Raw genomic sequence first — 56,042 nt, 5'->3', positions numbered from 1 at the left:
CCCTTCCAGCTCCTCGAATCCGAGGAACACGAGTGGCTGGGGTACAGCGAGGGACAGAAGACGGGCCAGGTGATTTCCGACCTCAGAGCCATCAGCGACCTTCACCAGCGGTATGCCAAACTTCGCATCCAGGCCCTCAATCCTGCGGACAGCATGGGCCTGTTGATGCGAAGGCGAGGATCCCTGTGAACAGCTCCGAGTTGCGGTGGTTCAAGAGCAGCTACAGCGGCAGCGAGGGTGACAGCTGCGTCGAGGTCGCCCTCTCCTGGCACAAGTCCACGTACAGCAGCGGCGACGGCGACGACTGCGTAGAGGTCGCCACCTGCGCCGACACGGTCCACATCCGGGACTCCAAACTGACATCCGGCCCCGAGCTCGCCATCACCCCAACAGCCTGGACCACCTTCCTCACCGGCACCACCCAGGTCTGAGGCAGGGGGCGTCTTCGCGCTGCCACGAACGCCTCGCGCGCCAGAGACGCCCCCGTACGCATTGGCGGATCGACAACTGCGGAAGGCCGGGCTTCCGCATGGCCGCGTCCGTCGGACCCACTGCCGGAACAGCACTCATCCAGCGGAGCTGCGGCGGCGCGTGAAACAGAAGCTCCACCCGCCCCAGGACACCTACGGCACGGGACGAGTGGGGCAGTCGACTTCAGCGCACATGCCGCGGGGGTCCCAAGGTTGTGACGGGGCTGTTGCTGACGACCGGGGTCAACCGAGAAGAATCGGATTGCCCCACGCGCCGGCGTGACAGCTGGCCATCCAGCATACGTGCACGGCACGTACAAACGAGGGTGCTCGGTAGCCGCGGGTGGAGGCCTTGACGTACATGGAGGCCTGGTTCAAGGAGACTCGGGCTGCTTCGAATAACCGGGTCGTCACCTGGCTGTGTCGAGCAGGCCGGGGGTGCGGACACCCGGCACTGGTGATTGACAGAAGAGCCATGCGGTCGAGTTCCTGATGGAACGCCACTGATTGAGGCGCGACGTCGGCTGTAGAAAGGCCGGGGCGGCCCGCCGGATCAATCCGACAGGCCGCCAGACAATCAGCTTTGCTGGAGCAGCATGTCAGCTACCCGCCACTGCCACAGCGAAGCAGAAGAGGAATGCCCCTAGACAGGCAAGCTCGAGCGCAAAGTTGACTCGTTGATATTCAACTTCTCTTTCCGGGCCCACCGGATGCGACCCCTTCGCCAACTTTACGGAATCCAGGATACGCCGCCTCATCGCTTCACTAATGAAGACGGATCGGAAAGCCTGTGGGTAGTACATCTGACCCCCACTCCCTGATTTCGATACGCACATGCTATATCCGACTCTGAGGCGATGCCATTCCACCTTGGATACCTGCTCCCATGGAATTTCTATCGCCAGGAAGGCTTCACGGAGGATCAAGCCGTCCACACCCGCTCGAACCCCAAGGGAGAACGAGAACCTCCAGGCAAACCAGACGAATAGCGGGACGGCCATCAAAGCCGCAGCCAACCCCGAAATTGATTGATTGCCGGCCATCACCCACTGGGCTGCATAAATAGCTGGCGTGGCAAGCGCCACAGCCAGTATGACCACTGTTATTGCGAGTCTATATAGTGATCGATTCACGCCCACATCCCTCTAAATCCGAAGGCACTCAGAAGCCTACTGGTAATGGGTCGAGCCAATGTCTCTGGGAGCACGAAACCAGTCACGAGCCCTGACATGTCGCCGAGCATACCGAGGCTCTGCTCCACACACCCCTTTGTGCCCTTAGAGTAGCTACCGCACGCATTCACAACCATCGGGACACGTGAGGCGACTTTAAGGCCGATTGCCACTCTCGATATGACAACCGACGCCGTCACGCAGCCTGGCGCTGTGACAATCGCGGTGGAGCACAGGACGCCCCCCGCACCCGCCGCCAGAGCAGACGCCCCCATCCCCTCATTGAAGAGAGAGATAGTGCTCATATTCTCGTCAATATAATCCTCGAAGGCCATTGCATCTTCTTTTCCACTACCCCTGCTCGCGCACTCTTCTTTACTATCTCCGCCGGCGATACAATCTTTATAGTCGGCCCAGGCCTTAGCCTCATCCTCGGTGTAATTCATGGAGCCTACATACCCTTGCCCCTTCATCGCGCCAAATTGATCCGAAGACAGTGGGGCGCCGAGGGCGTATTTCGGCTTGACCGGAGCAGTTTTCGTTGAGGAATTACTGCTCTTGGAAGGCTTGCAGTCTGGGTCATGCCGGCATTGATTCTTATTCCGGGTATAGGCCGGGTCGATGACGCCCTTATTCTCGGCGACAACCGACTCATATCTCGGCCCATAGCCCGTGGGCTTGGTGCCATTATTTCCGCAGGCATACATACCGCTGGCACATTCTTCCAGTGCCTCGCCCGTAGGATCCCATTCGGTGAGGGGGCTGTTGTTGCCGTACTGGTAGGCGTTGTGCTGGCGGGGGTCGTCTACGGCCATCATAGGGTCGACGGAGAGGAAGCGGCCCGCAGCCGAGTCGTACTCGCGTGCTCCCAGGTGGCTCAGGCCGGTGCTCTTGTCCTGGGTGCCGCCGACGAAGCCGCGCTCGCCCGGCCAGGCAGCCGGCCGGGTACCGCGGTCCTCGCCGAACGGCTTGCTCACGCGGCGCTGAGCCTGGAGCGTGGCGGCGTCGATGGCGGTGGTTCCGGTGTTGTGGTGATCGGCCGCGATATAGGAGAGCTTGCCGTCGGAGGTACGGACGATCGTGGTGCCGCCGGGCGTGGCGTAGTAGCGGGTGCCAGTGACCTTGTTGGCGGTGGTGTCGAGGGTCAGTTCATCCGAGCCGACGTACAAGGTGGTCTTGCCCGGGTCCTTGCGGAGCAGGCGGTTGCCCGACGCGTCGTAGAGGTACGTCGAAGTACCGGTGCCCGTGGTGGCCGAGGCGAGGTTGCCCTCAGGGGTCCAGGTCAGGGTCTGGGTGGCACCGCCGGCGTCGGGGCGGGTGAGGGTGTTGCCCGTGTTGTCGTAGGTGAGGTCCTTGGAGACGGCCGGGCCGGATCCGGTCTGCTTCTTCGTGGACGTCGGCGTGTGCGGGCGCGGAGACCCCGGCGCCGGGTAGGTGTTGGTGGTGACGCTGGTCTTGGACGCGTCCCCTGTCGGGTCGTGATCGGTGAGCGTCTTGCGGTTACCGGTGACGTCGTAGGTGAACGACTGCCAGTACGGAGCCGGACCACCCACCGTGCTGGGCTGCGGCAGTGTGGCGGTGCAGCCGCCGATTCCGGGTACGGAAGGTCCGGGCTGGGTCGTGGTGGTGCCCGTGTCGGTCCAGGCCTCGATCAGGCGGTGCTGGTAGTCGTACGTGAAGCACTGCGCGTCACGTACGGCGCCCTGGGTGCTGGTGACCGAGGTGACGTCGCCTGCCGGTGTGTAGGTGTAGGCAGTGATGTCGACCGCGGTGTTCGAGTCCTGCTTCTTGACCTCGGTGCTCAGCAAGCGGCCGGTGGCAGGGTCCTGGATGTTGGTGACGCTCACCTGCTTCGGCATGTCGCCGAAGGTCGTGCGTTGCACCTGGCCGAGCTCGTCGTAGTCGGTGAAGTTGACGTAGTCGACGCTCTTCGAACCGTATGAGACAGGCAGGCTGTTGATGTTGCGTCCGGTGAAGAGCCGCTCGGCCGGCAGGCCACCGGCCGCGGGCACATCAGTGATGTCCTCGGCCCCGGTGATCGGGTCGTAGAAGGTGGACGTGGCGTAGGTCCCGGTGAGGGCCCCTTCACCTGCCGGAACCGTCAGCTTGGCGCCCGTGGAGCGGTAGCCGATGTCGTAGCCGGTGATCTCCTGGCGCCACGCCTTGCCGTCGACCCATCGGGTTGAAGCCGTCGGCAGGCCCGGGAGCAGCGTGTCGTAGTCGTAGGTGGCCAGCTTCGGGCCGTCGACCGCGTTCAGGTTGCGAGAGGTGGGCCGGCCCAGGATGTCGTAGCTGGTGAAGACCGAGGTTCCACGCGCATCGACGCTGGAGACGGGGCGGTCAGCCACGTCATACGTCGTCGTCGACGTGCCCTTGTCCGGGTCCACCGCCTTGATCTGCCGGCCGTGGAGGTCGTAGTCGTACGTCCATGTGTTGCCGGCCGGATCGGTGATCCGCTCCAGCTTTCCGGTGGCGTTGTACGCGTAGCGGGTGGAGTCGAAGTCGCCCGTGGGTGTGCCGGTCTTGTACTGGCGCTGCTCGACCTTACGGCCGCGGGCGTCCGTGATCTCGCTCGTGGCGGAGGAGCCCCGGGGCGGAGTGGTCTCGACGCGGTCAGCGCCCGGGTAGGCAGTGGTGCTGCGCCACTGCTCCTTCGCCTTGGACGAGAAGATGCCGGCAACCGGGCGGCCCATGCCGTCGTACAGCGTGGTGTTCTGGCCGGGCACCGTGGCCTGGTCGGCGATGAACCGGGTCTTCACCGGGTCGGAGTCTTTGTTGATGTACGTGTTGGTGGTTGTGGAGGCGCGGCCTCGGGTGTCATAGGTGGTGTCGGTGATCAGACGGGCGTTTACCCAGCCGTTCTGTGTATCCGACTGAACCTGGATCTGCTGCCCCATCGCGTCAAAGATGCTGATGGAGGTGGCGTACGACTCGTCGGAGCGCAGCACCTGACTGGTGACTGAGGTGGTACCGGTCTGTGTGAGGTCGTAGCTGAAGACGCTGCTGGCGTTCTGGTCGCGCGTACGGCCGGGCTGCCAGACGGCCGTGGTACGGCCGAGGGCGTCGTATGTGATCTCAGTGGTGCGGTTGTTCTGGTCGACCGTCTTGACCGGCAGCCCACGCAGCGCGTGAAGCGTCGAGGTGGTCGTCCAGTTCTTGGCGTTGGTCACCTTGAGGGTGGTCGCGCGGGCCGGTGCCGCAGGCTCGAACGCCGTTGTCGTCTTCGCCCCTGCGGCATCGGTGATGGTGGTCGTGCGGCCGTAGGCGTCATAGGCGACGTTGGCAGTGACGGTGTACTTCGGCTGACCGGACTCGAAGCGGTCCAGCCCCTCCGTGCTGGTGGCCTCGCCCGGTCCTGTAAGGGTGCCGAACGGCTGATTGTCGTAGTAGATGCGGTTGCGGGCGAGGGTGTTCGCCTCGGTCGCGGCGATTCCACACGCGGCCTGGGTCCGGACCGTCTCGGAGGCCTTGTCGAGCATCCAGGTAGCGGTATTACGCACGTACGAGGTAGTGGTGCAGGTGTCGGGCAGGCCGTCCGCATGGTCCTGGACCGATTCCGGCATCCCGTAGGCGTCGTACTTTGCGGTTTGAGAAGTTTCTCGCCAGGTCTTGTCTGCGAGCAGTGCCCTGTCCCTACTGGAGCCGCCGCGCTGCATCCGTGCCGTGAGGGCCGGGAGCTTGGTGCCTCGGCTGTGGGTGGCGGTGGCTGCGGAGAGCCAGGGTTCGGACTGTGAAATGGAGACGACCTCACCGCCGTCAGCGGTGAAGGTCTGGCTTTCACGGAGCGAGCCGGCCAATGGGTTGGAGTCCGGGATCGTGTTTCCGGCCAGTCCCGTGAAGGTCACGGACTGCTTGCTGCCGTCGGCCTTGACGTCGCCGTCCATGCCGCGCAGGTAGAAGTTGGCCGTCTTGGACACCACGTCGGGGGCCGTGCCGGCCCGCGTGATGACCTGCTCGTAGCCGCGGAACTGGTTCCAGCTCCTGAACTTGTCCTCGGTCAGCTCCTCGTCATCGCGGTGCCAGGCGGCAGCGCCGACGTATTCGTAGCGGACCTCCCGGAGGGGGGAGCCGCCGAAGGGGTCCATCTCGGTGACTCGGGTGACGACGTACTTGTGGAACCAGTCCAGCGTCGGATCGAGAGGGCTCTTGAAGTCCGGGTTCCAGTACACCGGGTAGCAGCGCTTGGTGTTGGAGTCCTGCGACGACGGCAGGCCGCCGCCGGGGGTGCATTCCGCGTCGGCATAGCCGACGTCGGTGGTCTTCCCCGTCTCGGATTTGATCTGGACGATGCGATGCCGGTTCAGGGCGGGCCTGTTGTCGCCGCTGGAGTCGACGCGGTTGTTCAGCAATTTGCCGTAGAAGACGACGGGCGGGGTGTCGAGCTTCGTCGCGCCGTCGTATCCGGTGTGGGTGAGCGACGCGAGCCACAGGGCCGGAGCCGTTCCGTCCTGTGGGTCGGGGAACTGGTGCTTGAGTGCGTAGGAGTCGACGTTCTCATAGCTGCCTGTGCCACTCAGGACCTGTGTGGTGATCGTGGTGAGGCGCTTGGTGCTCCAGAAGGTGGCGGAGGTGTTCTCGCAAGTGCCGGTGGCAGTGCAGTTCTGGTCGAAGGGGACGTCTGGCCACTTGGCGGCATTGGCCTTCGTGAGCTTGGCGGGCGCGCAGTCGAAGCCCGCGTCGGGCAGGCAGCGCTCGTCGGTGGCGAAGATGACCTGGGCGGTCGGCTTGACCGTGTCCGCGTCAGACACCTTCGAGCCGTAGGTGATCTTGGTGAGGTTGCCGCCCCGGATGTACGGGGTGATCGTGCCTGCCGGGTTGGCCGCCGAGACACCACGCTTGTAGTGGTTGGTCTCGGTGTCGTACCAGTGGGTCGTCATGCCGCCGCGAGGGTCGACCACGAAGTCGAGGTTCCAGCGCCAGGCCTGCTGGCACCAGGACGCGTCGAACGTCGACTGGTTGCACTCCTCGCCCGCGTTGTTCCCGTAGACGGGTGTGGTCCAAGCGGAGTTGGTGGCCGGGGCGGTGGAGCTGCCGGGCTTGCGGCCGACTCCAAAGTAGTACTGCGTACCGTCTGGGGTGGTGACCTTCCAGTGCTCGCCGTTGTTGTCGCCGTTGGCCGCACCCGTCAGGCGCTCGACCTTCGAGGCGTCGTCGCCCTCCAGCCGCCAGATACCGGACGTGTCGTCCTTCACCAGGGCCGAGGACTTGCCTCCGAGCGAGATCGTGGCGTTCTCACCGGCCAGGCACTGCTCGCCGGATCCAGTCTGACCGTCCTTGGCGCACGGCTTGAAGCGACGCTCGATGAAGCCGGGCGAGTAGTCCCAGCCCTCGCCGATCCACGAGGACTGGTTGTTCGTCGCGGCCGTGCGGCCATCAATCGCCTGGGAGCTGTAGGACAGCGAGATACCCGGCTTGGTGCCGCCCAAGCCCTCGGGCACGGCGATCGGGTACGACCAGGAGAACCCGCCAGTACTGCCGCCACTGCTCCACGACCCGGAAGGAGCCAGGCTGGTGGCCGCGTACGTACCAGCCGAGCCGCCCGGAGCCGCCGCAGCAGCGAACACGGTCGCCCCGCTCGCAGCTCCCGAAGCACTGCTCAGGCGCAGGCCGCTGCCCGCCGCGAGAGGAACCTCGGCGCTGAGCAGGCCTGGGCGGTCACCGTCCTTGGCGGTGGCCAGCGGGGTTTGCGTACGGCACTCCGCGCGCTCGGGAGTGGTCAGCGCGCACTCGGGGAGGGTGACCAGGCGGGCGCGGGAGAGCCAGTCGCCGCCGAACGAGCCCGCGATGTGCGAGACGTCCACGGACACCTTGACCGGACCGCCCTTGGCCACACCTTCAGCGGGGCGTACAGAGGCCAGCAGCCCCTGGACGCCGGCCTTCTCGGCGACCTTCCGGTCGACGAGTTGTACGGCGGTCTTGCCGCTTTGTGGCGCTCCCTTGTCGGAGGACGGGGCGATCCATACGGGTGCGTCACCAGCTCGCCTTGGGTCGGCGGGCGGTGCGGCCGGGCTCCCGGAGCGAGCGGGAGCAGTGAAGAGCGAGCCGTTCGAAGGGGCGGGTGCGGACGCGCCCAGATCCACTTCGGCCCTCGTGGCCTGTGGCCAGTACACGTCCTTCGGGGCCCACGCAGCAGTCCCCCCGGTGCGTTGAACGGGGGCTCCAGCCTTCGGGGCGCTCTTCCCGCGGACCGATTCCGATTCCTTGAGCGCGCCCGGTGACCAGCGGCGCGGGTCCTTGGGCTTCCAGGCGACGGCCTCCGCCGTCCCGGTCCCCACGATTAGCGAAAGTACAACAGTGGAGGTGACGAATATGCGGCGTTTTATAGCCGATCGTCTCCTCATCCAACGTAGTTCAGGTCGTGCCTGCACGGCATGCCCCCCACGGTCGCCGAGTCATCAATTGGCGTGGATCGTAACTCGTTGACAGTTCGCAACACGCGGAGCAATTCAGACAAGTTGACCATCCCTGACCTGCGAGACTTCAAAAAGTGACCGAAATTTAACTATTAGCATGCGCGACGTATCGGCGACCACAACCGGCGAGATGCCTCATTTCGGAACAATCTGCCGAAACTTTTAACTCCGCTCACAAAGGCCTTGGAGGGGCCTGTCGGGGAGAGCTGTTAGCGTTCGCGCCGAGTTGCAATCACAACCGCATTGGGGAGTTTTGCCGTGGGGGGCACACAAGGTAGGAAGCGACCGGCTGGCCGGCCGGCAGCGTTGGCGGGACTGGTCGCGTTGGCGCTGTCCGTGACAGCCGTTGGCACCGCGCCCGGCGCTCTTGCGGTGGACAAGCCGGGAGCGCCGAGCGTTCAGCCGCCGCCTGCGCGGGCGGTCAGTGATCGGGAGCGTGCTGAGGATTCCGCTTTGGCGGAGGCGAAGCGGACCGGGAAGCCGGTTCCGGTCTCGGTCTCGACCACGGAGACCGACACGGTGGTCGCCAATCCGAACGGCACGCTGGGCCTGACCCGTAGCGTCGCGCCGCTGCGCACCAAGCGTGACGGCGCCTGGGTGGATCTGGATGCCACCCTCGTGAATGCCGGGGACGGCACGCTGCGGCCGAAGGCCACGTCCAGCGGTCTGGTGCTGTCCGGTGGTGGCACTGCCCCGCTCGCGACGCTGGAGCAGGACGGCAAGCAGCTCACGCTGACCTGGCCCGAACCGCTGCCCGCACCCGCTCTGGAAGGCGACAGTGCCCTCTACCGCGAAGTGGCCCCTGGCACCGACCTGAAGGTCACTGCCAACGAGGGCGGAGGCATCTCGCAGGTCCTGGTCGTCAAGTCCGCCGAGGCTGCCCGCGATCCGAAACTCGCGAAGCTGACGATGGGGCTGAAGGGCCAGGGCGTCACCGTCTCGGCCGACCCGAAGGGCAACCTGAAGGCCGCCGACGCCTCGGGCCGTACGGTCTTCCAGGCACCCACCCCCACGATGTGGGACTCGACCACCGAGGTCCAGGCGCCCCTGGCCAAGGCCTCCGCCATCGTCATGTTCTCGCAGGCGGCCATGACCTCAGAGGACGCGCCGCCCACCACAGCCGGGGAGGCGGAAAGGCCCGTCTCCGACGCCGAGGGTCCGGGTGACTTCGCGAAGACGGCCCCCGTACAGGCCGACCTCGGCAAGGACAGCATCGCTCTGACTCCCGACCAGGCCCTGCTCACGGACCCGGCCACGGCCTATCCGGTGTTCATCGACCCGGCCTGGCAGCCCATGAGCAAGGGCACGCAGCACTGGGCCTGGGTCCAGGAGGCCCCGGCCTTCCGGGACACGAGCCACTACGACGACTACAGCAGCACCTACGATCCGGGCGTCGGCTACCAGCGCTGGAGTTCCCCCACGGGTCTGGAGCGCTATTACGTCCAGCTCGAAACCGGCGACCTGGGTGACAAGAGCATCAAGAAGGCCTCGCTCTTCGCGACCCAGTCCTATGCCGCCGACTTCGGCTGTGCCAACACCCACGGCGTGACCCTGCACGCCGCCGACAACCTCGGCTCCGGGACCACCTGGAACAGCCAGCCCTCGGACTGGGGAACGATCGGCACCGCCCAGATCAACAGCGCCGGCAATTCCAACTGCACCGGCACCACCCGCGGCGAGTGGGACGTACGGGGCCACCTGGCCGCCAACCACGGGCGCGGCAGCCTCACCTTCGGACTGTTCGCCGCCGATGAGTCGAAGAGCAGCGGCAACAACTCCTTCAAGCGGTTCACCCGTGACCGCGGTAACCTGCCGTTCCTGTACATCGAGTACAACCGGGCCCCCAAGGAGCCCTGGTCGCTGTCGATGACTCCCGCGCCGAAGAATCCGAACGGCAACGGCTGCGGCTGGGTCGGCGCCACGACCTACGCCGGCCTGAGCCTCAACGCCGCGATCGGCGACCCCGACAACCAGCCCGTATCCGCGCTGTTCTACGTCGCCGACACCGCCAACGGCGCCGTCGTCTACGACAGCGGCCGCGTCGCCGAGGCCACCGGGGACCACTGGGCGTCCGCGCGCCCGAGCAACCTCCTCGACGGACACAGCTACGCGTGGCGAGTCGCCTCCAATGACGGCGACATGGACTCCACCTGGGCCACCGGCTGCACCTTCACCATGGACACCCAGCCGCCGTCCGTCCCCGTCGTCACCTCCGCCGAATACCCGCCCTCCGGCACTCTGCCCGGCTCCACCCAGCACATCGGCCAGGCCGGCACCTTCCAGATGAAGGCCACCGACACCATCAGCGGGGTCCTGTACTACGAGTGGGCGTTCAACTCGGCCATCCCTGTCGGCGGCGCGAACCGTATCGATGCCGCGGCCGATGGCACGGCCTCCATCCCGCTGACCCCCACCACCTGGGGCACCAACGTCCTACGCGTCCAGTCCGTAGACCGTGCCGGCAACCGCTCCCAGCCCCAGACGTACACCTTCTACGTCCCCGACAACCCCAACGCCAAGACCACCCTCGGTGACATCACCGGGGACGAGCGCGTCGACTTCATCGCGCCCGCCGAGAACGGCGATCTCATCGTCTACCCCACCGCCACCGACCCCGCCGCCGGCGGCGTCCTCGCCTCTAACGCTGCCAACAGCCCCGGCGGCAAGGGCTGGGGGAACGGAACCCTGACCACCCACCGCGGCGGCAACGGCATCCGCATCGACGACCTGTGGACCTACCGCGACGGACAGCTCCGGCTGTACCGTAACTCCCTCACCCAGGGCGGCCTCGAAGCCAACGGCGGTCTCTACTACCACGCCAGCAAGGCCCTGGCAGTCAAACGACCGTCCGCAGCCACCTGTACCGTCGCAACGACCGGCCAGCCCTGCGGCACCGAATACGTCTCGAACTGGACCCTGGTCAAGCAGATCCTCGCCGTCGGTGACGCACTGCCGGAGCCGGACATCGCACCCCGCAACGATCTGCTCACCGTCGAGAGCAACGGCACGGGCCTCTCACAGCTGGTGCTCTTCCAGGGTGCGGGCTCTGTCGGATCCCTGCGTGATCCAGTCGCCCTCGTCCTCAGCTCCTCCGGCTGGGACAACCTCACCCTCATCGCCCCCGGCGACGCCACCGGTGACGGCCTGCCCGACCTGTGGGCCCGTGACAACACCACCGGCGACCTCTACCAGTACGCCAACGAGGCCGGGAACCCCGCGGCCCTCGGCGACCACGCCAAGCGCATTAAGATCAGCAGCGGCCTGAGCGCCGCCACGCAGCCCGTCGTCGGGTCCTCCGGGGACACCAACGCCGACAACGTCCCCGACCTGTGGACCCTCGACAGCCGCCACCGCCTGACGACCCGCAACGGCACCGCCACCGCCGGCAAGGTCACCGGCTTCGCCGCCCCCAACACCATGGGCGACGCCCGGATCTCCACCTCCCACTGGAAGCTCAACGAAGGCACCGGCACCACCGCCGCCGACCTGCGCGGCCGTACCAACGCCACCCTCAGCACCACCGGCACCACCTGGGCCGACGACACCGTCGCCGGCACCGCCACCAAGGTCATCGACCTCAACGGCAGCCTCAATGCGGATGGCACCGGCAGTGCCGTCACCACCGCCGGGCCCGCCCTGGACACCAGCAAGAGCTTCACCGTCTCCGCCTGGGCCAAGGCCGACAAGAACGACGGCGTCGTCCTGAGCCAGAACGCCCAGCGCGGCAGCGGCTTCATGCTCTGGAACGACGGAAACGGCACCTGGCGCTTCGCCCTCGCACGGCAGGACACCGACGGCTGGGACTACGACCAGACCGGCACCCTCAACGAGGCCGCCAAGGCCCAGCTCGGTGTGTGGAGTCAGCTCACCGCCAGCTACGACGAGGCCACCGGCCTGATCGCCCTCTACGTCAACGGCACCCTCGCCGGCACCGGCCACCACGCCAAGACCACCTGGAAGGCCACCGGGCCGCTGGTCCTGGGCCGCTACCAGTACCAGGGCAAGCCCTCGATCCCGCTGGACGGCCGCATCAGCAACGTCACCGTCTACGACCACTCCACCGTGCCCTCCGCCACCGGCACCAAGCTGGTGACGGCGCTGAGTGAGACCAAGTGCGCGGACGACAACACCGGCAGCACCGCGGACGGCAACCGCATCCAGATCTGGGACTGCAACGACAACAACGGCGGCGCCGCCCAGCAGTTCGAGATCCGCGAGAACGGCGAACTCCGCGTCGTAGGCAAGTGCCTGGACACCGGCAACGCCGGCACGGCCAACGGCACCCCCGTCCAGCTCTGGACCTGCAACAACACCCCGGCCCAGCAGTGGCTGCCCACCGCCACCAACGGCTTCTACAATCCGCAATCCGGCCGCTGCCTCGACGTTCCCAGCGGCCGCACCGACAACGGCACCCAACTCCAGATCTGGGACTGCAACAACACCAACCCCCAGCGCTGGATAGCTGCCGGCCTCGGCTCGCCCCTGGGAGTAGCCAGCTGACGCCTGGAGGGTTCGGGACGGCCGTCATCGTGATCACGGTGGCGGCCGTCGCCACGCCCGGGTGTCAGTGGTCGTACGTAGGCTTTCTTTCGTGATCAATGCGCAGACGCACATACGTGTCGCCCGGCCGTCTCGGGATCTTGATGCCGTCGAGCGGTTCTACGTCGACGGGCTCGGGCTCGACGTGTTGTGGCGGACCACCGAGCGGGTGTCCGGCAAGCACGACCTCGTCATGGTCGGGCCCGCCGGGGGCGGTTGGCACTTCGAGCTGACCCGGGACCCCGAGAAGCCCGTCGTGCCCGCGCCCACCGTCGAGGACCTGTTCGTGGTGTACCTCGGCGAGGCGCCGGACGAGGCGCTCGTGCAGCGGCTCGTCGAGCACGGCGGTACCCGGGTGGCCGCGCACAACCCGTACTGGGACGAGTACGGGGTCACCGTCGAGGACCCGGACGGCTATCAGCTCGTGCTCTGCTCCCGTACCTGGGGCTGAGCCTTCAAGCGCCAGCGGGCCAGAACTGCGACAGGGCCGCCTCCTTGTACGGTGCCGGGCTCACGCTCAGGTCCCCGGCGAAGGGGCGGTCCAGCGCGACCACCAGCAGCAGGCTGAAGCCGATCAGCCCGGCCACCGCCGACACGAACAGCAGTTGCATCCTCAGGCTGCGCAGCCCGAACAGGAAGGTGAGGGGCAGGATTACGAACGCCCCGCCATAGACGAGGACTTGCAGGAGTAGGGGCAGTGAGGTCTCCGCCATCGAGATGCGGGCCCGGCGTTGCGCGGCGACGTCGTTGAGGCGGCTGACGGCCTCGGCGTAGAAGGTCTCGGCGCGGGTGCCGACCGGCTCGTACGCCTGGAGGGCCGCGTACAGGGCCTGGGTCTGGGGCGCGGTGGCCTCGTAGCTCGGCCTGCCCTCGCGCATCAGCGGCCACTGCACCTCGACGACGGCGTGCGCGTACGCGCCGACCGCCTGGTCCACCCGTGCGCGGTCGGCCGGAGGGAAGGTTTCCGCGCTCCGCACGACGAGCGCCAGGTCGGTGGCCTCGGTGGCGACGATGGTCTGGGTGTTCTCCAGTTGCGTCCACAGCGTGACGACGACGAAGGCCAGGATGATGCCGTAGATCGCGCCGAACATGCCGAGCGCGACTCCGACCATCTCGTTGTGCTCGCCCCGGGCGAGGTGCGGGTAGCGGCGGCGGGCGGCGATGCTGCCGGCTACCGCCAGGAAGGTGAGACCGCCGACGAGGAGCACGGCGATGGCGAAGGTGCTGAGGTGGTTGAGCAGCCATAGGATCATGGGCTGTTCAACGAGCACCCCCGTCGGACGCAGCCGCCTCCTGGGCGTCGAGGAGTTCGTCCCAGTGTTCGCGCGTCCACTCGCAGGCCGCGTCCAGCGGGCCGAGCAGGCCGCGGCCGAGCGGGGTGAGGGCGTACTCGACCCGACGTACGGGGCCCTCGTGCTCGGTACGGCTGACGAAGCCGCCCTGTTCCAGCCCGCGCAGGGACTGCGTGAGGGACTTGGAGGTGATCTCGCGCAGCGGGACCTTCAGTTCGGAGAAGCGGCGCGGGCCGTCCTGGAGGCAGCGCAGGATCAGGGTCGCCCACTTGTCGCCGATCCGGAACGGGACCAGGGGCGAGGGGCAGACGGGGTCGAACATCTCCGGGTCCAGGGGCTGTTGCGTCATGATCACCACGGTACGGCGGTATCCGATCGGTAACCAGGCCCCCTCCTACGCTCGCCCCCATGACGACGAACGAGCAGCAAGCAAGGGCCCGCATCATCGTGTTCGGCGGGCGCGGCCGGGTGGGGCGGGCCGTGGTCGCGGAGGCGCGGGCGCGGGGGTACGAGGTGACCGTGGCGGGCCGGGCCGAGGGCGAGGTGACCTCGGCGGCGGACGTGGCGCGGCTGGCGGCGGGGCACGACCTGGCCGTCGCGGCGGTGTACGACCCGCAGGCGGCCCCCGGGGAGTTCTTCCCGGCGGCGGCGCGGGCCCTCGCGGCGGGGCTGTCGGAGGCGGGGGTCCGGCGGCTCGTGTCCGTCGGGCTGGCTTCCGTACTGCCCACCGGGTCGGGGGCGTTGCTGATGGACACCCCGGGGTATCCGCAGGAGTGGCGGGAGTTCTACGTCGGCCACGCGGCCGGCACCGAGGCCCTGCGGGCGGCTTCGGCGACGGCGGCTTCGGCGGCTTCGGCTCCGGCCGGGCTGGACTGGGCGGTACTGAGCCCGGCCGGGGACTTCGCCGCCGGGGAGCCGGCCGGGGAGCCGGCCGGGGGCTACGACTTCACCCCCGCCCACGCCGCCGGGCGGATCTCGCACGCGGACTTCGCCCGGGCGGTGCTGGACGAGGCCGTCGCCCCGACGGTGCACGCCGCGCACGCCGGGGTGACGGGGGCAGCGGCGGTGGCGGCGGCGTGAGCGACAGCCCGAACCCCTGGGTCGCCGAGCACATCCGCCGCTTCGAGGAGACCGGCGGGGTGCCGCGCCCCGGCATCCGCGACCTGCTGCTGACGACCCGGGGGCGGAGGTCCGGCCTGCCCCGCCGGACGGCGCTGGCCTACGTACGCGACGGGGATGCGTACGTCCTGACGGCGTCGAACGCGGGGGCCGACCGGCACCCGGCCTGGTACCTGAACCTGGCGGCCGACCCGGCGGTGACCCTCCAGGTCGGCCGGGAGGCCTTCCCGGCGGCCGCGCGCCGCGCGAGCCCAGCGGAGGCGGAGCGGCTGTGGCCGGTGGTGGTGGCCGCGATGCCCTCATACGCGGCGTACCGGGAGGCCACGGAGCGGGAGATCCCGCTGGTACTGGTGACCCGTACGGGCTGACCAGAAGCCGAGTCAGCCGATGCTCGGGGTCTTCGGCGTACCCGCGGCGAGGGCGCTACCGGCGCCGGCGAGGGAGGAGTCGGTCGCCTTCGAGGCGGATCCGACGGCGGACGTGGTGACGGCGACGGCCGTCTTCGCGTCCTGGACGGTCTGCGCGGGGTGGTCGACGATGTCGGCGGCGCGCTCGACGATCGGCTGCCCCTTGGCGGGCTGCTCGTCCGAGGCGTGCGCGGCGTGCGCGACGGCGGGAGTCAGTGCGAGTGCGGCGCCCCCGGAAAGCACCAGGGCGGCGAGGCTGCGCTTCATGGCGTTCATGCCCCACCCAACGACCCGCCCACCCCGGGGTCACCCCCCGGGCCCGGAGTGACGGTCGTGCGGGCCTTGGAAAGCGCGATGGACACGGCTCAGGGCCCCAACGGTTCTGACGAAGTTCGGGGCGGGATGATGTCTGTGCCCCAAGTCCCCGTATGAATCTGGAGAGAAGACGTGCGCGGTCGTCGGCTGTTCGCCCTGGCGGTCGTCCTGCTGCTGTCGGCATGCGGCGGTGCGGGAGGGCGAGGCACTGCCGAGACGGAGGGCATCGTCGGCGAGTGGACCACGGGAGGCGGGGCTCGGCTGGGCTTCGAGGCGGACCACACGTTCAGTTCCCAGGGGCTGCACCTTGATCCCTCACTCGCTCGGGGCTGTCCGGGCGGCGCAGCTCGTGGGCACTGGGGCTTCTACGTCGACAAGGGGAAACCTGGAGGTCTGGTGGTCGTGTCTCCGGACGCGCAGTCGGGCGAGACCATCGGAGTCACCTTTGACGATGTCCCCCAGGGTGATTGCAGCATCATGCTGAACGTGTTGAAGGGTGGTTCCTCCCTCTGCATCTCGATCGACTTCGACGAGGTGTGCACGTTCGATGACAGGTTCACCCGGGTCAGGGCGACGGACGGCCCCTGACCCGGAGCCCCCGTGTGCCCGGTCACCCCTGCAGCCGGAAACGCGCCGAGGCCCCGGATCGGGGGGATCGATCCGGGGCCTCGGGATGACACAACAGCGGCATGGCGCGGGTTCGGGTCAGTCCTCGACCACCAGGGACGGGGTGGACTTCGTCAGGACCTCGCCGCGGAAGAAGGCCGGGCTGCGGCGTTCCGTGACGAACATGATGGCCAGGCCGAGGGCCAGGAGGCCGACGCCGATGACGAAGACGTTGCCGACGTCGAGGCCGGGGATGTGCGAGCCGGAGCCGTAGGAGGGGTCCCAGGCGTCGTACAGGGTCTTGAAGAAGACCGAGGCGAGGAGGAGGCCGCCCAGGACGGGGAAGACGCCCTTGAAGAACAGGTCGCGGGCGGAGCGGCCGAGCTCGCGGCGGAAGTACCAGGCGCAGGCGAAGGCCGTCAGCGAGTAGTAGAAGCAGATCATCAGGCCGAGCGCGAAGATCGTGTCCGTGAGGACGTTCTCGCTGACCAGGGTCATCACCGTGTAGAACGCGCCGGTGGCGGCTCCCGCGACGATCGTGGCGCGGCCCGGGGTCTTGAACCGCGGGTGGACCTTGGCGTAGGAGGGCGGCAGGGCCTCGTACGTCGACATGGCCAGGACCGTGCGGGCCACCGGGATGAAGGTGGTCTGCAGGGAGGCGGCGGCGGAGGCCAGGACGGCGACGAAGAGCAGGATGCCGAGCATCGGGCCCATGACCGGGCCGGCGAGGGCGGCGAAGACGTTGCCGGAGGTCTCCTCGTTGGCGAGGCCGAGGCCTTCGCCGCCGGAGCCGACGGCCATCTGGGCTGCGACGCCGGTGGCCAGGTACGAGCCGACCAGGACGACCATCGCGATGAGCGAGGCGCGGCCGGGGGTCTTGGCGGAGCCGGTGGTCTCCTCGTTGGTGGCCAGGCAGGCGTCCCAGCCCCAGTACATGAAGATCGAGAGCGAGAGTCCGGCGGTGAAGGCCGCCATGGACTCGACCGCGAAGGGGTTCATCCAGGACCAGGAGAAGTCCAGGCCGGTGTCGAAGGTGCCGGCGGAGGCCTTCTGGAAGGCCATGGCGATGAAGATCGCGAGCACGACGAGCTGCAGGCCGACCAGGGCGTACTGGATGCCCTTGGTGGCCGTCATGCCGCGGTAGCTGATGGCGGTCGCGATGGCGATGAGGGTGAGGCAGGTGGCGATGTGGACGAGCTTGTTGTCGTCCAGGGCCGCGATCGAGGGGTTGTTCGTGATCTCCCCGGCCAGCAGCCAGAAGTAGGAGGTCGCGACGCCCGCGAGGTTGGAGAGCACGATGATCGTGGCGATCACCAGACCCCAGCCGCACATCCAGCCGATCCGCGGGCCGAAGGCCTTGACGGTCCAGGTGAAGGAGGTGCCGCAGTCCGGCATGGCCTTGTTGAGCTCGCGGTAGGCGAAGGCCACCAGGAGCATCGGGAGGAAGCCGGCCAGGAAGATCGCCGGCATCTGCATGCCGACCTCGCCGGCGGTGGAGCCGAGGGTGGAGGTCAGGCAGTAGACGGGCGCGACGGTGGAGATGCCGATGACGGCGCTTCCCATCAGGCCGACGGAGCCCTTGCCCAGACCCTTGCCGCGTACGTCGCGGTCGCTGCCGCTGCCCTCCGCGACGCCGCTTACCGTGTCTCCGGCCTGGGGCCGAACGTCCAGCTGTGTCATGGGTCAGGACGTTAGATGCTGCGGTTTCCACATCTGGAGGACTTAAGTCCGGAAGTCCACAGGCTCAAATCCCTTGGAATCTCACGATCGAGACAGTTCACGAGCGCGCAATACAAGGTTCACTCGGGCATCCGTCCACGGTTAAACAGGCCCTGGATACGAGGTTCCGTCATGCGGAAACCGCAGGCTTGCCCGTTATGCGCCTTCTGGAATTTCCCGAGTGATCGCCGTCACACCCCTGCGCCGGGCCGCCCCTCCACCGGTTTGCCGTGGACATGATCATCGCCCTAGAGTCCCGGCCGTGCGTATCAAGTCACTGCTCACCACAGTCATCGCCGTCACGGCCCTCCTCCCCCTGACCGCTTGCGGAAGCGGCGGTGAACAGGCGATCGGCGGCCTCGGCGGCGATCCCGTCGCCGCCGGTGCCGGCGGGGGCGACGGCGGCCCCGACGAGGGCACCCTGGAGAACCCCACCAAGAACGGCGGGGTCAACGGGAACGCCCCCAAGAACGGGACCGCCTTCCAGCAGCTGCCCAAGGCGGCGACCATGGCCGCGGCCGCCCGCTACGTCAACGGGTACACGAAGTGCACCTCGGTCTCCACGGACAAGACCGACTACGAGTACTGGGACGGGGACGCCAAGTACGACGCCAAGTGGTCCGTGACCGAACGCGGGGACTGCGGCAAGGGCACCCGGATCTTCATGATCAAGGATGCGAAGGCCTTCCAGGCCGCCTACAAGGCGTCGATCGATGCCGCACTCAAGGAGAACCCGAAGAAGGGCATCAACGGCGGGTTCGCCGTCGGCCAGGACTTCGCGGTCATCGCCACCAGCGGCAACGCCATCGCGGCCATGACCAAGCCGGGTGGGCTCCTCATCCTGAACTGCAACCCGAACTTCGCCCCGCCCAGCGGATACGTGAAGGAGAAGGCGCTGGTCAGCGGCTGCGTGCTGACCGACTACTTCAAGGACTGATCCGGAAATGAGGAGGGGGGTGGAGCCGCGGCCCCACCCCCTCCTCGCCTTCCGCCTCAGCCCGTCCGGATCAGCCCGTCCGGATCAGCCCGTCCAGACGATCGACTGCGTCTCGCTGTACGCGTGCAGGGCGTACGAGCCCACGTCCCGGCCCACGCCCGACCGCTTGAAGCCGCCGAACGGCGCCTCCATGTTCCGGCCGATCGTGTTGACGCCGACCCCGCCCGACCGCAGCCGCCGGGCCACCCGGAACGCGCGCGCCGAATTCCCGGACCACACGTAGCTGATCAGGCCGAAATCGCTGTCGTTGGCCAGCCGGACCGCCTCCTCCTCCGCCGCCTCCGCACCGCCGCCGCCGCCGTCCCCGCCGAAGGGGACCACCACGACGACCGGGCCGAAGATCTCCTCCCGGACCACCCGCATGTCGCTCGTGCAGTCGACCAGCAGGGTCGGCGCCACGTAGAAGCCCTTGCCGCCCGCGCCCACCACCGGGCGCTCGCCGCCGTACGCGATGCGCGCACCCTCCTTGCGGCCCAGCTCGACGTACGACTCCACCCGGTCGCGGTGCGCCGCCGAGATCACCGGGCCCACCACCGTGCCGCGCTCCGCCGGGTCGCCGACCTTCATGAAGGCCAGGTAGCCGGTCAGCTTCTCGATCAGCTGGTCATAGATCGCGCGGTGGGCGATCACCCGGGTCGGGGCCGTACAGATCTGCCCGGAGTAGAAGGAGAAGGTGGTGCCGATCCCCATGACCGCCGCGTCCAGGTCGGCGTCCTCGAAGACGACCGCCGCGCCCTTGCCGCCCAGCTCCATCAGCTGCCGCTTCATGGTCCGCCCGCAGACCTCGGCGATGCGCTGGCCGACGCCCGTGGAACCGGTGAAGGACACCATGTCCACGTACGGGGAATCGACCGCGGCCTCGCCGACCTCCACCGACTGCCCGTTCACCACGTTCACCACGCCCGCCGGGACGCCCGCCTCCGCGAGCGCCTCGGCCATCTTGAACACCGACAGCGGGTCCTGCGGGGCCGGCTTGACCACCACCGTGTTGCCCATCGCCAGGGCCGGGGCCACCTTGCCCGCCGGGTTCGCCCACGGGTTGTTGTACGAGGTGATGCAGGTGACGACCCCGACCGGCTGGCGCACCTCCAGCGCGCCCAGGACGCTCGCCGCGCCCATCGGCCCCGCCTCGGTGACCTGCGGGGGCAGGCCCCGCTCGACCGGTTCCAGGGCGCCCCTCGCGTACCGCCGGAAGCGGGTCACCCCGACGCCGACCTGCATGCCGCGGGCGATCCCGGTGGGCGCGCCCGTCTCCGCCTGGGCCAGGGCCGACCAGGGCTCGTACTCCCGCTGGATGATGTCGGCGGCCCGGTCCAGGATCGCCGCCCGCGCCTCGGGCGTCGTACGGGACCAGCTCTCGAAGGCCCCGGCCGCCGCGCGGGCCGCCTGCTCGACCTGGCCGCGCGAGGCCTCGGGTGCCAGGCCGACCACCGATTCGTCCGCCGGGTTGAGCACCTCGTAGTGGCCGCCCTCGGGCTCGACCCACTCGCCGCCGATGTAGAGCCGTTGTGCGGTCAACGCGTACTCACCGTCCTCGTGTCCCGGCCGGAGCGGAGCACGATCCCGGGGACCGCCCCCGTGATCTCGTCGTCGCGGATGGTCTCCACGCCGTTGACCCGCACCGACACGATGCCGATCGCCCGCGCGTCCAGCCGCGGGCTGTCGCCGGGCAGGTCGTGCACGAGCGTGGCGGGTCCCGCCTCGATCCGCTCGGGGTCGAAGAGGACCAGATCGGCGTGGTACCCCTCGGCGATCCGGCCGCGCTCGCGCAGGCCGAACAGCCGCGCCGGGTCGTCGGTGAGCATCCGTACCGCCTGCTCCAGCGGCACCAGCTTGCGGCCGCGCAGGCAGTCCCCGAGGAACCGGGTCGTGTACGGGGCCCCGCACATGCGGTCCAGGTGCGCGCCCGCGTCGGAGCCGCCGAGCATGACGTCCTCGTGCTGCCAGGTCTCCTGGCGCAGGGCCCAGCTCGCCGGGTCGTTGTCGGTCGGCATGGGCCACAGCACCGTGCGCAGCTCGTCGTTGGCGCAGATCTCGACCAGGCACTGGAAGGCGTCCTGGCCGCGCTCGGCCGCGATGTCGTTGACGACGCGGCCCGACAGGCCCTCGTTCTCCTTGCTGTACGTGTCACCGATGACGTAGCGCCCGAAGTTGGCCAGGCGCCGGAAGACCCCGGCCTCCTTGCTGTCGGCGCGGCGCAGCATCTCGGCCCGTACGTCCGGGTCGCGCAGCCTCTCGATCCGCTCCGCGACGGGCAGGCCGAGGATCTCGCCCCAGCCGGGGATGAGGTTGAGCGCGCAGAAGGTGCCGAGCGACATGTTCATCGGGGTCAGGATCGGCATCGTCAGCGCCACGATCCGGCCGCCGGCCTTGCGGGCGCGCTCGCTCGGGACGAGCTGGCGCGGGACGCGTTCGGGGACGGCGGCGTCGATGGTGAGGACGTTCCAGTTCAGCGGGCGGCCGGCGGCCGCGCTCATCTCGACGAAGAGGTCGATCTCCTCGTCGGAGAACTGGTCGAGGCAGCCCGCGACGATGGCTTCGAGCTGGGTGCCCTCGTGTTCGGCGACGGCTCTGGAGAGGGCGAGGAGCTCGTCGGGCTTGGCGTGGCGGGAGGCGACGGGGGCGCCGGCTCCGTCGGAGTGCGTGGAGGACTGGGTGGTGGACAGGCCCCAGGCCCCGGCGTTCATGGCGTCGTGGAAGAGGTCGAGCATCTGCTGGAGCTGCTCGGGGGTGGGCTGGCCGCCGACGGCGTCCTCGCCCATCACGTGCCGGCGCAGGGCGCAGTGGCCGACCATGAAGCCGGCGTTGACGGCGATGCGGCCGTCGAGTGCGTCGAGGTACTCGCCGAAGGTGGACCAGGTCCAGTCGACGCCCTCTTCGAGGGCCTTGAGGGCCATGCCCTCGACCTTGCTCATCATGCGTCGCGTGTAGTCGGCGTCCTCGGGGCGGGCCGGGTTGAGGGGGGCCAGGGTGAAGCCGCAGTTGCCGCCCGCGACGGTGGTCACGCCGTGGTTCATGGAGGGGGTCGCGTACGGGTCCCAGAACAGCTGGGCGTCGTAGTGCGTGTGCGGGTCCACGAAGCCGGGGGTGAGGACGAGGCCGGTGGCGTCCTCGCTGGTGGTGGCGGGTTCGGTGACCGATCCCGGTGCGGCGATGACGACGATCCGGCCGTCGCGTATGCCGACGTCCGCGACGCGGGCGGGGGCGCCGGTGCCGTCGACGACGGTCGCGCCCTTGATCAGGTGGTCGAGCATGACGTCCCTTCTGCCGGTGTTCGCCTTGCAGTCCGTGTCCCGGAGCTCGATACGGGGATGCACCCCGGGGGCCGCACCCGAGGGCCCCGGCCGGGGGTCGGGCCGGCCGCGGCCCTGACCTCCGGCCGGGGCCGGTTCGGGGCGGCGGTCCGGGAAGACGCCGCCCCCGTCCCTCAGGAGCCCGCGGCCTCGCGGAAGCGGGTGGTGCGGTGGACCGGGTCCGTGTCGATGTGCGGGATCACGTGCTCGCCGATGAGCTTGATCGTGGTCATGGTGTCCTCCGGGGACACCCCGGTCGGCAGGCCGAAGGAGAGCTGGTCGGCGCCCGCCTCCTCCCAGCGCTTGCACTGCGCGCGGACCTCGTCCGGGTCGCCGCAGATCAGCAGTTCCTCGGCGATCAGCAGCTCGATGATCTCCGCGTTGTACTCCGGCAGCGTCTCGGGCCACTGCGGGATCGCCTCGGGCCGCGGGAAGGTGTCGTGGTAGCGGAAGACCAGCGACTGGAAGCGGTTCATGTTCGCGTTGACCGCTATCTCGACGGCCTTGTCGTGGGTCTCGGCGCAGATCGCGGTCGAGGTGACCATGACGTTGTCGTTGACGAAGGCGCCGATGGCCTTCGCCTCCTGGACGGCCGTCTTGTACTGGTCCAGCACCCAGGCCATGTCGGAGACCTTCTGCACGCTGAAGCCCAGCACGCCGAGGCCCTTCTTCGCCGCCATCGCGTACGAGGCGGGCGAGCCCGCGGCGTACCACATGGCCGGGTGGGCCTTCCCGTACGGCTTGGGGAAGATCTTCCGCGGGGGCAGGGACCAGTGCTTGCCCTGGAACCCCTCGTACTCCTCCTGGAGGAACATCTTGGGGAACTCCGCGATGGTCTCCTCCCAGATCTCCTTCGTGCCGTTCATGTCCTCGATGCCGGGGAGGAAGCCGAGGATCTCGTGGCTGCCGGCGCCGCGGCCGGTGCCGAACTCGAAGCGGCCCTTGGAGAGGTGGTCGAGCATGGTGACCTTCTCTGCCACCTTGACCGGGTGGTTCACCGGGGCGAGCGGGTTGAAGATGCCGGAGCCAAGGTGGATGCGCTCGGTGGCGTGGGCGAGGTACCCGAGGAACACCTCGTTCGCCGACAGGTGCGAGTACTCCTCCAGGAAGTGGTGCTCGGAGGCCCAGGCGTACTTGAAGCCGGACTTGTCCGCCTGGATGACGTACTCGGTCTCCTCGATCAGCGCCTTGTGCTCTGCCTCGGGGTCGACCTTGGACCGCGCCTCAGGCACGTATCCCTGCACAAAGAGCCCGAATTCCAAGGGGGTTCACCGTCCTTTGGTTTCTGACGTTGCGTCAGATTCGATGCCACGACTGTTCCATCGCGAGGGCGCGAGCGTCAATACCTGACACTCCATCAGATACGGCTGCCGGCTGCCCGCCGACTGCCTACATGACGCTGACGCCCGCCATCCAGCCGCCGTCGATGACGAACGGCTGGCCGGTGATGTAAGAGGAGTCCTCGCCGGTCAGGAACAGCGCGAGCCTCGCGATCTCCTCCGGCTCCCCGACCCGCCCCATCGGCACGACCCGCCGGTAGAGCTCGGCCATCGCGTCCCTGGCCTCGTCGGTCATGTTCGCCGGGTCCAGCAGCCCCGGGTTGGCCATCGGCGTGTCCACGGCGCCCGGGCACATCGCGTTGACCCGGATGCCCTTGGCCGCCAGCTCCAGCGCCGCCACCCGGGTCAGCCCGAGGATGGCCGCCTTGGTCGCGGCGTACGCGCCGACATACGCCATCCCCGTCAGGCCCGTGTACGAGGAGGTGTTCACGATCGTGCCGCCGCCGGCCGCCTCGATCTCGGGGGCCACGGCCTTGATGCCGAGGAAGGCCCCGACCTGGTTGACCTCGACCACCTGGCGGAACTCCTCCAGCGGGGTCGAGGTGAGCTCGTTGAAGCGCAGGATGCCCGCGTTGTTGACCAGGCCGTCGACCCGGCCGAAGGCCTCCTTCGCCGCCGCGACGGCGGCCGCCCAGTCCTCCTCCCGGCTCACGTCCATCCGTACGTACCGGGCGCGGTCCTCGCCTATCTCCTTGGCGACCGCCGCGCCCTGCTCGTCCAGTACGTCGCCGAGGAGCACCTTGGCGCCCTCGGCGGCGAAGAGGCGGGCCTCCTGCTCGCCCTGGCCGCGCGCCGCGCCGGTGATGATGACGACGCGGCCGTCCAGCTTGCCCATGACGATGCTCCTAATCGTGTGGCTCTCGTGTCGCTCTCGGGTGTCGCTACTGGTCGTTGAGGAGCGGGGCCACCTCGGCCCCGAACGCGGTGATCTGGTCCACGAGTTCGGCGCGGTCGCGGCTGCGGAAGCGCACCTGGATCTGGTCCACGCCGAGGGCCGCGTACTCGCGCAGGGACTCGGCGAGCGCCTCCGCCTTGCCGGTGAGGGTGCGCCGTCCGGTGTCCCAGCCGGGCTCGCCGACGTAGAGCGCCTCGGTGATCGCGCCGAACTCGATGGGGCCCTCGACCCCGGCGGCCGCGCGGAGCTCCTTGATACGGGCGATCTGGCCCGGGAGCTTGTCGCGCGGGTCGCCCTGCGGGAGCCAGCCGTCGCCGCGCACCGCGGCGCGGCGCACGGCCGCGGGCGAGGAGCCGCCGACCCAGACGGGGATCCGCTCCTGGGACGGCCGGGGCAGCTGGCCGAGGTCCTTGAAGGAGAACCGCTCGCCCTCGAACTCCGGGTACTCCTCCGGCCCGAGGGCCGCGCGCAAGGCGTCGAGGGTCTCGTCGAGAACGGCCCCGCGGCGCTCGAAGTCCGCGCCGAGGGCCTCGAACTCCTCCTGGACGTGCCCGGCGCCGACGCCGAGGATCAGCCGGCCGCCGGAGAGGTGGTCGACGGTGGCGTACTGCTTGGCGCTGAGCAGCGGGTGGCGCAGGCCGAGGATCGCGACGTGGCTCAGCAGCCGTACGCGCTCGGTGACCCCGGCCAGGAAGGCCAGGGTGGCGACCGGGTCGTACCAGACGGTGCTCATGGGGCCGGCGAGCCGGCGCGGGATGGCCACGTGGTCGCAGGTGGCGACGTACCCGAAGCCCGCCCGGTCGGCGGCCCGCGCGATCTCGGCGAGATCGGCCGCGCCGGCCGATGCCTCCCAGGGCTCGGCGTAGATGGTGCTCTGCGACTGGATCGGGAGCTGCATCCCGTAGACCAGCCGACCTTCCGGAAACACGCGAGCCATGCCGTCCCCGCCTCGTCCTCGTCTGCCGATTCGTCATATCGACGCCGGGGGCCATCGTCGTAGCTGACGGTCCGTCAGGCAATAGGTGCGGGGTGAAGTCGCCGGTCGAACCCGGCGGGGAAGGTCGAGCCGAATAACATTACTTTTGTTACGATGGGTCCATGACCGACCAGCCCACACCCGGCGAGGGCCCGACCCGGCCCGTGTCCGTCTCCCTCCACGAGGGGACGATCGCCGCGCTCAAGGCGCGCACCGGAAAGCGCGGTATGTCCGCATACATCGAAACGCTCATTCAGCGGCAGCTGGAGCGTGACCGGCTCCGCGAGCTGATCGAGGACTCCGAAGCAGTGAACGGGCCCGCCGACCCGGCAGCCGTCGAGGCCAAGCGGACGATCCTGCGCGGCGAAGCGGCAGCTTCGTCGGACGCCGCGTGAGCGGGACGCTGGTCCTCGACTGCGAGGGGCTCTCCCGGCTCGTCCTCCAGGACTCCGGCCTGCTGGAGTGGCTGGCGGCCGCGGAGGCCGAAGACGTCCGGGTGGTGATCAGCTCGGTCACCCTCGTCGAGGCGCGCGACCCCCGGGTGAAGCAGGCCCGGTTCGACTACGCGGTCTCCCGGGTCAACGTGATCCCGCCGGGCGAGGCCATCGCACGGCACGCGAGCAGACTGCTCGCCGCCGCCGGGCAGCACGGCCACAAGTACGCGCTGGACGCCATCGTGGCGGCGACCGCCCTCGCCCAGCCCGGTCCCGCCACCCTGCTGACCTCGGATCCCGAGGACCTGTCCGCACTGTGCGGGAACCGGGTCCGGGTCGTCAGGATCTGACGGCCGGAGGCTGGCGGGAGCACGCCGCAAGGGCCTAGGGTGCCGCGCGTGGATCTGATACTGACCCTGGTCAGCGGGATCGCGTGGACCGTCGTGTACGTCGAGGCCATCCGCGTCGGGCTGCGCGAGCGGACCTACGCGATGCCCGTCGCGGCGCTCGCGCTGAACTTCGCGTGGGAGTCGACCTACGCCGTGAACGAGTTCCTCGGCGGGGTGTCCGCGCAGGGCGTCGTCAACCTGGTGTGGGCACTCGCCGACGTCGTCATCGTGTACACCTATCTGCGGTTCGGGCGCGCGGAGCTCCCGGACACCGTGACCCGGCCGCTGTTCGCCGCCTGGAGCGTCCTCGTCTTCGCCACCGCCTTCGCCGTGCAGTGGCTCTTCCTCGCCCACTTCGGCACCCACGACGCGACCCGGTACTCCGCCTTCCTGCAGAACCTGCTGATGTCGGGGCTGTTCATCTCCCTCTACGCCGCCCGGCGCGGCCCCCGCGGCCAGTCGCTGGTCATCGCCGTCGCCAAATGGCTGGGAACGCTCGCCCCGACGATCCTCTTCGGGGTGATCGAGGACGCGCCGTTCATCCTCGGACTGGGCATCCTGTGCAGCGTCTTCGACCTCGCCTACATCGCCCTGCTGCTGCGGGACCGGGGCGGGGACCAGGGCCGGGACCGGTCGGCCGACGGGCCGCAGTCGTCCCTCAGAATCCCGCCGGCCCCATCGCGATGACCGGCTTCGCGGCCGGGTCGAGGGTCTCCAGCACCTTCTTCATGGCCTCCTTCGGGATGCCCACGCAGCCCTGCGAAGGCCCGTCGTGGTCCACGTGGAGCCAGATGTTGCCGCCCTTGCGCTCGCCGTCCGGCTTGGTCGGATCCAGCGGCGAGGTCCCGGGCTTGCGGTTGAAGTCGATCGCGACGACGTAGTCGAAGGAACCCGCCAGCGACTCCCCCTCCACACCGCGGCCCGACGCGACGAAGGAGCTGCTGCGGTCGTACGGCAGCTTGGTGCCCGACGGCTTCGCCAGGCGCCCGCCCGCGTCCGTCAGCGCGAACACGCCCTGCGGGGAGGTCAGATCCCCGTACGTGCGCTCCGTGGACCAGCCCTTCGCACCGTTGCGCGCCGGCCAGCTCTCCGCCTTGGCCCAGTCCGCGCCGGCCGCCGGGCGCGTGTACAGGGTGACGGTGGAGTGCGAGGAGTCCTTCGCCGCGCCCGTCACGAGGACGAGCTGGCGGGAGTTCGCGGGGATCTGCGCCCGGGTCCGCTCGCTGAGGTCGGGCAGCCCCTGGAGCGCCTCCCGGTGCTCCCCGCGCGCGGCGCGGTCCTGGGCGGGCGGGCGGTCGTCGGCGGCCAGTGCCTGCCGGGGGTCCGCGCCGGGCTTCTCGTACACGGCGTACGCCCAGCTCGCACCGAAGGTCAGCAGGCCGAGGGTGGCGCCGATGGCCAGCGAACGCGGGCGCCTGGAACGGGAACGGGCTCGGGCGTGCTTGCTCATTGACCCGACCGTACTACACCGTCGATCTTCCGCTCCGGCACTGCGTCAGGCCCCGGAGGCGCCCGGCGTGGGGAACCGGACCCGAACCGTGAGCCCGCCCTCCGGTTCCGCATTGGCCTCGGCGAAGAGCTCGGCGCCGTGCGCGCGGGCGATCGAGGCGACGATGGAGAGCCCCAACCCGGCGCCCTCACCTGCGGTGTGCTGCCGCTCGGCGCGGCGGCGGAAGGGCTCCAGGAGGCCGGGAACGTCCTGCGGCGCTATCACCGGGCCGGTGTTGGACACCGCCAGTTGCCCGTGCCGTTGCCCGTCGGCGGAGGCTTCCAGGGTGATCCGGCCGCCCGCGCGGTTGTGACGTACGGCATTGGCGAGCAGATTGCGCACCAGGTGGCCGAGCAGGGTCGCGTCGCCCGTCACGGTCAGGGGCGAGAGGTCGCGTACGACGGTGAGGCCCGCTCCGTCGGCCTCCTCCCCGACCGCGGCCAGTTCCGCCTCCGCGACGGCCGCGAGGTCCACCGGTCCGGCGCTCTCCAGGCCCTCCTCGGACACGGCGAGCAGCAGCAGGGACTCGATGAGGTGCTGGCTGGAGTCGGCGACGCCGATCAGCTTGGAGCGGATACGGGCCACCTTCTCCGGCGGCGGATCCCCGGCGAGGCCGATCTCGGCGGCCGCGCGCTGGACGGCGAGCGGGGTGCGCAGCTCGTGGGCGGCGTTGGCGGCGAACCGGCGCTGCGCGCCGACCAGGTCCTCCATCCGGCCGAGCATCCCGTCGAAGGTGTCGGCCAGCCGCTTCAGTTCGCCGGGCGGGGCCTTGAGGTCGATGCGTTCGTGGAGGTTCGCGGCGGAGAGGCGGCGGGCGGTCTCGGTGATCACGCCGACGGGGCGCAGCACGCGGCCGGCCATCCACCAGGCGAGCCAGATGGACAGCAGCGCGAAGGCGGCGAGGGCGAGGAGGGAGACGACGAGCAGCTCGTGGAGGGTGGCCTGCTCGACGGCGGAGCTGAGATTGCGGGTGGCCTTCCACTGCGCCATCTGCTCGGGGGTCGGGGTCGGCGACCCCGCCTCGACCCCGGGGAGCTTCTGGGCGGGGACGGGTGTGCGGCCGCCCTCGATGTAGGGAGGGTATTTCCCGTCGGCGTCGGGGATGATGCGGGTGGTCATGACGGCGCCGCTGATGCGGGTGTAGAGGCCGTTGCGGAGCAGGACGTTGATCAGTGCGATCAGGCCGCCGCCGGCGAGGAGGAGCAGGGAGCCGTAGAGGGCGGTGAGACGGGCGCGCTCGGATCGGAGCACCGCTCTCATTGCGGAGCACCGATCCGGTAGCCGGCGCCGGACACCGTCTCGATCAGCGGCGGCTCGCCCAGCTTGGCACGCAGCTTGCTCAGGGTGACCCGTACCGCATTGGTGCTGTACGAGGTGTCCTCCTCCCACACCTGCTCGATCAGGTCGTCGCTGCTGAGCACCGCCCCCTCGGCGCGCAGCAGCGCCTCCAGCACCGCGAACTCCTTGCGGGACAGCGCGAGCCGGCGCCCCTCCCGGGTCGCGGTCCGGCGCGCGGTGTCGACGGCGACGCCCGCGCCCTCCAGGACGGGGGGCAGGGCCGGCTGGGCGCGCCGCCCGAGCGCCAGGACGCGGGCGAGGAGCTCGTCGTAGGCGAAGGGCTTGGTGAGGTAGTCGTCCGCGCCCAGGCCCAGGCCCTCCACGCGGTCCCGTACGGTCCCGGACGCGGTCAGCATCAGCACCCGCGTCAGCAGCCGCTCGCGCACCACCTGCCGGCAGACTTCGTCGCCGTGCAGGCCGGGCAGGTCGCGGTCCAGGACGAGGACGTCGTACGCGCCCAGGCGCAGGCGCCGCAAGGCCTCCAGGCCGTCGCTCGCCTCGTCGACGGCGAGCGCGTCGCGGCGCAGACCCTCGGCGATCATCTCCCGGAGGAACTCCTCGTCCTCCACCACCAGAACTCGCATGCCGTCCTCTTTACCCGAGAAGGGCATTTCGCCGTTGTAAGCGTGAGCCGTTAGGGAAGCGAAACCCGCACTTCGCGCAGGCTCGGCCGCATGAAGCGATCCATGACGATGACCACGGCCGCGGTACTGACCGGGCTGACCCTCTTCGTGACGGCGTGCACCGGAGGCTCCGGCTCCTCCGACGGCAAGGACGGCAAGGACGGCAAGAAGGACGGGGCCTCCTCGAACGCCGCGAGCGGCGGTGCGGGCGGGGGCGGCGGCGCGGACGCCGACAAGGCCCTGAAGGTGCGCAAGTGCCTGCGCGACAACGGGATCGACGCCCCCGACCCGGAGCCCGGCCAGGACCCGCGGGGCATGACCCTCGGCGGGGGCGCCGACTCCGAGGCGGTCAAGAAGGCCTTCGAGAAGTGCGGGCTGGAGGCCCCGGGCTCGGGTGCCGGGCCCTCGCAGGAGACCAAGGACAAGGCGCTGAAGACGGCCAAGTGCATGCGGGGCAAGGGCTTCGACGTGCCGGACCCGGAGTTCAACGGCAACGCCATGAGCGCCATGCAGATACCCGAGGGCGTGGACAAGCAGGCCTTCATGGACGCGATGAACCAGTGCGGCTCCGAGTGAACAAGCGCGGGAAGTGGCTGCTGGGCTCGCTGGCGGTCGTCCTCGCCGTCACGGGCGGCGGGTACGCGGTCGTCGCCCAGCCCCAGGGCAGCGGCGACGGCGACGGGTCGCGGCAGCAGCGTACGGACGGCCTGCCGCCCGGGACGGCACCGGTCACCCGCGGCGACCTGAGCTCCGGCCTCAAGGTCGAGGGCACCCTCGGGTACGCGAAGGAGCGCAAGCTCAGCGCGGCCGGCGGCAGCGGCACGGGAGACGGTACGAGCGGCGGCAGCGGCAGCGGCAGCGGCGGCGCGGGCTCCCCGGGCGCGGGCTCCGGGGCCCCGGGCTCCGGGGGCGGCGGATCCGCCGTACTGACCTGGGCCGCCGGCGCGGGCACGGCGATCGAGCGGGACGGCAAGCTGTACGAGGTCAACGGCAAACCGGTACGCCTCATGTACGGCAGCACCCCCGTCTACCGGGCCATGAAGTCCGGGGACAAGGGCGACGACGTCAAGCAGCTGAAGGCCAACCTGCTGGCCCTCGGCTTCGGCACCGGCCTCGACGCGTCGGACGGCACCTTCACGGCGGGCACGGCCACCGCCGTCAAGCGCTGGCAGAAGTCGCACGGCATGAAGGAGACGGGCGAGGTCGGCAAGGACGACATCGCCTTCGCGTCCGGTCCGCAGCGGGTGCAGAAGAACGACATGGCCGTCGGCGACGACGCCGGCGCGGGCAAACCCGTGATGACCCTGACCGGGACCGAGCGCATGGTCCGCTTCCAACTGGAGGTGGCCAAGGCGGGCGCGGCGAAGGTCGGCGACCAGGTCACCGTGACCCTGCCCGGCGGGGGCACGGCCACGGGCAAGATCGAGTCGATCGGCAGCACCGCCAACCCCGACGGCCAGGGCACGGGCGGCCCCGGGGGCGGGGGCGGCGACAAGAAGCCGAAGGTCGACGTCACCGTCACCCTCGACAACGCCTCCGACGCCAAGGGCCCGGACCAGGCCCCGGTGTCGGTGAACCTGACCGGCGAGACCCGCAAGGGCGTGCTCTCCGTACCGGTCAACGCACTGCTCGCACTCTCCGGCGGAGGCTTCGGCGTCCAGGTCGTCGAGGACGGCAAGGTGCGCGAGGTCAAGGTCGAACTCGGCATGTTCGGCAAGGGCCGGGTCGAGGTGAAGGGGGACTCCCTCAAGGAGGGAATGCAGGTAGGGGTCCCGAAATCATGAACACGCACGCCCGCCCGGTCGTCGAACTGACCGACGTCACCAAGGAGTACCCCGGCCCGGTCCACGCCCTGCGCGGGGTGGACCTGACCGTCATGAGCGGCGAACTCCTCGCCATCGTCGGCCCGTCCGGCTCCGGCAAGTCCACCCTGCTGCACATCGTCGGCACCCTGGACCGCCCGACCGCCGGACGGGTCGCCATCGCCGGGTACGACATCGCGACCCTCTCCGACCGGGCCCTGTCGGCCCTGCGCTCACGCCACGTCGGCTTCGTGTTCCAGTCCTTCCACCTCGTACCGGGCATCAGCGCCAAGGCGAACGTCGCCGAAGGACTGCTGTACTCCGGCCTCTCCCGGGCCGAGCGCGGCCGCCGGGCCGAGCGGGCCCTGGAACGGGTCGGCCTCGGCGACCGCATGGACCACCGGCCGCACGAACTCTCCGGCGGCCAGAAGCAGCGCGTGGCCATCGCCCGGGCGGTGGCGGGCGAGCCCGACCTGCTGCTCGCCGACGAGCCGACGGGCGCCCTGGACACGGCGTCCGGCGAATCGGTCATGGAGCTGCTCCACGAGCTGAACCGGGACGGAGCCACCATCGCCGTGATCACCCACGACAACGAGATCGCCGCCAGCCTGCCCCGGCAGGTGCGCATCCGCGACGGCGAGATCGTCGCGGACGTGTGGAACGCGGCGACGGCGACCGGGGCGGGTGTCGCGTGAGGCGCGCCGGTACGGGTACCCGTGCCCGCAAGCTGACACCGCCCCGGCTGCGGCCCCGGGACGTCTTCCACGTGGGGTCGGCCGGGCTGCGCTCCCGCCCCATGCGGGTGTTCCTGTCCGCCCTCGGGATCGCGATCGGCATCGCGACGATGATCGCGGTGGTCGGCATCTCGTCCTCCAGCCAGGCCAAGCTGCTGCGCGAACTCGACAAGCTGGGCACGAACATGCTGGTCGCGACCCCGGGTCAGTCGATGTTCTCGGGCCAGGACACCAAGCTGCCGAAGGAGGCCCCGGGCATGATCGCCCGTATCGACGGGGTCGAGTCAGTCGGCACGACGGGCGACGTACCGGAGGCCGTGCGGCGCAGCGAGAACATCCCGAAGGAGGAGACCGGCGGCATCGCCCTGAAGGCCGCCAAGGACGACCTGCTGGGGACCCTCCGCGCGCGGATGCGCAGCGGCACCTGGCTCAACGACGCCACCGGCCGCTACCCGTCGGTCGTGCTCGGCCACGTCACCGCCGAACGCCTCGGCATCACCGAGCCGGGGCGGCAAGTCTTCATCGCCGGCCAGTACTTCACGGTCATCGGCATCCTCGACCCCATCCCGCTCGCCCCCGAGATCGAGCGCTCCGCGCTGATCGGGTGGTACGCGGCGCAGGAGCTGCTGGGCTTCGACGGCCACCCGACGGCGGTCTACGAGCGCTCCACCGACGACCGGGTCGCCGAAGTCCGGGCGCTCATGGGCAAGACGGCCAACCCGCAGTCGCCGGGCACGGTCTCGGTCACCGACCCCTCGGCGGCGCTCCAGGCGAAGGCCGCCACCGAGGGTGCCTTCAGCACCCTGCTCCTGGGCCTGGGCGGCATCGCCCTGCTGGTGGGCGGGGTCGGCGTGGCCAACACCATGATCATCTCGGTGCTGGAACGCCGCCACGAGATCGGCCTGCGGCGGTCGCTGGGCGCGACGAAGGGCCAGATCCGCATCCAGTTCGTCACCGAGTCCCTGCTCCTGTCCGGCCTGGGCGGCCTGGCGGGCATCGCCCTCGGCGGCGCGGCCACCGGCATCTACGCCCACGCCGGCGACCTCCCCTGGGTGGTCCCCCTCTGGGCGGTCACAGGCGGCTTCGCCGCCACCCTGGCCATCGGCACGGTGGCAGGCCTCTACCCAGCGGTCCGCGCGGCCCGCCTGTCCCCGACGCTGGCGCTGCAGGCGGGGTGAGGGGGCTCCCGGGGGGCGGTGGGGGTGTGAGGGGCGGGTCGGGACAGGGGCTTTGCGGGACTGCTGTCCCGACCCGCCCTACGAGCAGTCCTCCCGCCACCCCATCCCCCTAACCCCCGCCCCGCCCCCCACCCCCCGGCGTAACCTGACTCGATGAGAACTCCACGTCAGGCAGCACGAATTGTCGTTCGCTCCCCCGACGGGGCGGTGTTTCTGTTCCGGGCCGACAACGTCGAGGTCGGCATTCACTGGCTGCCGCCGGGTGGTGGGATCGATCCCGGGGAGAGCCCCGAGGACTGTGTGCGGCGGGAGTTGCGCGAGGAGACCGGGTGGACCGACCTGGAGCCCCGGCGGCTGCTCTGCACCTGGGAGCACGACTTCACGCACCAGGGCATCCCCGTGCGTCAGCACGAGCACATCTACGTCACCGACGGCCCGCACCGGGAGCCCGTCACCGAGTCCCCCGACGCGCATTGGCGCTGGGTGCCGGCCCAGGCGCTCGCCGCGCTCGGCGAGCCGCTGTGGCCCCCGCGCCTCGCGGAGCTCCTCGCCGACATCCCCGCCGAGCCGGTCCACCTGGGCCTGCTCCGCTGACGGTGGGCCGGGCCGTCAGCGCTTCGCGCCCGGGGCGCCCGTCACGCCCGTCACTCCCGTCACTCCCGTCGCGCGGGCGTACAGCGCTGCCGCGTACTCGCCCAGGAGCGTGCTCGTGGAGACGTCGTCCGTGTCGCCGCCCGTCAGGATGCCGATGATCCGGCCGTCCTTGGCGATCCACGCGCTGCCGCTCGTGCCGCCCGGGAAGTCCGCGCAGTCGAAGCGCTGTTCCGTCGTGCTCTCGCGGACCGCGAGGCCCGTGCAGGTGCGCGGGACCTTGCGGTCCGCCGGGTAGCCCGTCACCGTGACCTCCTCGCCGGTGCGGCCCGTGGTGTCCAGGGCGGCGGCGCCGGTGACGTCCTCGATGTTGCGGCCCGAGGCGTCGGGGGCGAGGCGGGCGAAGGCGAGGTCGTAGTCGTCGTCGGTGCCTTCGGCCCAGCGGGGGTCCTCGTAGACCTCCTCGATCTTCCAGGTGCCGTACGGGGCCCGCCCGTCGGCGTACGCGGGTGCGAAGATCGCGCCCGCGCCGGCGGTCCGCCCGTCGAGCAGGCAGTGCCCGGCGGTGACGATCAGGTTCCGCCCGGGGCTGTGCACGACGGTGGCCGTGCAGAAGTGATCGCCCTCCACAGTGCCCTCGAACAGCGCCCCGGCGATGCGCGTGACCCCACTCTCCTCGGGGACGGGCCCGTTCGCGCGGGGGCTCGGCGAGGTGGACAGTTGCGGCTGCTTCGGCGCTTGCGACTGCGACGACCGGGAGGTCGAGGATGCCGTCGGGGGCGCCGCCTCCACCTGCGCGGAGGCCGCGCCGTCCGAAGCGGGCACCACCTTCGTCATGACCGCGGACGCACCCAGCGCCGCCACCGCGCACAACACCGCTGTCGCCACGGTCCGCTTGTCCACCACAGACACCCCTCCCAGCTTTGCTCTGGCGAAGCATGCCCTGCCGCCACTTCTGCCGCAAGGGGCGGTCCGGTCGCGGTCCGGTCGCGGCCCGACCGCGGCCGCCCGCGACCTCTACGCCTGCCGCCCAAGGGTGTTGACACCGCCGCCCGCCCGCCCCACACTCCTCCGCATACATCGGAAACAGTTTACGGGGGACACAATGCTCGCCGCCGCACTCGTCACCGCCGCCGCCACGCTCACCGCCCTGGCCGCCGCGCCCGCCGGCCTCCTCGCGCACCGCGCCGTACGCCGCGCCCGCGGCGCCGAGGCACTGCGCATCGACTCCCCCCGCGGCATCGACGAGCAGGGCTTCGTACAGATCGGCGGCATCGACCAGTGGATCTCGGTCCGCGGCGAGGACCGGGCCAACCCCGTCATCGTCGAGATCCACGGCGGCCCCGGAGCCCCCAACTCCGTCCACGCCACCCGGACCCGCGCCTGGGAGCGGCACTTCACGATCGTCCGCTGGGACATGCGCGGCGCCGGCAAGACCTTCGGCCGCGGCGGCGCGCAGGGCCAGGGCGAGGTCTCCTTCGACCGGCTCACGGCGGACGCCCTGGAGGTCACCCGCCACGCGCTGGCGCGGCTGGGCGCGGACCGCGTCGTACTGGTGGCCAACTCCTACGGCAGCGTCTTCGGGCTGCGCCTGGCCCGCAGCCACCCCCACCTGTACTCCGCCTACGTCGGCACCGACCAGAACATCCAGACCGCCGGCCGCGACACCGCCGCCCACGAGGCGCTGCTGGAGCGGCTGCGCGCCACCGGGAGGACCAAGCGGCTCGCGCAGGTCGAGGCGATCGGCCCGGACCCGTACGCGTGGACCGCCGAGCAGCGGGCGACGTACGCCAGGCTGAGCGCGCAGAGCGACCCGCTGACGCTGGAGACGCTCAAGAAGGTGGTCCTGGGCTCGATGTGGCTGTCGCCGCTGCACTCACTGCGCGACCTGCGGGACTGCTTCAAGGGGCAGTCCTTCTCGGAGCGGGCGACCGAGGGGACGGCCGGGTTCGACGACCGGGCCGACGGGACCCGGTTCGAGATCCCCTTCTTCGTCTTCCAGGGCGAGCACGACGTCCTGACCCCGGCGGCGGCCGCCAAGGCCTTCTTCGACGAGGTCGAGGCGCCGGTCAAGCACTTCGCGCTGATCGAGGGGGCGGGCCACTTCGCCTCGTTCCGCTGCCCGGAGCGCTTCCTGGAGCTGCTCCTGACCCACGTCCGCCCGGCGGCGCTCCGGGCTGCCGCCCAGGCCGTCTCGGACACTCCGTTTACGTCAGATTGACGATAATCAGTTCCCGGGACTACGCTCCCGAGCATGGACACGAAGCCGACGCGGGCGGCACTGGAGGCCGAGATCGCACGGCTCGGCGCGATCATCGGGTTGACGCCGTCCGAGACCCCCGGCTTCAAGTACCTCGAAGGCGTGGCCGGACTCCTGTCGGCCGACCCGGACGGCACGCTGGGCCAGCGCCGCTTCGAGCGCGGGGAGTTGCTCTCCGAGCGGCAGACCCGCGACCCCGACGAGTTCCTCTACTGGGCCTTCGAGGCCGCCACGGGCCGCGCCGCCCACGCCTGGGTCGCCCGCCGTCCCCAGGAGCCGGAGGACCGGAGGGGGCGTGAACTGGCGCGCCAGGCCTCCCTCCTCCACGCGCTCGACCCCCGCTGGGCCGAGCGCTGGCACAGCGGGCTGGCGCAAGGGCAGCAGAACTGGACCGGCGGTCGGCCCACCCCCGTCCCCGTCCCCGAGATGCCTCCGGCGCCGCTCGTCCTCGACCGCCCCTGGTGGCGACGCCTGCTCGGCTGAGCCGCAGGCCAGGACCTACGGCGGACAGCCCCGGCCGGAGCGTGCCGGCCCGGGGCTGTCCGCCATCCGCCATCCGCCATCCACCGCCCACCGCGCGGCGCCCGCGCTCACGCCCCCGGCCACAGGCCTTCCGGGGTCAGGCCCAGCAGGTCGATGGCGTTGCCGCGCACGATGCGGTCCACGACGTCCGGCGCGAGGTGGCCCATCTGGGACTCCCCGACCTCCCGGGACTTGGGCCAGGTGGAGTCCGAGTGCGGGTAGTCCGTCTCGTAGAGGACGTTGCCCACGCCGATGGAGTCCAGGTTCTTCAGCCCGAAGGCGTCGTCGAAGAAGCAGCCGAAGACGTGTTCCGCGAACAGCTCCGACGGCGGGCGCAGCACCTTGTCGGCGACGCCGCCCCAGCCGCGGTTCTCCTCCCAGACCACGTTCGCGCGCTCCAGGATGTACGGGATCCAGCCGATCTGGCCCTCCGCGTACATGATCCGCAGGTTCGGGAAGCGTTCGAACTTGCCGCTCATCAGCCAGTCGACCATCGAGAAGCAGCAGTTGGCGAAGGTGATGGTCGAGCCGACGGCCGGCGGGGCGTCCGCGGAGGTGGACGGCATCCGCGACGAGGAGCCGATGTGCATGGCGATGACCGTGCCGGTCTCGTTGCACGCCTCCAGGAAGGGGTCCCACTCGTCGGTGTGGATGGAGGGGAGGCCCAGGTGCGGGGGTATCTCCGAGAAGGCGACCGCGCGTACGCCGCGTGCCGCGTTGCGGCGGACCTCGGCGGCGGCCAGCCGGGCGTCCCAGAGCGGGATCAGGGTGAGCGGGATGAGCCGGCCGCGGGCTTCGGGGCCGCACCACTCCTCCACCATCCAGTCGTTGTACGCCCGCACCCCGAGCAGACCGAGCTCGCGGTCCTTGGCCTCGGTGAAGGTCTGGCCGCAGAAGCGGGGGAAGGTCGGGAAGCAGAGGGCCGACTGGACGTGGTTGACGTCCATGTCCGCGAGGCGGTCGGGAACCGAGAAGGACCCCGGGCGCATCTGCTCGTAGGTGATGACTTCCAGTTTGATCTCGTCGCGGTCGTATCCGACGGCGGTGTCGAGGCGGGTGAGGGGCCGGTGCAGGTCCTCGTACACCCACCAGTCGCCGATCGGGCCGTCGTCGCCCTTGGCTCCCATGACGGGGGCGAACTTGCCGCCGAGGAAGGTCATTTCCTTCAGGGGGGCGCGGACGACGCGGGGGCCGATGTCGTGGTACTTGGACGGGAGCCGGTCCCGCCAGACGTGGGGGGGCTCAACCGTGTGGTCGTCCACCGAGATGATCTTCGGGAAGGTCTCCATGTCCTCACGGTAGCGTCAATCTGACGAACCGTCAGCTAGTTGTACGGTGATCGCTCCGCGATCGGTCCACCACGGGCTGACGGGTACGAGCAAGACAGGGCAGACTGACCCTTACACCTACGGAAGGCAGGGGGGACACCAGATGGACGGCATACCGGCCATCCCGCACCAGCGGAACCACCCCGAGGCGGCCCGGAGCCCCCGACGTCCCGAGGCCACGGCCCCGAGTGCACCTGCGGAACGGCCTGTTGCGGAGTCCGTCCCCGAAACCACTCCTCCCTCACCCCCCACCGAAACCTCCGAAGCGCACCAGATCGCCGAACCCGCCCCCGGAGGCTCCCGGTTCGCCGTCCTCGGCCCCATCCGCGCCTGGCGCGGCGCCGAGCTCCTGCCCTCCGGAACCCCCCAGCAGCGCGCCCTGCTCGCCGTCCTCCTGCTCCGCGGCGGCCGTACCGCCACCGCGCCCGAGCTCATCGACGCGATCTGGGGCGAGGACCCGCCGCAGCAGGCCCTCGCCACCATCCGCACCTACGCCTCCCGCCTGCGCAAGGTCCTCGACCCGGGGCTGCTCGTCAGCGAGTCCGGCGGCTACGCCATCCGCCTGCCCCGCGAGGAAGCCCTCGACCTGGGCATCGCCCGCAGCCTCGCCACCGACGCCGAGCAGGCCCGTGGCGCCGGCGACCGCGCGCTCGCCCGTACGCTGCTCGCCCGCGCCCTCGACGTCTGGGACGGCGAGCCCCTCGCCGGAGTCCCCGGCCCGCACGCCGAGACCGAGCGCACCCGCCTCGACGAGTGGCGCCTCCAGCTCCTGGAGAGCCGCCTCGACCTCGACCTGGAGCTCGGCCACCACGCCGAGGCCGTATCCGAACTCACCGCCCTCACCGCCGCCCAGCCGCTGCGCGAGCGGCTGCGCGAGCTGCTGATGCTGGCCCTCTACCGCAGCGGCCGCCAGGCCGAGGCCCTCGCCGTCTACGCCGACACCCGCAGGCTCCTCGCCGACGAACTCGGCGTCGACCCGCGCCCCGAACTCTCCACCCTCCAACAGCGCATCCTGCGCGCCGACGCCGAACTCGCCCACGCCGAGGACCCTGCGCCGGCCGCCGCCCCCATCCAGGTAAGGCCCGCCCAATTGCCTGCCACCGTCCCCGACTTCACGGGCCGCACCAGCTTCGTGGCCGAACTGGGCGAGATCCTCGCCGGAGCCGACGGCCAGGTCATGGCCGTCTCCGCCCTCGCCGGCATCGGCGGCGTCGGCAAGACCACCCTCGCCGTGCACGTCGCGCACGCCGCCCGCCGGCACTTCCCCGACGGACAGCTCTACGTCGACCTCCAGGGCACCGAGCCGCGCCCCGCCGAACCCGAGGCCGTCCTCGGCTCCTTCCTGCGCGCCCTGGGCACCCCCGACAGCTCCATCCCCGACTCCCCCGCCGAGCGCGCCGCCCTCTACCGCTCCACCCTCGACGGCCGCCGCGTCCTGGTCCTGCTCGACAACGCCCGCGACGCCGCCCAGGTCCGCCCGCTGCTGCCGGGCACCGAGGGCTGCGCCGCCCTCGTCACCAGCCGGGTCCGCATGGCGGGCCTCGCCGGGGCCCATCTCGTCGACCTCGACGTGATGAGCCCCGAGGAGGCCCTTCAGCTGTTCACCCGCATCGTCGGCGCCGAGCGGGTCGGCGCCGAACGCCAGGCCGCCCTCGACGTCGTCGGCGCCTGCGGCTTCCTGCCGCTCGCCATCCGCATCGCCGCGTCCCGGCTCGCCGCCCGCCGGACCTGGACCGTGTCCGTACTCGCCGCCAAACTCGGCGACGAGCGCCGCCGCCTCGACGAGCTCCAGGCCGGAGACCTCGCCGTCAAGGCCACCTTCGAGCTCGGCTACGGCCAGCTGGAGCCCGCCCAGCAGCGCGCGTTCCGCCTCCTCGGCCTCGCCGACGGCCCCGACATCTCCCTGGCCGCCGCGGCCGCCGTCATCGACCTGCCCGAGCACGACACCGAAGACCTCCTGGAGGCTTTAGTCGACTGCTCCCTCCTGGAGTCCGCCGCGCCCGGGCGCTACCGCTTCCACGACCTCGTACGGCTCTACGCGCGTGCATGCGCCGAGCGCGACGAGCAGCCGCCCAGCGAGCGCGACGCCGCCCTCGACCGGCTGCTGGACTTCTACCTCGCCACCGCCTCCGGCGTGTACGGGCTGGAGCGCCCCGGCGACCGCCTCGTCGCGCACCTGTCCGCCACCCACTACCCCGGGCTGGTCTTCGCCGACCCGCGGGCCGCCCAGGACTGGCTCTACGCCGAGGCCGACCCGCTGCTCGCGTGCGTCCGGCAGGCCTCCGTACGCGCCGGCGGGAAGGCCGCCGGCGGGGACACGCAGGTGCTGCGCCGAGCCGTCGACCTGCTGTGGGCGGCCAAGGACCTCGCCGAGTCGGGCGCCAACTCCAAGCAGTACGAATCGGCCGCCACGGCCCTGCGCGACGCCGCGCACGCCGCCGAGGACCCGCGCGCCGAGGGCCGGGCCCGCACCACCCTGACCAACGTCCACCTGGTCGCCGGCCGCTTCGCCGAGGCCGACGACGAGGCCCGCCGGGCCACCTCGCTGGCCCGTACCGCCGGCGACCCGCTGCCCAGCTGCTGGGCGCCCAACGACCGCGGGATCATCGCCCTGTACGAGGGCCGGCACGCCGACGGCGAGCGGTACCTCCTGGAGGCCATCGAGAACTTCCGGGCCGACGGCAACAACGTCGGCGAGGCCAGCGCGCTGTGCAACCTCTCCCGCATCCACGTGGAGCTGGGCCGCCTGACCAGCGCCATAGAGCTGGCCCAGCAGGGCATCGCCATCTACGACCGGATGGGCCTGACCCTGCGCCTGGCCAACGGCCGCTACGCCCTCGGCATCGCCCTCACCCAGGCGGGCCGCCTCGCCGAGGCGCTGTCGCAGCTCACCGAGGCGCTGTCGCTGTTCCACGAGAACCGGCAGCCGCTGTGGGAGGGCGTGACCCACTTCCGGCTCGCGGAGGCCCATCTGGCGGCGCGCAGGCCCACGTTGGCCGCCTCGCACGCCGAGCAGGCCATCGCGCTGCGCGGCATCGGCGGCGAGTGGCGCCGGGCCACCGTGCTGACGGTGCTGGGCAAGGCGCTGCGGCGGCTCGGCCAGCGGGACCGGGCGCGGGTGTGCTGGCGGGACGCGGAGGTCGTTTTCACGCAGCTCGGATCGTCCGAACTGCGGGAAGTCCAGGCCTTGTTGGCGGCCGAGATCGCCGCCTGAGCTGTGCCCCGGCATGCTGAACGAGGCGTTCATCGTTCGTTTATCGCCGCGGGCCAGTATGTAGTTCATCGACTCGGCGTGTCGGGGGGCGCGGGAGTCGGCTGGAGGACCACCCGTTCGGCGGTCCGCGGGGGAATCGCCGAACGGGCCCGACCCATCCATCAGGAGATCCGATGACGACGAACGAGAACATCCTGCCGAACGACGGCGACATCAAGCCGCTGGACAACCACGCTTCCGGTGCGCCGATCAAGCCGCTGGACAACCACGCGTCGGGCATCGAGACCAAACCGCTCGACAACCACGCCTCGGACGAGGACATCGTGACGCTGGACAACCACGCGTCCGGTCCGCGTCCGTAGGACGCAAGGCCTACCACGGGGGGACCGGGGGTCACGGGGGACCAACGGGGGGCAACGGGGGAACGGCGGTCGCGGTGGCCCGGAGGGGGAGCCACCGCGGCCGCCGTATGCGCGTTTCCGGCCGACCGGATGCGCGGGTGTCAGCCGAGCCGGAGCAGCCGCTCCACGCCCCGGGCGGCTTCGAGCAGCGCCGGGGTGAAGCGCTCCAGCTCCGCGCGGGTGGTCAGGAAGGTGACCGTGGTCAGGCCGACCGCGCCCACCGGCACCCCGGCCCGGTCGAAGACGGCCGCGGCAACGCAGCGCACCGAGGGCTCGTTCTCCTCGTCGTCCACCGCGTAGCCGCGGGCCCGGACCGTACCCAGTTCCTCGGCGAGCGCTTCCCGGTCGGTGAGGGTGCGCGGGGTCAGGGCCGGCATTCCGGCGGTCCGCACGACCGCGTCGGCCTCGGCGGGCGCGAGGTGCGCGAGGACGGCCTTGCCGACGGCGGTGGAGTGCAAGGGGATCCGCACGCCGACGCGCGAGGCGGTGCGGAAGCGCTGGTCGCTCTCGATCTTCCGTACGCAGGTGAGCGCGTCACCGCTGCGCAGCGCCAGCTGGACGGCCTGGCCGGTGCCCCGCTGGAGGAACTGCAGCAGCTCGACGATGCCCTCGGGCCGCTCGGCGCCGATCTCCGCGGCCAGGGTGCGCAGCCGTAGGCCGATGCCGTAGCTGCCCTCGCCGTCGGTGACGGCGTAGCCCTGCTCGATGAGGGACGACAGGATCCGGTAGGTGCTGGACTTGGGCACTCCGGCGGCCGCCGCGAGTCCCGCGAGCCGGTGCGGCCCGCCTGGCTCGGCCAGCGCCTCGGTGATCCGCAGGGTCTTTTCGAGGGCGCTGCCGGCTGCGGAGCTCCGGTCCATGCGTCGGCCCGGTACCTCGTTCCGTATGGCACCTGTCACGAAAACCCCAAAGGTTGGCAAAATTACTTTTTCTACTCTACGTGACGGAGTGCCCCATTTGTGGTCGGCCGAAAGGACCAGAAAGCTAGGCTGGGCCCGTGTTCACCTCACAGGGGTCACAGGGGCCCACCCTCCGCGAACTGGCCGTACAGGCCCTCTCCTCGATCGAGCGGGGCTACGACCTGCTGGCCCCCAAGTTCGACCACACCCCCTTCCGCACCCCGGACCGGATGCTCGACGCCGTCGAGGAGACCCTCGCGCAGCACGAAGGCTCCTTCGATGCCGGGCTGGACCTGTGCTGCGGCACGGGCGCGGGCATCGGAATGCTCCGCCGGCTGTGCCGGGGCCGGGTGACGGGGGTGGACCTGAGCGCGGGCATGCTGGCCGAGGCCCGGCGCGCGCACGCGGACGCGGACGAGCGGGTCGATTTCCTACGGGCGGACGCGCGGGCCCTGCCGCCCGCACTCGGCGGCTCGTACGACCTGGCCGTGAGCTTCGGGGCCTTCGGGCACTTCCTCCCGGCCGAGCGGCCCGCCGTCTTCGCCGGGGTGCACGGCGCCCTGCGGCCGGGCGGGGTCTTCGCCTTCCCCATCGGCGCCCCGATCCCGCCGCGGCACCCGGCCTGGTGGGTGACCGCGGGCTTCGACGCGGCGATGCGGGTGCGCAACGCCGTGTGGCGGCCGCCCTTCGTCATGTACTACCGGACCTTCCCGCTGGGCGGCGTCCGCGCGGACCTGCGGGCGGCCGGCTTCACGGTGGAGACCGTCCCGCTGGAGCACTTCGGGCGCCGCCCCGACGCGGTGCCGCGCTGGCGGCTCGTACTGGCGCGGCGGGCGCAGTGACTGCCGCTGGTGCCGCGTCAGGCACTAGCGCGCCCGCAGCTCCCGCTTGAGCACCTTGCCGCCGGCGTTGCGCGGGAGTTCGGCGACGAACTCCACCTCGCGCGGCACCTTGTAGTTGGCCATCTCCCGCCGCGACCACGCGATCAGGTCGTCAGCAGTGAGCAGCGAGCCGGGGCGCCGGACGGCGTAGGCCTTGCCGACCTCGCCCAGCCGGGGGTCGGGGACCCCGACCACGGCGATGTCGGCGATGTCCGGGTGCAGGCCGAGGAGTTGCTCGATCTCGGCCGGGTAGGCGTTGAAGCCGCCGACGATGAACATGTCCTTGATCCGGTCGGTGATGCGCAGATTTCCCGCGGCGTCGAGGACCCCGACGTCGCCGGTGCGCAGCCAGCCCTCGGCGGTGATGGCCTCGGCGGTCTCGGCCGGCTCCTCGAAGTAGCCCTGCATGACGTTGTGGCCGCGCACCCACACCTCGCCCGCCTCCCCCGCGGGCAGCGCGAGGCCGTCGGCGCCGGCGACCCGCACCTCGGTGCCGGGGATGGCCCGTCCCGAGGTGGAGGCGATGGTCTGCGCCGGGTCGCCGCGGCGGCACATGGTGACGATGCCGCTGGCCTCGGAGAGACCGTAGGCGGTCAGGACGGTGGCGATGCGCAGTTCGCCGCGCAGCCGCTCGACGAGCCGCAGCGGGACCACGGCCGCGCCCGTGACGACCAGGCGCAGCGCGGAGAGGTCGTGGTGGTCGCGCTGGGGGTGGTCGAGGAGGGACTGGTGCAGGGTGGGCGGGCCGGGGAGTACGGAGATCCGCTCGGCGGCGACGTTGGCGAGGACGGTGTCGACGTTGAAGACGGGCTGGGGGACCATGGTGGCCCCGCGCATCAGGCAGGCGATGATCCCGGCCTTGTAGCCGAAGGTGTGGAAGAAGGGGTTCACGATCAGGTAGCGGTCGCCCTCGCGCAGTCCGGCGAGCTCGCTCCACACGTCGTAGCAGCGCAGGGACTGGGCGTGGGTGATGACGGCGCCCTTGGGGCTGCCCGTGGTGCCGGAGGTGTAGATGATGTCGGAGGGGGCGTCGGGGCGTACCGCTTCGATGCGCTCGCGGACCGAGGCGGCCGTGACCGTGTCCCCGCCGGCCAGGAAGTCCTTCCAGGTGCGGAAGGAATCGGGGGCGTCCTCGGCGAGGACGACGACCTGCTCCAGGTGCTCCAGGCCCGGCAGCGGGCCGGAGCCCCGGCCCTCGGCGGCGGCCCGGCGCAGGGAGGCGACGTAGGAGGTGCCCAGGAAGGTGCCGGTGATGAAGAGCAGTTTGGCGCGGCTGCGCCGCAGGACGTAGGCGGCTTCGGTGCCCTTGAAACGGGTGTTGAGGGGGACGAGTACGGCGCCCGCCGAGACGGCTCCGAGCGCGGAGACGATCCACTCCAGGGTGTTGGGCGCCCAGACGGCGACCCGGTCGCCCGGCTCGACCCCGGCGGCGATGCAGGCGGCCGCGGCGTGCTCGACGCGCTCGCCGAGCTGCGCGTAGCTGATGCGGACGCGCCCGTCCACGACGGCCTCGTGCCCGGCGTACCGATCGGCGGCCGCGCGCACCAGGCCGCCGATGCTGCCCCAGCGCAGATCGCCCCGTACGTCCTCGTGGTCGCCGCCGCGCTCGCCGCCGCGGTCGTCCTCGTGGCCGCCCTCGCGCTCACCATCGTCCATCGCTCGTCGTCCCTCCCCACTCCTGCGACACCAGTAGCTGACTATCCGTCAGATTAGCTGTAGCCTTCGCGGCTGTCAGTACTGGTGCACCCCGGAGGTGGCGATGGCGGCAACGCTCAAGGACGCTACGGCGATAGTCGGCATCGGGCAGACCCCCTTTGCCAAACAACTGCCGCAGTCCGAGAAGGAGTTGGCCTGTCGAGCCATTCTGGCGGCACTCGCCGACGCCGGCATAGCGCCGTCCGAGGTCGATGCCTTCTCCTCCTACACGATGGAGGAGACCGACGAGGTCGAGGTCGCCAAGGCCATCGGCGCCGGCGACGTCACCTTCTTCTCCAAGATCGGCTACGGCGGCGGCGGTTCCTGCGCCACCGTCGGCCACCTCGCGGCCGCCGTCGCCACCGGCCAGGCCACGGTCGGCGTCGCCTGGCGCTCGCGCAAGCGCGGCTCCGGCCCGCGCCCCTGGAAGAACACCGCCGTCCAGCTCCCCACCCCCGGACAGTGGACCCGCCCCTTCGGGCTGCTGCGCCCCGCGGACGAGATCGCCATGCTGGCCCGGCGCTACATGCACGAGTACGGGGCCACCCGCGAGCACCTCTTCAACGTCGCGATGGCCTGCCGCAACCGGGCCAACGAGAACCCGGCCGCGATGATGTACGACCGCCCGCTGACGCGCGAGATGTACATGACCTCCCGCATGATCAGCGACCCGCTCTGCCTCTTCGACAACTGCCTGGAGACCGACGGCGCGCTCGCCTGCGTGATCGTGAGCGCCGAGCGGGCCCGGGACTGCCGCCAGAAGCCCGTCTACGTCCACTCCGCCGCCCAGGGCCTGCCCGCCCAGCACCACGGCATGGTCAACTACTGGAACGACGACCCGCTGTCCGGACCCGCCTGGACCGCCGCCCGACACCTGTGGAAACAGGCCGACTTCGGGCCCCAGGACGTGGACGTGGCCCAGATCTACGACGCCTTCACCCCCCTGATCCCGCTGTCCCTGGAGGGCTACGGCTTCTGCGGGCGCGGCGAGGGCGCCGCCTTCACCGAGGGCGGGGCGCTGGAGATGGGCGGCCGGCTGCCCATCAACACCGGAGGCGGCGGACTCAGCGAGGCCTACGTGCACGGCTTCAACCTGATCAACGAGGGCGTCAAGCAGCTGCGCGGCATCTCCACCGCCCAGGTACCGGACGCCGCGACCTGCCTGGTGACGGCGGGTGAGGGTGTCCCGACGTCCGCGATCCTGCTGAGAGCCTGAGGAGCCGATCATGACCGCCGACACCGCTGCCGACGCTGCCACCGCGGACGCCGACGCCACTGCCGCCTCCGCTGCCTCCGCTGCCTCCGCTGCCTCCGCTGCCGCCGAGGGGCTGCTCCTCCCCGTGCCCGACGAGGACGGCGCCCCCTTCTGGGAGTACGCCGCCCGGGGCGAACTGCGCGTCCAGGCCTGCACCGCCTGCGGCCGACTCCGCTTCCCGCCGCGCCCGTGCTGCCCGCACTGCCAGTCCTTCGACTCCGAGTGGCGCCCGATGAGCGGCCGGGGCCGCGTCTGGTCGTACGTACAGCCGCACCCGCCGCTGCTCCCCGCGTACGCCGCGCGGGCCCCGTACAACGTCGTCCTCGTCGAGCTCGCCGAGGCGCCGCACATCCGCCTGGCCGGCAACCTCGTCACCTCGGCGGACGCCCCGATCGACTCCCTCGACCCGGCCCGGCTGCGCATCGGCGCACGGGTCCAGGTGGTCTTCACCGAGCTCGGCGGGGTCACCGTGCCGCGCTGGATCCTGGAGAAGCCGTGACGCTGCGGGTCGAGCGGGACAAGGAGACCGGGGTCGCCCTCGTGACCCTGGACCGGGAGCGCAGGCACAACGCGATCGACCTGGCGACGGCGGCGGAACTCGGCGCGGTGTGGCGGGAGCTGCGCCACGAGGAGGACGTACGGGCGGTGGTCCTCACCGGGGCGGGCACGGCCGCGTTCTGCACGGGCATCGACCGGGGGGTGGAGGTCCCGCAGCCGGCGTCCCCGTACTCGGTGGACGATCCGCTGATCGCCATCGGCCCGAAGGCGTGCGACCTGTGGAAGCCGGTGATCGCCGCCGTCAACGGCATGGCGTGCGGCGGGGCCTTCTACCTGCTGGGCGAGTGCGAGTTCATCGTGTCCTCGGAGACGGCGACGTTCTTCGACCCGCACACGACGTACGGCATGGTCAGCGCATACGAGGCGGTCTACATGGCGCAGCGGATGCCCTTCGGCGAGGCCGCCCGGATGTCCCTGATGGGCACGGCGGAACGGCTCTCCGCGCGGCGGGCGTACGAGATCGGCCTGGTCTCGGAGCTGGCCGCGCCCGCGGAACTGCTCCCGGCGGCGCTGCGGGCGGCGCGGACCCTGGCCGGGTTCCCGACGGAGGCCGTACAGGGCACCGTACGGGCCCTGTGGTCGGCCAAGCAGGCCGCGCTGCAGCAGGCGCTGGCGCAGGCCCCGGCGCTGATCGCGCTGGGGAACCTGCCTCCGGAGCGGCAGGCGGAGCTGTTCGGCGGGCGGCGCGAGGGTGCCGTGGAGCCGCGGGTGCGGTGAGGGCGGCGGGGCGGCGGCGGTCGGGCCGGCGCCGGGGCGTCAGCGGATGCGGCCGATCTCGCAGCGCAGGATCTCGGCGGCCTTGGCCGCGTCCGCCATCGGGACGGTGACCGTCTTGGCCTCGCGACCCTTGAGGGTGACCCGGACCGAGGTGCTTTCGAGGTTGGCGCCCCGCTCGCCCGCGAAGTTCAGCGGTACGTCGAAGGTGCGCTCGGTGTCGACGCGCGAGGTGACCTCGATGACGGCCTGCGGCTGGCCCGGGCCGGCGCAGGTGACGACCGTGGCGCGGGCGGGCTCCTTGGTGGTGCCCTTGCTCCCGCCGGTGGTGGTGTTGGTGCTGTTGCTGTTGCTGTTGCTGTTGTTCGTGGTGCGCTTGGTCTTCTTGGAGCTGGAGCAGCCGCCCCCGCCGCCGCTGCTCTTGCTCTTCCCGCTGCCGCCGCTGCTCCCGCTGCTGCCGCCGGTGGACGAGAAGCCGGTGAGCGCGAGCACCACGCCCACCAGTACCGCCGTGAATCTGATCCGTCTTCCAGCCACCATGGCCCGATGCCTCCCCTGAGCGACGGCGGGCCACGCTATCAGGCGCCCGCGGCCCCGTAGCGGGCCAGGAACATGTCGACGCCCGCGGCCACGCAGGCCCGCAGTTCCGCGTCCTCGGGCCCGTATCCGGGGTCGAAGGTCTTGGCGAGCTGTGGGATCGACATGGTCACCGAGACGAGCTGGCGTACGGCGAGCTCCACGTCCGGGACGTCGAGCACCCCGCGCGCGCAGAGGTCCCGTACGGCGTCCACGAGCGGGGCGTTGGCGGCGGCGTAGGTGCGCTCGTACCAGAGCCGGCCGAGCTGCGGGAAGCGCTCGACCTCGCCGATGACCAGGCGGCGCAGCGACATCAGCTCGTCGGAGAGCAACGCGCGCGTCCAGTCGTACTGCACGTCGATCATGGCGGCGCGCAGGTCGGGGGCGCCGCCGAAGGTGGCCGGGCAGGGCTCCAGGTCGGTGTACGCGTGGTTCAGGACGCCGCCGACGACGGCGAGGAAGAGGCGCTCCTTGCTGCCGAAGTGCTTGTACACGGTCGGCTTGGAGACGCAGGCGCGCGAGGCGATGGCGTCGACGGAGGCGGCGCTGTAGCCGCTGCCGAGGAACTCGGCGTAGGCGGCGTCGGTGATCGCGCGCCGCTTGGCCTGGGAGGAGCTGACGGCTTCCGGGATCACCGGGATTCCGTAGGCGTCACAGGCATCGGTGGCATCGGTCTTGCTCATGGGGACATCCTAGCGCGCCGGCTAAACCAAACGGTGTAGTTGCGGGATTGAACTGAACGGTTTAGTGTTTTCGATGTCCAGAGCACGACTCACCGCCACGCTCCAGGGGGAACCACCATGTCCGAGTTCAAGATCTTCGCCATCTCCGGCAGCCTCCGCGCCGACTCGCACAACACCGCGCTGCTGCACGCCGCCCGCAAGCACCAGCCCGGCGGCCTGGACATCGAGATCTACGACGGCCTGCGCGAGATCCCGCCGTACGACCAGGACCTCGACAACCCCCAGGACCGCCCGGCCGCCGTCGCCGAGCTGCGCCGGCGGGTCGAGGAGGCGGACGGGCTGCTGATCGCCACCCCGGAGTTCAACTACTCCATCCCCGGCACCCTCAAGAACGCCATCGACTGGGTCAGCACCGACTGGACCCGCGAGGAGGGCCTGCCGCTGCACCGCAAGCCCGTCGCGATCCTGGGCGCGGCGCCGACGAACTTCGGCACGGTGCGGGCGCAGCTCGCGCTGCGGCAGGTGTTCGTGTGGACCGACAGCGACGTGGTCGTGAAGCCCGAGGTGCAGGTGTTCCGCTCCCACGAGCGCTTCGACGAGAGCGGCAACCTGACCGACGAGACCACGATCGCCCTGGTCCAGGACCTGCTCACCGCCCTGCGGACCAAGGTCGAGGCGGCGGCCGCGCGATGAGCGGCGCGTCCGGAGCCGAGGTGACGGCCGCGCCGCCGGTGACGGGGGTACCGGCGGCGTCCGTCACGGCGATAGCGCGCCTGCGGGCCCTGCCGGGGCGCGGGGCCGAGGTGCGCGCCCAGGCGCTCGCCCTGGTCGCGCCCACCAGGGCGGAGCCGGGCAACATCTCCTACCGCCCGTACGAGGACCCGGTCGCCCCGGGGTCCTGGGTGGTCCTGGAGGAGTGGGCGGACGAGCCGTCCTGGCAGGCCCACCTGGCCTCACCACACCTGGCTCGTGCCCTGTCCCGTACGGCCGCCCTGCTGGCCGAACCGCCGCTGGTCGCCGAGTACCGCGCGTGAACGAGGCCCTGCTGACCGCCCGGCGTGCGCGTGCCGGGGGCCGGGCGTAGCGACCGCCTCCCGACGCACCCCTCGGCCCCGGGGGGCCTCCGGAGCTTCGAGCTGCTGCGCCGGACTCCGCCCGGCGTGCGGGCGCCGGGGGCCGGGCGTAGCGTCGGGATCGAGACCTACCCCGCAGGGCCGGGCACGATCCGCAGCGCGCTCGGCTCGCTGATGGGCCTCACCACAGCGGCGGCCGCCGTCTGGAGCCCCTTCCGTGCCCGGTACGACGGCCGTCACGCCCCCGGACATGGCGGCGGCCCCGGCCCCCTGATGGGGGCGGGGCCGGCCGGCCGGGCAGGCGATGGGGATCAGGCCTCGACGACGCCCGAGGACGCGATCTCGATCTTGGCGCGGGTGGCGCCGGACTGGGAGCCCAGGCCCTCGATCTTGGTGACCAGGTCCGAACCGGAGACGACCTCGCCGAAGACGACGTGCTTGCCGTCGAGCCACGGGGTCGGGATGGTGGTGATGAAGAACTGCGAGCCGTTGGTGTTGCGGCCGGCGTTCGCCATCGACAGCAGGAACGGGCGGTCGTGCTTCAGCTGGAAGTTCTCGTCGGCGAACTTCTCGCCGTAGATGCTCTTGCCGCCGGTGCCGTTCTGGTTGGTGAAGTCGCCACCCTGCAGCATGAACTGCGGGATGACGCGGTGGAACGGCGAGCCCGCGTAGCCGAAGCCGTGCACGCCGGTGGCGAGCTCACGGAAGTTCTGAGTGGTCTTCGGGACGACGTCGTCGAAGAGCTTGAACTCGATGCGGCCGGCGGCCTCGCCGTTGATGCTGATGTCGAAGTAGACGTTGCTCATGGGGTCCATCCTGTCACTCCCGGTGCGACACGCGACCCGGAGGGCCCCGGCGAGGCGCCGGAACCCCCCGAGAACTTGATCGGGTGAGCCGTCCGCATATGCCTGCGGCGCATGTCCAAACGGGCTGCTGGCGATCGAGGCACAGGTCGTAGCTGACCGCGAAGCACGCATGTCCCGCTCCACTCCTCGTCGTCTGCCAGGACAAGACCACCGCCGACTGGGCAGCCGGGCCGTTCCGGCTCGGCTGGGCCGCTCGAAATCCGCCTGGGCAACAGCCTGGCAAGAGACATCTGGAGGCACTGATGCCGCGCACTTCCCCGGCCGGGGCACCCTCATCGAGGAGACCTACCTGGAAGGCGAAGCCAAGGGCAGGACCGAAGGTAGGAGCGAGGAGCGGGCACTGCTCGTGCTGCGGGGGCTGCAGAACCGGGGGATCGCCGTCTCGGACGGGATCCGGGACCGCGTCACCGCCTGCGGCGATCTGGACACCCTCGGGCGCTGGATCGACCTCGCCTTCACCGTCGGTCACGCCGAGGAACTCTTCGCCGAGGAGAGCTGACCCCCGGGGCCGAGCCCCGGGTCAGCCGGCTGTGCGGGTGCCCGTGCCCTTCGCCGCGTCCAGGGCGTAGACGCAGCGGTCCTTGCTGCACGCGTAGACCACGCCCGCCTCGGCCACCGGGGCGCCGGTGATCTCGCCGCCCGTGGCCAGCTTCCAGCGGAGCTGGCCGCCCGCCGCGTCCAGCGTGTACAGGCAGTGGTCGGCGGAGCCGAAGTGCACGCGGCCGTCCGCGACCGCCGGCGGGCCGGTGATCTCCCCGCCCGCGGCGAAGCGCCACTTCGGGGTGCCGGTGACCGCGTCGAGCGTGTACAGGGCGCTGCCCGCGCCCAGGTGGACGTTGCCGTTCGCGACCAGCACCGGGTCCGCGGACGGGCGGGGCTCCGTAGCGATGCGCCAGCGGTCCTTGCCGGTGGCCGCGTCCAGGGCGTACACGGTGCCGAGGTAGTCGGCGAGGTAGACCCCGCCGCCCGTGACCGCCGCCCCCGGGGCGAAGGCCGGGGCCGCCAGGAACACGGCCGGGGCCTCGAAGTGCCAGCGGACCCGGCCCGAGGCCCGGTCGACGGACAGGACGCGGGTGCCGGCCGCGACGTAGACGTTGCCGTCCGGAGCCGGGGTGACCCGCACCGGGACGTTGCCGCAGGAGGCCGCGTCGCCGACCGGGTACGACCAGGACTCGCGGCCGCTGCGGGCGTCCAGGGCGCGCAGCCGCGCGTCCTGCCACACGTACACGGTGCCGTCCGCCAGGACCGGGGCGCCCTCGGCGGTCTCGAAGTCGGTCTGCGCGCCGGTCAGCTCCCACAGCTTCTGGCCGTTGGACGCCTCCCAGCCCTGTACGCCGCCCCCGCGCGTGGCGGTGACGACGGTGCCCCGGTCGGCGCGCAGGGCGTACACCCAGGCGTCGGTGGACAGCCGCCACCGCTCGGAGCCGTCGGTGGCGTCGAGTGCGTAGAGGGAGGGCCCGTCGGAGGCGTGGATCCGGCCGTCCGCGACGGCCATGGACCAGGCGACGTCCCGGGTCTTGAACTGGCGCCGGCCGCTCGCCACGTCCAGGGCGTGCACCTCGAAGGAGGTGACGTACAGCAGGTCTCCGGCGACGGTCGGGGTGCCCCAGACCTCGTTGGACATCCGGAAGCGCCACGGCCGCCAGCGCCCGCTGTCCGGGGCCGGCCCGGGGTTCGGGTTCGGGATCGCCGGTACGGACGACGGGGCGGCCACGGCGGCCACGGCGGCCGCGGCGGAACCGCCCGGCGGGCGCACCCAGCCGGTCGCCGAATCCGCCGCCGCGGCGGGCGCCGCCGCCGTCGCGCGCGGCCCGGGCCCGATCGGCACCGGGGACCCGCCGAGGCGTACGGGCTCACCGGACGGCGCGGGGGTCAGCGGCGGCCGCTCGGGGCGCTGCGGGACGGCCTGGCCGGTGCGCGGGTCGACCCACGGGTCGGCCCCGCCGCGCGGCTCACGGCGGTGCGTGGCGGCCTCGGCGGCGCGCCCGGCGGGGCGGCCGGGCGCCGGGACCGGCGCGGCCGTCGCGCGCTGGCCGGCCCGCCGGGTCTCGATCATCGCGACGGCCCGCGCGGGCAGCCACGCCGAGGCGGTGCCGCTGTCGTCGCCGCCGTCGAACAGGTGCGGGGCGAGCTGCGCCTGAAGGTCGGCCGGCGTCGGGCGCAGGGTGGCGTCCATCTGCATGCAGGAGTCGATCAGCGGCCGCAGCTCGTCCGGGAGCCCCTCCAGGTTGGGCCCCTCGCGCAGCAGCATGAACACCGTCTCCACCGGATTGGCCCCGTGGTACGGCGGGTGCCCGGTCGCGGCGAAGACCAGCGTCGAGCCGAGCGAGAAGACGTCGCTGGCGCCCTTGACGCTGCGGGAGTCCTTCGCCTGCTCGGGCGACATGTAGGCGGGGGTGCCGACGGCGACGTTCGTCATGGTCAGGCGGGTGTTGGAGACCCCGCTCGCGATGCCGAAGTCGATCACGCGCGGGCCGTCCTCGACGACGAGCACGTTCGACGGCTTCAGGTCGCGGTGGACCAGGCCCGCCCCGTGGATGGACTGCAGCGCCTCGGCGATGCCGGCCGCGAGCCACCGTACGGCCTGGGCGGGCATGGGCCCGCACTCGTTGACGATCTCCTCCAGGGAGGGCGCCGGTACGTACGCGGTCGCCAGCCACGGCACGGCGGCCCGCGGGTCGGCGTCGACCACGGCCGCGGTGTAGAAGCCGGACACGGCGCGCGCCGCTTCCACCTCGCGGGTGAAGCGCACGCGGAACAGCTGGTCCTCGGCGAGCTCGGTGCGCACCGTCTTGATCGCGACCCGGCGTCCGGACCCCGACCGTGCGAGATAGACCAGCCCCATGCCGCCGGCGCCGAGCCGTCCCAGCACCTCGAAGGGGCCGATCCGTCTCGGGTCGTGCTGCGTCAGCTGCTCCACCACTCGCCTCCACACCTCCCCGTACGGACCCTTGCCGGGCCCGCTCCCTCAACAAGCACGCAACCGGCACACGCGCCGGCACGCGGCGGTCGGCCGGTGCAGCGTCTCACTCCGGGCCCCGCCCGGGGTCGTGCCAACCCGATTCTGTCAGGCCCGCGCCTGGTCCGGCCCCGTCAACGGGCCCGACTACGGATCCGAATGCGGACCCGGCCACCGCACCGGCTACGCCGACGGCCTGGTGCGCGGCTCCGACAGCAGTCCGAAGACCGCCCCCTGATTGTCCGCGACGACCGCGATCCGGCCGTAGGGGGTGTCGAAGGGATCCGCGGTGACCCGCCCGCCGAGCCGCTGGACCATCGCGACGGACTGGTCGCAGTCGGGTACCGCGAAATACGCCAGGAAGTGCGCGGGCATGATGTCGGGGAAGGCGTCGGTGATCAGGCTGCGGCCCATGACGGCGCTGTCCGGGCCGGGCGCGCTGCCGGGCGGGGACCAGACGCGGTATTCGACGCCGGCGTCGTCCTGGTCCTGCGGGACGTAGCCGAAGACCTTGGCGTAGAAGACGTCCACGGCGTCGCGGGCCCGCGTGTAGACCTCGGTCCAGCAGTACGTGTACGGCTCCTGCTGGGCGTCGAAGCCGTGGTGGGTGCCGGGCTGCCAGAGGCCGAAGACGGCCCCGCCGGGGTCGGCGGCCATCGCGGCCGTCCCGTACGGGCCCACGGGCATCGGGTCCATCACCATCTGGCCGCCGGCGGCGCGGATGCGCTGGGCGCAGGCGTAGGCGTCGGAGGTGTAGAGGTAGATCCCCCATACGGTGGGCATCCGGCCGTCGGGCTTGGGGGCGAGGGCGGCGACGTTGCGGCCGCGGCTGTAGGCCTGCGTGTAGTGGCCGTACTCGGGTCCCGCGCTGTCGGAGAAGGTCCACCCGAAGAGCTCACCGTAGAAGCGCTTGCCCGCCTCGACGTCGGGAAGCGAGGCATCCACCCAGCAGGGTGCGCCTTCCGCGAATGCGGCCATGAGCCCGTTTCCTTCCGTTGTGCGGGGGTGCGTCCCCTCCCGCCATCCTCCCCCAGCCATGATCCGACCGAATACTTGTCCACAGCCTGTTGATAAGACTATTCGGGGGATACCGCCGGGAACGGGGCGGCGCGCCAGGGGCGCCCGCACGGCCGAAAGGGAACCTCACGACGCTACGTGACGGCTCGGAGCCCAGGCCAGGCACCCCGTAACCCCATTTGCAGGCGGCCGAATCGCGCCCGGATCACCCCTCGGTAAGCTGACGGCATGACAGGACAAGTACGCACCGTCGACGGCCGCGTTGCCGGCCGGCGCGGTCAGGCGACGCGGCAGAAGCTGCTCGACTGCCTCAGCGAGATGCTCAGCTCCTCGCCGTACCGCGACGTCAAGGTGATCGACGTCGCCCGCAAGGCCGGAACCTCGCCCGCGACCTTCTACCAGTACTTCCCGGACGTCGAGGGCGCCGTCCTGGAGATCGCCGAAGAAATGGCCAACGAGGGCGCGCAGTTGACGTCGCTCGTCGAAGGCCGTTCCTGGGTCGGCAAGTCCGGCTGGACGGCGGCGGAGGAACTCGTCGAGGGATTCCTGGACTTCTGGCGGCGCAACGACGCGATCCTGCGGGTCGTCGACCTCGGCGCGGCCGAGGGCGACAAGCGCTTCTACAAGATCCGCATGAAGATCCTGAACTCCGTCACCAACTCCCTCACGGAGTCGATGAAGGAGCTCCAGGCCAAGGGCAAGGTCGACAAGGACCTCAGCCCGGCGGCGATGGCCGGTTCGCTGGTCGCGATGCTGGCCGCGGTCGCCTCGCACCAGAAGGGCTTCCAGACCTGGGGCGTCAAGCAGGCCGAGCTCAAGCCGAACCTGGCGCTGCTCGTCCACCTCGGCATCACCGGAAAGAAGCCGACGAAGTAGCGGGGGGGGGGGGGGGGGGGGGAGGGGTGGGGGGGGAGGGGGGAGGGGGGGGGGGGGGGGGGGGGGGGAAGGGGGGGGGGGGGGGGGCGGTGGTGGGGGGGGGGGGGGGGGTGGTGTGGGGGTTGGAAAAACAA

Annotated in this window: 50 protein-coding genes (1 of these 50 only partly in view); 28 read left to right on the top strand and 22 right to left on the bottom strand. The window is 71.0% G+C overall.

All coding sequences use genetic code 11. The features are described from left to right. A protein-coding gene (locus ACZ7GJ_RS08110) for a helix-turn-helix domain-containing protein (RefSeq protein WP_470750314.1) crosses the window boundary here: on the top strand, window positions 1–189 show its 3' end. 648 nt of this gene lie to the left of the window's left edge; 189 of the gene's 837 nt are visible here — the last part of the coding sequence; its start codon lies off the left edge, out of view; its stop codon occupies window positions 187–189. Continuing rightward, window positions 186–431 carry a DUF397 domain-containing protein gene (locus tag ACZ7GJ_RS08105; RefSeq protein ID WP_470750313.1) on the top strand — a complete coding sequence of 82 codons (246 nt, stop codon included), beginning with the start codon at window positions 186–188 and terminating at the stop codon, window positions 429–431. Before ACZ7GJ_RS08110 ends, ACZ7GJ_RS08105 begins: the two co-directional genes overlap by 4 nt. A 1,168-nt stretch (window positions 432–1,599) precedes the next feature. On the opposite strand, the gene ACZ7GJ_RS08100 is transcribed toward ACZ7GJ_RS08105, so the two are convergent. Further along, the gene (locus ACZ7GJ_RS08100) at window positions 1,600–7,722 is read right to left on the bottom strand and encodes an RHS repeat domain-containing protein (RefSeq protein ID WP_470750312.1); all 6,123 of its coding nucleotides are present in this window, start codon (window positions 7,720–7,722) and stop codon (window positions 1,600–1,602) included. 786 nt (window positions 7,723–8,508) lie between these two features. On the opposite strand from ACZ7GJ_RS08100, the gene ACZ7GJ_RS08095 reads away from it, so the two are divergent. Further along, entirely contained in the window at window positions 8,509–12,555 is a 4,047-nt protein-coding gene (locus tag ACZ7GJ_RS08095; RefSeq protein ID WP_470750311.1) for a ricin-type beta-trefoil lectin domain protein, read from the top strand. A 91-nt stretch (window positions 12,556–12,646) separates the two neighbouring features. Then, entirely contained in the window at window positions 12,647–13,045 is a 399-nt protein-coding gene (locus ACZ7GJ_RS08090) for a VOC family protein (RefSeq protein ID WP_470750310.1), read from the top strand. A gap of 4 nt (window positions 13,046–13,049) precedes the next feature. On the opposite strand, the gene ACZ7GJ_RS08085 is transcribed toward ACZ7GJ_RS08090, so the two are convergent. Together ACZ7GJ_RS08085 and ACZ7GJ_RS08080 are read right to left on the bottom strand one after the other, a co-directional pair. Next, window positions 13,050–13,847, bottom strand: coding sequence for a bestrophin-like domain (locus ACZ7GJ_RS08085; RefSeq protein WP_470750309.1), 798 nt, complete (start codon window positions 13,845–13,847; stop codon window positions 13,050–13,052). Window positions 13,848–13,854: 7 nt separating this feature from the next. Further along, window positions 13,855–14,235, bottom strand: coding sequence for a winged helix-turn-helix transcriptional regulator (locus ACZ7GJ_RS08080; protein ID WP_470750308.1), 381 nt, complete (start codon window positions 14,233–14,235; stop codon window positions 13,855–13,857). A gap of 59 nt (window positions 14,236–14,294) precedes the next feature. Between ACZ7GJ_RS08080 and ACZ7GJ_RS08075 the strand changes: the two genes are divergently transcribed. Together ACZ7GJ_RS08075 and ACZ7GJ_RS08070 are read left to right on the top strand one after the other, a co-directional pair. Beyond that, window positions 14,295–14,966 carry an NAD(P)-dependent oxidoreductase gene (locus ACZ7GJ_RS08075; RefSeq protein WP_470750307.1) on the top strand — a complete coding sequence of 224 codons (672 nt, stop codon included), beginning with the start codon at window positions 14,295–14,297 and terminating at the stop codon, window positions 14,964–14,966. Next, complete coding sequence (locus ACZ7GJ_RS08070) at window positions 14,963–15,373, top strand: nitroreductase/quinone reductase family protein (RefSeq protein ID WP_470750306.1); 411 nt, start codon at window positions 14,963–14,965, stop codon at window positions 15,371–15,373. Before ACZ7GJ_RS08075 ends, ACZ7GJ_RS08070 begins: the two co-directional genes overlap by 4 nt. A 12-nt stretch (window positions 15,374–15,385) precedes the next feature. On the opposite strand, the gene ACZ7GJ_RS08065 is transcribed toward ACZ7GJ_RS08070, so the two are convergent. Next, window positions 15,386–15,688 (bottom strand): hypothetical protein, encoded by a 303-nt coding sequence (locus ACZ7GJ_RS08065; protein WP_470750305.1) that lies wholly within the window; start codon window positions 15,686–15,688, stop codon window positions 15,386–15,388. 171 nt (window positions 15,689–15,859) lie between these two features. Here ACZ7GJ_RS08065 and ACZ7GJ_RS08060 point away from each other — a divergent pair, with 171 nt between their 5' ends. Continuing rightward, entirely contained in the window at window positions 15,860–16,315 is a 456-nt protein-coding gene (locus ACZ7GJ_RS08060; protein WP_470750304.1) for a hypothetical protein, read from the top strand. A 117-nt stretch (window positions 16,316–16,432) separates the two neighbouring features. Here ACZ7GJ_RS08060 and ACZ7GJ_RS08055 read toward each other — a convergent pair whose 3' ends face one another. Next, window positions 16,433–18,013 (bottom strand): APC family permease, encoded by a 1,581-nt coding sequence (locus tag ACZ7GJ_RS08055; protein ID WP_470750303.1) that lies wholly within the window; start codon window positions 18,011–18,013, stop codon window positions 16,433–16,435. Between the two features lie 301 nt (window positions 18,014–18,314). Here ACZ7GJ_RS08055 and ACZ7GJ_RS08050 point away from each other — a divergent pair, with 301 nt between their 5' ends. Next, the gene (locus tag ACZ7GJ_RS08050) at window positions 18,315–18,989 is read left to right on the top strand and encodes a hypothetical protein (RefSeq protein ID WP_470750302.1); all 675 of its coding nucleotides are present in this window, start codon (window positions 18,315–18,317) and stop codon (window positions 18,987–18,989) included. 84 nt (window positions 18,990–19,073) lie between these two features. Here ACZ7GJ_RS08050 and ACZ7GJ_RS08045 read toward each other — a convergent pair whose 3' ends face one another. The 5 genes from ACZ7GJ_RS08045 to ACZ7GJ_RS08025 all read right to left on the bottom strand — a co-directional run bounded on the left by ACZ7GJ_RS08045 (window position 19,074) and on the right by ACZ7GJ_RS08025 (window position 25,514). Continuing rightward, window positions 19,074–20,567 carry an aldehyde dehydrogenase family protein gene (locus ACZ7GJ_RS08045; RefSeq protein ID WP_470750301.1) on the bottom strand — a complete coding sequence of 498 codons (1,494 nt, stop codon included), beginning with the start codon at window positions 20,565–20,567 and terminating at the stop codon, window positions 19,074–19,076. Then, on the bottom strand, window positions 20,564–22,354 hold the full coding sequence (locus ACZ7GJ_RS08040; RefSeq protein WP_470750347.1) for an N-acyl-D-amino-acid deacylase family protein: 1,791 nt from the start codon (window positions 22,352–22,354) through the stop codon (window positions 20,564–20,566). Before ACZ7GJ_RS08040 ends, ACZ7GJ_RS08045 begins: the two co-directional genes overlap by 4 nt. A gap of 122 nt (window positions 22,355–22,476) precedes the next feature. Further along, the gene (locus ACZ7GJ_RS08035; RefSeq protein WP_470750300.1) at window positions 22,477–23,604 is read right to left on the bottom strand and encodes an LLM class flavin-dependent oxidoreductase; all 1,128 of its coding nucleotides are present in this window, start codon (window positions 23,602–23,604) and stop codon (window positions 22,477–22,479) included. 127 nt (window positions 23,605–23,731) lie between these two features. Then, on the bottom strand, window positions 23,732–24,517 hold the full coding sequence (locus ACZ7GJ_RS08030; RefSeq protein WP_470750299.1) for an SDR family NAD(P)-dependent oxidoreductase: 786 nt from the start codon (window positions 24,515–24,517) through the stop codon (window positions 23,732–23,734). Between the two features lie 46 nt (window positions 24,518–24,563). Further along, window positions 24,564–25,514 (bottom strand): LLM class F420-dependent oxidoreductase, encoded by a 951-nt coding sequence (locus ACZ7GJ_RS08025; RefSeq protein WP_470750298.1) that lies wholly within the window; start codon window positions 25,512–25,514, stop codon window positions 24,564–24,566. A gap of 161 nt (window positions 25,515–25,675) precedes the next feature. Here ACZ7GJ_RS08025 and ACZ7GJ_RS08020 point away from each other — a divergent pair, with 161 nt between their 5' ends. The 3 genes from ACZ7GJ_RS08020 to ACZ7GJ_RS08010 are packed head-to-tail and all read left to right on the top strand — an operon-like array spanning window position 25,676 to window position 27,063. Continuing rightward, the gene (locus ACZ7GJ_RS08020) at window positions 25,676–25,948 is read left to right on the top strand and encodes a hypothetical protein (protein WP_470750297.1); all 273 of its coding nucleotides are present in this window, start codon (window positions 25,676–25,678) and stop codon (window positions 25,946–25,948) included. Then, entirely contained in the window at window positions 25,945–26,337 is a 393-nt protein-coding gene (locus tag ACZ7GJ_RS08015) for a type II toxin-antitoxin system VapC family toxin (protein WP_470750296.1), read from the top strand. Before ACZ7GJ_RS08020 ends, ACZ7GJ_RS08015 begins: the two co-directional genes overlap by 4 nt. A 48-nt stretch (window positions 26,338–26,385) precedes the next feature. Further along, window positions 26,386–27,063, top strand: a complete 678-nt coding sequence (locus ACZ7GJ_RS08010) for a transmembrane-type terpene cyclase (protein WP_470750295.1) — start codon at window positions 26,386–26,388, stop codon at window positions 27,061–27,063. Here the strand turns inward: ACZ7GJ_RS08010 and ACZ7GJ_RS08005 are convergent. The 3 genes from ACZ7GJ_RS08005 to ACZ7GJ_RS07995 are packed head-to-tail and all read right to left on the bottom strand — an operon-like array spanning window position 27,035 to window position 29,787. Next, on the bottom strand, window positions 27,035–27,826 hold the full coding sequence (locus tag ACZ7GJ_RS08005; RefSeq protein WP_470750294.1) for a L,D-transpeptidase family protein: 792 nt from the start codon (window positions 27,824–27,826) through the stop codon (window positions 27,035–27,037). The genes ACZ7GJ_RS08010 and ACZ7GJ_RS08005 overlap by 29 nt on opposite strands. A gap of 45 nt (window positions 27,827–27,871) precedes the next feature. Continuing rightward, a complete protein-coding gene (locus ACZ7GJ_RS08000; protein ID WP_470750293.1) occupies window positions 27,872–29,125 on the bottom strand; it encodes a sensor histidine kinase in 1,254 nt (417 codons plus the stop codon). After that, window positions 29,122–29,787, bottom strand: coding sequence for a response regulator transcription factor (locus ACZ7GJ_RS07995; RefSeq protein WP_470750292.1), 666 nt, complete (start codon window positions 29,785–29,787; stop codon window positions 29,122–29,124). The genes ACZ7GJ_RS08000 and ACZ7GJ_RS07995 overlap by 4 nt, the downstream gene beginning before the upstream one ends. A 90-nt stretch (window positions 29,788–29,877) precedes the next feature. On the opposite strand from ACZ7GJ_RS07995, the gene ACZ7GJ_RS07990 reads away from it, so the two are divergent. The 5 genes from ACZ7GJ_RS07990 to ACZ7GJ_RS07970 all read left to right on the top strand — a co-directional run bounded on the left by ACZ7GJ_RS07990 (window position 29,878) and on the right by ACZ7GJ_RS07970 (window position 34,134). Next, complete coding sequence (locus ACZ7GJ_RS07990; RefSeq protein WP_470750291.1) at window positions 29,878–30,402, top strand: hypothetical protein; 525 nt, start codon at window positions 29,878–29,880, stop codon at window positions 30,400–30,402. Beyond that, complete coding sequence (locus tag ACZ7GJ_RS07985; RefSeq protein WP_470750290.1) at window positions 30,387–31,610, top strand: peptidoglycan-binding protein; 1,224 nt, start codon at window positions 30,387–30,389, stop codon at window positions 31,608–31,610. Before ACZ7GJ_RS07990 ends, ACZ7GJ_RS07985 begins: the two co-directional genes overlap by 16 nt. Beyond that, window positions 31,607–32,323: an ABC transporter ATP-binding protein gene (locus tag ACZ7GJ_RS07980; protein WP_470750289.1), complete on the top strand. Its 717-nt coding sequence runs from the start codon at window positions 31,607–31,609 to the stop codon at window positions 32,321–32,323. The genes ACZ7GJ_RS07985 and ACZ7GJ_RS07980 overlap by 4 nt, the downstream gene beginning before the upstream one ends. Beyond that, window positions 32,320–33,540, top strand: a complete 1,221-nt coding sequence (locus ACZ7GJ_RS07975) for an ABC transporter permease (RefSeq protein ID WP_470750288.1) — start codon at window positions 32,320–32,322, stop codon at window positions 33,538–33,540. The genes ACZ7GJ_RS07980 and ACZ7GJ_RS07975 overlap by 4 nt, the downstream gene beginning before the upstream one ends. Window positions 33,541–33,747: 207 nt before the next feature. Then, complete coding sequence (locus tag ACZ7GJ_RS07970; protein WP_470750287.1) at window positions 33,748–34,134, top strand: NUDIX domain-containing protein; 387 nt, start codon at window positions 33,748–33,750, stop codon at window positions 34,132–34,134. 15 nt (window positions 34,135–34,149) lie between these two features. On the opposite strand, the gene ACZ7GJ_RS07965 is transcribed toward ACZ7GJ_RS07970, so the two are convergent. After that, complete coding sequence (locus ACZ7GJ_RS07965) at window positions 34,150–35,043, bottom strand: trypsin-like serine peptidase (RefSeq protein ID WP_470750286.1); 894 nt, start codon at window positions 35,041–35,043, stop codon at window positions 34,150–34,152. 193 nt (window positions 35,044–35,236) lie between these two features. On the opposite strand from ACZ7GJ_RS07965, the gene ACZ7GJ_RS07960 reads away from it, so the two are divergent. Beyond that, window positions 35,237–36,352 carry an alpha/beta fold hydrolase gene (locus ACZ7GJ_RS07960; RefSeq protein ID WP_470750285.1) on the top strand — a complete coding sequence of 372 codons (1,116 nt, stop codon included), beginning with the start codon at window positions 35,237–35,239 and terminating at the stop codon, window positions 36,350–36,352. 33 nt (window positions 36,353–36,385) lie between these two features. Beyond that, on the top strand, window positions 36,386–36,874 hold the full coding sequence (locus ACZ7GJ_RS07955; protein WP_470750284.1) for an Imm63 family immunity protein: 489 nt from the start codon (window positions 36,386–36,388) through the stop codon (window positions 36,872–36,874). Between the two features lie 107 nt (window positions 36,875–36,981). Here the strand turns inward: ACZ7GJ_RS07955 and ACZ7GJ_RS07950 are convergent, their stop codons facing one another. After that, window positions 36,982–38,202: an amidohydrolase family protein gene (locus ACZ7GJ_RS07950; protein ID WP_470750283.1), complete on the bottom strand. Its 1,221-nt coding sequence runs from the start codon at window positions 38,200–38,202 to the stop codon at window positions 36,982–36,984. A 142-nt stretch (window positions 38,203–38,344) separates the two neighbouring features. Here ACZ7GJ_RS07950 and afsR point away from each other — a divergent pair, with 142 nt between their 5' ends. Then, window positions 38,345–41,455: an SARP-family global regulator AfsR gene (gene afsR / locus ACZ7GJ_RS07945; protein ID WP_470750282.1), complete on the top strand. Its 3,111-nt coding sequence runs from the start codon at window positions 38,345–38,347 to the stop codon at window positions 41,453–41,455. 173 nt (window positions 41,456–41,628) lie between these two features. Beyond that, window positions 41,629–41,817 (top strand): hypothetical protein, encoded by a 189-nt coding sequence (locus ACZ7GJ_RS07940; RefSeq protein ID WP_470750281.1) that lies wholly within the window; start codon window positions 41,629–41,631, stop codon window positions 41,815–41,817. Between the two features lie 140 nt (window positions 41,818–41,957). On the opposite strand, the gene ACZ7GJ_RS07935 is transcribed toward ACZ7GJ_RS07940, so the two are convergent. Beyond that, window positions 41,958–42,716: an IclR family transcriptional regulator gene (locus tag ACZ7GJ_RS07935; protein WP_470750280.1), complete on the bottom strand. Its 759-nt coding sequence runs from the start codon at window positions 42,714–42,716 to the stop codon at window positions 41,958–41,960. A gap of 137 nt (window positions 42,717–42,853) precedes the next feature. On the opposite strand from ACZ7GJ_RS07935, the gene ACZ7GJ_RS07930 reads away from it, so the two are divergent. Continuing rightward, window positions 42,854–43,597, top strand: coding sequence for a class I SAM-dependent methyltransferase (locus ACZ7GJ_RS07930; RefSeq protein WP_470750279.1), 744 nt, complete (start codon window positions 42,854–42,856; stop codon window positions 43,595–43,597). A gap of 24 nt (window positions 43,598–43,621) precedes the next feature. Here the strand turns inward: ACZ7GJ_RS07930 and ACZ7GJ_RS07925 are convergent, their stop codons facing one another. Next, window positions 43,622–45,292, bottom strand: coding sequence for a FadD3 family acyl-CoA ligase (locus tag ACZ7GJ_RS07925; protein WP_470750278.1), 1,671 nt, complete (start codon window positions 45,290–45,292; stop codon window positions 43,622–43,624). Between the two features lie 103 nt (window positions 45,293–45,395). On the opposite strand from ACZ7GJ_RS07925, the gene ACZ7GJ_RS07920 reads away from it, so the two are divergent. The 3 genes from ACZ7GJ_RS07920 (at window position 45,396) to ACZ7GJ_RS07910 (ending at window position 47,861) form a co-directional block, all read left to right on the top strand. Beyond that, window positions 45,396–46,547 (top strand): lipid-transfer protein, encoded by a 1,152-nt coding sequence (locus ACZ7GJ_RS07920; RefSeq protein WP_470750277.1) that lies wholly within the window; start codon window positions 45,396–45,398, stop codon window positions 46,545–46,547. 112 nt (window positions 46,548–46,659) lie between these two features. Further along, complete coding sequence (locus ACZ7GJ_RS07915; protein WP_470750346.1) at window positions 46,660–47,085, top strand: Zn-ribbon domain-containing OB-fold protein; 426 nt, start codon at window positions 46,660–46,662, stop codon at window positions 47,083–47,085. After that, entirely contained in the window at window positions 47,082–47,861 is a 780-nt protein-coding gene (locus tag ACZ7GJ_RS07910) for an enoyl-CoA hydratase/isomerase family protein (RefSeq protein ID WP_470750276.1), read from the top strand. Before ACZ7GJ_RS07915 ends, ACZ7GJ_RS07910 begins: the two co-directional genes overlap by 4 nt. 39 nt (window positions 47,862–47,900) lie before the next feature. On the opposite strand, the gene ACZ7GJ_RS07905 is transcribed toward ACZ7GJ_RS07910, so the two are convergent. Together ACZ7GJ_RS07905 and ACZ7GJ_RS07900 are read right to left on the bottom strand one after the other, a co-directional pair. Then, complete coding sequence (locus tag ACZ7GJ_RS07905; RefSeq protein WP_470750275.1) at window positions 47,901–48,398, bottom strand: hypothetical protein; 498 nt, start codon at window positions 48,396–48,398, stop codon at window positions 47,901–47,903. Between the two features lie 38 nt (window positions 48,399–48,436). After that, a complete protein-coding gene (locus ACZ7GJ_RS07900) occupies window positions 48,437–49,117 on the bottom strand; it encodes a TetR/AcrR family transcriptional regulator (protein WP_470750274.1) in 681 nt (226 codons plus the stop codon). Window positions 49,118–49,234: 117 nt separating this feature from the next. Between ACZ7GJ_RS07900 and ACZ7GJ_RS07895 the strand changes: the two genes are divergently transcribed. Both ACZ7GJ_RS07895 and ACZ7GJ_RS07890 read left to right on the top strand, forming a co-directional pair. Continuing rightward, the gene (locus tag ACZ7GJ_RS07895) at window positions 49,235–49,810 is read left to right on the top strand and encodes an NADPH-dependent FMN reductase (RefSeq protein ID WP_470750273.1); all 576 of its coding nucleotides are present in this window, start codon (window positions 49,235–49,237) and stop codon (window positions 49,808–49,810) included. Next, window positions 49,807–50,151, top strand: a complete 345-nt coding sequence (locus ACZ7GJ_RS07890) for a putative quinol monooxygenase (RefSeq protein WP_470750272.1) — start codon at window positions 49,807–49,809, stop codon at window positions 50,149–50,151. Before ACZ7GJ_RS07895 ends, ACZ7GJ_RS07890 begins: the two co-directional genes overlap by 4 nt. A 350-nt stretch (window positions 50,152–50,501) precedes the next feature. On the opposite strand, the gene ACZ7GJ_RS07885 is transcribed toward ACZ7GJ_RS07890, so the two are convergent. Beyond that, window positions 50,502–50,996 carry a peptidylprolyl isomerase gene (locus ACZ7GJ_RS07885; protein WP_470750271.1) on the bottom strand — a complete coding sequence of 165 codons (495 nt, stop codon included), beginning with the start codon at window positions 50,994–50,996 and terminating at the stop codon, window positions 50,502–50,504. 406 nt (window positions 50,997–51,402) lie between these two features. On the opposite strand from ACZ7GJ_RS07885, the gene ACZ7GJ_RS07880 reads away from it, so the two are divergent. Beyond that, window positions 51,403–51,555 (top strand): hypothetical protein, encoded by a 153-nt coding sequence (locus ACZ7GJ_RS07880; RefSeq protein WP_470750270.1) that lies wholly within the window; start codon window positions 51,403–51,405, stop codon window positions 51,553–51,555. Window positions 51,556–51,576: 21 nt separating this feature from the next. On the opposite strand, the gene afsK is transcribed toward ACZ7GJ_RS07880, so the two are convergent. Next, window positions 51,577–53,976, bottom strand: a complete 2,400-nt coding sequence (gene afsK / locus ACZ7GJ_RS07875; RefSeq protein ID WP_470750269.1) for a protein serine/threonine kinase AfsK — start codon at window positions 53,974–53,976, stop codon at window positions 51,577–51,579. A gap of 222 nt (window positions 53,977–54,198) precedes the next feature. Continuing rightward, window positions 54,199–54,993, bottom strand: coding sequence for an AfsK-binding protein KbpA (gene kbpA / locus ACZ7GJ_RS07870; RefSeq protein WP_470750268.1), 795 nt, complete (start codon window positions 54,991–54,993; stop codon window positions 54,199–54,201). A gap of 267 nt (window positions 54,994–55,260) precedes the next feature. Here kbpA and ACZ7GJ_RS07865 point away from each other — a divergent pair, with 267 nt between their 5' ends. Then, window positions 55,261–55,908, top strand: coding sequence for a TetR family transcriptional regulator (locus ACZ7GJ_RS07865; RefSeq protein WP_470750267.1), 648 nt, complete (start codon window positions 55,261–55,263; stop codon window positions 55,906–55,908). Window positions 55,909–56,042 lie beyond the last annotated feature (134 nt).

Source organism: Streptomyces sp. NPDC037242 (assembly GCF_055604165.1).
Note: the sequence above shows the minus strand (reverse complement) of the source record. Positions and strands in the feature narration are given on the sequence as shown.

Excerpts from the sequence above, each read along its gene's own strand:
- ACZ7GJ_RS07890 (WP_470750272.1), top strand. The coding sequence starts at position 49,807 with ATGAGCGGCGCGTCCGGAGCCGAGGTGACGGCCGCGCCGCCGGTGACG.
- ACZ7GJ_RS07940 (WP_470750281.1), top strand. The coding sequence starts at position 41,629 with ATGACGACGAACGAGAACATCCTGCCGAACGACGGCGACATCAAGCCG.
- kbpA (WP_470750268.1), bottom strand. The coding sequence starts at position 54,993 with ATGGCCGCATTCGCGGAAGGCGCACCCTGCTGGGTGGATGCCTCGCTT.
- afsR (WP_470750282.1), top strand. The coding sequence starts at position 38,345 with ATGGACGGCATACCGGCCATCCCGCACCAGCGGAACCACCCCGAGGCG.
- ACZ7GJ_RS08075 (WP_470750307.1), top strand. The coding sequence starts at position 14,295 with ATGACGACGAACGAGCAGCAAGCAAGGGCCCGCATCATCGTGTTCGGC.
- ACZ7GJ_RS08030 (WP_470750299.1), bottom strand. The coding sequence starts at position 24,517 with ATGGGCAAGCTGGACGGCCGCGTCGTCATCATCACCGGCGCGGCGCGC.
- ACZ7GJ_RS07865 (WP_470750267.1), top strand. The coding sequence starts at position 55,261 with ATGACAGGACAAGTACGCACCGTCGACGGCCGCGTTGCCGGCCGGCGC.
- ACZ7GJ_RS07925 (WP_470750278.1), bottom strand. The coding sequence starts at position 45,292 with ATGGACGATGGTGAGCGCGAGGGCGGCCACGAGGACGACCGCGGCGGC.
- ACZ7GJ_RS07905 (WP_470750275.1), bottom strand. The coding sequence starts at position 48,398 with ATGGTGGCTGGAAGACGGATCAGATTCACGGCGGTACTGGTGGGCGTG.
- ACZ7GJ_RS08005 (WP_470750294.1), bottom strand. The coding sequence starts at position 27,826 with ATGAGCAAGCACGCCCGAGCCCGTTCCCGTTCCAGGCGCCCGCGTTCG.
- ACZ7GJ_RS08000 (WP_470750293.1), bottom strand. The coding sequence starts at position 29,125 with ATGAGAGCGGTGCTCCGATCCGAGCGCGCCCGTCTCACCGCCCTCTAC.
- ACZ7GJ_RS07920 (WP_470750277.1), top strand. The coding sequence starts at position 45,396 with ATGGCGGCAACGCTCAAGGACGCTACGGCGATAGTCGGCATCGGGCAG.
- ACZ7GJ_RS08025 (WP_470750298.1), bottom strand. The coding sequence starts at position 25,514 with ATGGCTCGCGTGTTTCCGGAAGGTCGGCTGGTCTACGGGATGCAGCTC.
- ACZ7GJ_RS07955 (WP_470750284.1), top strand. The coding sequence starts at position 36,386 with ATGGACACGAAGCCGACGCGGGCGGCACTGGAGGCCGAGATCGCACGG.
- ACZ7GJ_RS08055 (WP_470750303.1), bottom strand. The coding sequence starts at position 18,013 with ATGACACAGCTGGACGTTCGGCCCCAGGCCGGAGACACGGTAAGCGGC.
- ACZ7GJ_RS07980 (WP_470750289.1), top strand. The coding sequence starts at position 31,607 with ATGAACACGCACGCCCGCCCGGTCGTCGAACTGACCGACGTCACCAAG.
- ACZ7GJ_RS07895 (WP_470750273.1), top strand. The coding sequence starts at position 49,235 with ATGTCCGAGTTCAAGATCTTCGCCATCTCCGGCAGCCTCCGCGCCGAC.
- ACZ7GJ_RS07990 (WP_470750291.1), top strand. The coding sequence starts at position 29,878 with ATGAAGCGATCCATGACGATGACCACGGCCGCGGTACTGACCGGGCTG.
- ACZ7GJ_RS07995 (WP_470750292.1), bottom strand. The coding sequence starts at position 29,787 with ATGCGAGTTCTGGTGGTGGAGGACGAGGAGTTCCTCCGGGAGATGATC.
- ACZ7GJ_RS08085 (WP_470750309.1), bottom strand. The coding sequence starts at position 13,847 with ATGATCCTATGGCTGCTCAACCACCTCAGCACCTTCGCCATCGCCGTG.
- ACZ7GJ_RS08065 (WP_470750305.1), bottom strand. The coding sequence starts at position 15,688 with ATGAACGCCATGAAGCGCAGCCTCGCCGCCCTGGTGCTTTCCGGGGGC.
- ACZ7GJ_RS07900 (WP_470750274.1), bottom strand. The coding sequence starts at position 49,117 with ATGAGCAAGACCGATGCCACCGATGCCTGTGACGCCTACGGAATCCCG.
- ACZ7GJ_RS08020 (WP_470750297.1), top strand. The coding sequence starts at position 25,676 with ATGACCGACCAGCCCACACCCGGCGAGGGCCCGACCCGGCCCGTGTCC.
- ACZ7GJ_RS08080 (WP_470750308.1), bottom strand. The coding sequence starts at position 14,235 with ATGACGCAACAGCCCCTGGACCCGGAGATGTTCGACCCCGTCTGCCCC.
- ACZ7GJ_RS07950 (WP_470750283.1), bottom strand. The coding sequence starts at position 38,202 with ATGGAGACCTTCCCGAAGATCATCTCGGTGGACGACCACACGGTTGAG.
- ACZ7GJ_RS07885 (WP_470750271.1), bottom strand. The coding sequence starts at position 50,996 with ATGAGCAACGTCTACTTCGACATCAGCATCAACGGCGAGGCCGCCGGC.
- ACZ7GJ_RS07935 (WP_470750280.1), bottom strand. The coding sequence starts at position 42,716 with ATGGACCGGAGCTCCGCAGCCGGCAGCGCCCTCGAAAAGACCCTGCGG.
- ACZ7GJ_RS07960 (WP_470750285.1), top strand. The coding sequence starts at position 35,237 with ATGCTCGCCGCCGCACTCGTCACCGCCGCCGCCACGCTCACCGCCCTG.